47 protein-coding genes (1 of these 47 running past the window's edge) are annotated in these 57,671 nt (G+C 69.7%); 27 read left to right on the top strand and 20 right to left on the bottom strand.

Annotated features, from left to right (window positions below):
* Positions 1 to 777 carry the 3' portion of a formate dehydrogenase accessory sulfurtransferase FdhD gene (gene fdhD, locus ACIA1L_RS23595; RefSeq protein ID WP_396075030.1) on the top strand. The gene continues 51 nt to the left of window position 1, outside the view, so the window shows 777 of its 828 coding nt (coding positions 52-828); the start codon falls outside the window, past its left edge; it ends in the stop codon at positions 775 to 777.
* A 29-nt stretch (positions 778 to 806) separates the two neighbouring features.
* Here fdhD and ACIA1L_RS23590 read toward each other — a convergent pair whose 3' ends face one another.
* Together ACIA1L_RS23590 and ACIA1L_RS23585 are read right to left on the bottom strand one after the other, a co-directional pair.
* A complete protein-coding gene (locus ACIA1L_RS23590; RefSeq protein WP_396075029.1) occupies positions 807 to 1,949 on the bottom strand; it encodes a DUF4192 domain-containing protein in 1,143 nt (380 codons plus the stop codon).
* A 191-nt stretch (positions 1,950 to 2,140) separates the two neighbouring features.
* The gene (locus ACIA1L_RS23585) at positions 2,141 to 2,644 is read right to left on the bottom strand and encodes a GNAT family N-acetyltransferase (protein ID WP_396075028.1); all 504 of its coding nucleotides are present in this window, start codon (positions 2,642 to 2,644) and stop codon (positions 2,141 to 2,143) included.
* A gap of 56 nt (positions 2,645 to 2,700) precedes the next feature.
* Between ACIA1L_RS23585 and ACIA1L_RS23580 the strand changes: the two genes are divergently transcribed.
* The 5 genes from ACIA1L_RS23580 (at position 2,701) to ACIA1L_RS23560 (ending at position 10,473) form a co-directional block, all read left to right on the top strand.
* Entirely contained in the window at positions 2,701 to 3,579 is an 879-nt protein-coding gene (locus tag ACIA1L_RS23580; RefSeq protein WP_396075027.1) for a fructosamine kinase family protein, read from the top strand.
* A 117-nt stretch (positions 3,580 to 3,696) separates the two neighbouring features.
* Positions 3,697 to 4,869 (top strand): GTP 3',8-cyclase MoaA, encoded by a 1,173-nt coding sequence (gene moaA / locus ACIA1L_RS23575; RefSeq protein WP_396075026.1) that lies wholly within the window; start codon positions 3,697 to 3,699, stop codon positions 4,867 to 4,869.
* Positions 4,870 to 4,872: 3 nt separating this feature from the next.
* On the top strand, positions 4,873 to 5,130 hold the full coding sequence (locus ACIA1L_RS23570) for a MoaD/ThiS family protein (protein ID WP_396075025.1): 258 nt from the start codon (positions 4,873 to 4,875) through the stop codon (positions 5,128 to 5,130).
* Positions 5,131 to 5,868: 738 nt separating this feature from the next.
* Entirely contained in the window at positions 5,869 to 7,128 is a 1,260-nt protein-coding gene (locus ACIA1L_RS23565; protein ID WP_396075126.1) for a metallophosphoesterase, read from the top strand.
* Between the two features lie 129 nt (positions 7,129 to 7,257).
* Positions 7,258 to 10,473, top strand: coding sequence for a UvrD-helicase domain-containing protein (locus ACIA1L_RS23560; RefSeq protein ID WP_396075024.1), 3,216 nt, complete (start codon positions 7,258 to 7,260; stop codon positions 10,471 to 10,473).
* On the opposite strand, the gene ACIA1L_RS23555 is transcribed toward ACIA1L_RS23560, so the two are convergent.
* Entirely contained in the window at positions 10,470 to 11,186 is a 717-nt protein-coding gene (locus tag ACIA1L_RS23555; protein ID WP_396075023.1) for a prepilin peptidase, read from the bottom strand. The two genes, ACIA1L_RS23560 and ACIA1L_RS23555, sit on opposite strands and share 4 nt — an antisense overlap.
* Positions 11,187 to 11,359: 173 nt before the next feature.
* Between ACIA1L_RS23555 and ACIA1L_RS23550 the strand changes: the two genes are divergently transcribed.
* On the top strand, positions 11,360 to 12,064 hold the full coding sequence (locus ACIA1L_RS23550) for a hypothetical protein (RefSeq protein WP_396075021.1): 705 nt from the start codon (positions 11,360 to 11,362) through the stop codon (positions 12,062 to 12,064).
* Positions 12,065 to 12,068: 4 nt separating this feature from the next.
* On the opposite strand, the gene ACIA1L_RS23545 is transcribed toward ACIA1L_RS23550, so the two are convergent.
* Positions 12,069 to 12,548 (bottom strand): GNAT family N-acetyltransferase, encoded by a 480-nt coding sequence (locus ACIA1L_RS23545; RefSeq protein WP_396075019.1) that lies wholly within the window; start codon positions 12,546 to 12,548, stop codon positions 12,069 to 12,071.
* Between the two features lie 56 nt (positions 12,549 to 12,604).
* Here ACIA1L_RS23545 and ACIA1L_RS23540 point away from each other — a divergent pair, with 56 nt between their 5' ends.
* Together ACIA1L_RS23540 and ACIA1L_RS23535 are read left to right on the top strand one after the other, a co-directional pair.
* Positions 12,605 to 13,147, top strand: coding sequence for a DoxX family protein (locus ACIA1L_RS23540; RefSeq protein WP_396075018.1), 543 nt, complete (start codon positions 12,605 to 12,607; stop codon positions 13,145 to 13,147).
* Positions 13,148 to 13,248: 101 nt separating this feature from the next.
* Positions 13,249 to 14,571 (top strand): glycosyltransferase 87 family protein, encoded by a 1,323-nt coding sequence (locus ACIA1L_RS23535; RefSeq protein ID WP_396075017.1) that lies wholly within the window; start codon positions 13,249 to 13,251, stop codon positions 14,569 to 14,571.
* On the opposite strand, the gene ACIA1L_RS23530 is transcribed toward ACIA1L_RS23535, so the two are convergent.
* Genes ACIA1L_RS23530 through moaC form a run of 4 tightly spaced genes read right to left on the bottom strand, consistent with a single transcriptional unit; the run spans position 14,558 to position 17,173 of the window.
* Positions 14,558 to 14,980, bottom strand: a complete 423-nt coding sequence (locus ACIA1L_RS23530; protein WP_396075016.1) for a molybdenum cofactor biosynthesis protein MoaE — start codon at positions 14,978 to 14,980, stop codon at positions 14,558 to 14,560. The two genes, ACIA1L_RS23535 and ACIA1L_RS23530, sit on opposite strands and share 14 nt — an antisense overlap.
* Positions 14,977 to 16,188: a molybdopterin molybdotransferase MoeA gene (locus ACIA1L_RS23525; protein ID WP_396075125.1), complete on the bottom strand. Its 1,212-nt coding sequence runs from the start codon at positions 16,186 to 16,188 to the stop codon at positions 14,977 to 14,979. The genes ACIA1L_RS23530 and ACIA1L_RS23525 overlap by 4 nt, the downstream gene beginning before the upstream one ends.
* Positions 16,189 to 16,199: 11 nt before the next feature.
* A complete protein-coding gene (locus ACIA1L_RS23520; protein WP_396075015.1) occupies positions 16,200 to 16,685 on the bottom strand; it encodes a molybdenum cofactor biosynthesis protein B in 486 nt (161 codons plus the stop codon).
* Complete coding sequence (gene moaC / locus ACIA1L_RS23515; RefSeq protein WP_396075014.1) at positions 16,682 to 17,173, bottom strand: cyclic pyranopterin monophosphate synthase MoaC; 492 nt, start codon at positions 17,171 to 17,173, stop codon at positions 16,682 to 16,684. The genes ACIA1L_RS23520 and moaC overlap by 4 nt, the downstream gene beginning before the upstream one ends.
* Positions 17,174 to 17,701: 528 nt before the next feature.
* Here moaC and ACIA1L_RS23510 point away from each other — a divergent pair.
* From ACIA1L_RS23510 to ACIA1L_RS23500, 3 genes are read left to right on the top strand one after another with little or no spacing between them, the layout of a single operon-like run.
* A complete protein-coding gene (locus tag ACIA1L_RS23510) occupies positions 17,702 to 20,197 on the top strand; it encodes a putative bifunctional diguanylate cyclase/phosphodiesterase (protein ID WP_396075013.1) in 2,496 nt (831 codons plus the stop codon).
* On the top strand, positions 20,170 to 21,453 hold the full coding sequence (locus tag ACIA1L_RS23505) for a glycosyltransferase 87 family protein (RefSeq protein ID WP_396075124.1): 1,284 nt from the start codon (positions 20,170 to 20,172) through the stop codon (positions 21,451 to 21,453). Before ACIA1L_RS23510 ends, ACIA1L_RS23505 begins: the two co-directional genes overlap by 28 nt.
* A 4-nt stretch (positions 21,454 to 21,457) precedes the next feature.
* Entirely contained in the window at positions 21,458 to 21,931 is a 474-nt protein-coding gene (locus ACIA1L_RS23500; RefSeq protein WP_396075012.1) for a zf-TFIIB domain-containing protein, read from the top strand.
* Positions 21,932 to 22,409: 478 nt separating this feature from the next.
* Here the strand turns inward: ACIA1L_RS23500 and dnaB are convergent, their stop codons facing one another.
* The gene (gene dnaB, locus ACIA1L_RS23495) at positions 22,410 to 23,909 is read right to left on the bottom strand and encodes a replicative DNA helicase (protein WP_396075011.1); all 1,500 of its coding nucleotides are present in this window, start codon (positions 23,907 to 23,909) and stop codon (positions 22,410 to 22,412) included.
* 536 nt (positions 23,910 to 24,445) lie between these two features.
* On the opposite strand from dnaB, the gene ACIA1L_RS23490 reads away from it, so the two are divergent.
* Positions 24,446 to 29,140 (top strand): hypothetical protein, encoded by a 4,695-nt coding sequence (locus ACIA1L_RS23490; RefSeq protein ID WP_396075010.1) that lies wholly within the window; start codon positions 24,446 to 24,448, stop codon positions 29,138 to 29,140.
* Between the two features lie 277 nt (positions 29,141 to 29,417).
* Here the strand turns inward: ACIA1L_RS23490 and rplI are convergent, their stop codons facing one another.
* The 5 genes from rplI to ACIA1L_RS23465 all read right to left on the bottom strand — a co-directional run bounded on the left by rplI (position 29,418) and on the right by ACIA1L_RS23465 (position 32,322).
* Positions 29,418 to 29,867 carry a 50S ribosomal protein L9 gene (rplI, locus tag ACIA1L_RS23485; RefSeq protein WP_396075009.1) on the bottom strand — a complete coding sequence of 150 codons (450 nt, stop codon included), beginning with the start codon at positions 29,865 to 29,867 and terminating at the stop codon, positions 29,418 to 29,420.
* Between the two features lie 14 nt (positions 29,868 to 29,881).
* The gene (rpsR, locus tag ACIA1L_RS23480; protein WP_007073789.1) at positions 29,882 to 30,121 is read right to left on the bottom strand and encodes a 30S ribosomal protein S18; all 240 of its coding nucleotides are present in this window, start codon (positions 30,119 to 30,121) and stop codon (positions 29,882 to 29,884) included.
* Between the two features lie 39 nt (positions 30,122 to 30,160).
* Positions 30,161 to 30,718 (bottom strand): single-stranded DNA-binding protein, encoded by a 558-nt coding sequence (locus ACIA1L_RS23475; protein WP_396075008.1) that lies wholly within the window; start codon positions 30,716 to 30,718, stop codon positions 30,161 to 30,163.
* Between the two features lie 68 nt (positions 30,719 to 30,786).
* The gene (gene rpsF / locus ACIA1L_RS23470) at positions 30,787 to 31,077 is read right to left on the bottom strand and encodes a 30S ribosomal protein S6 (protein ID WP_364159261.1); all 291 of its coding nucleotides are present in this window, start codon (positions 31,075 to 31,077) and stop codon (positions 30,787 to 30,789) included.
* Between the two features lie 270 nt (positions 31,078 to 31,347).
* The gene (locus tag ACIA1L_RS23465; protein WP_396075007.1) at positions 31,348 to 32,322 is read right to left on the bottom strand and encodes a hypothetical protein; all 975 of its coding nucleotides are present in this window, start codon (positions 32,320 to 32,322) and stop codon (positions 31,348 to 31,350) included.
* A gap of 127 nt (positions 32,323 to 32,449) precedes the next feature.
* Here ACIA1L_RS23465 and ACIA1L_RS23460 point away from each other — a divergent pair, with 127 nt between their 5' ends.
* Positions 32,450 to 33,226, top strand: coding sequence for a deoxyribonuclease IV (locus ACIA1L_RS23460; RefSeq protein WP_396075006.1), 777 nt, complete (start codon positions 32,450 to 32,452; stop codon positions 33,224 to 33,226).
* 223 nt (positions 33,227 to 33,449) lie between these two features.
* Positions 33,450 to 35,666 carry a hypothetical protein gene (locus tag ACIA1L_RS23455; RefSeq protein ID WP_396075004.1) on the top strand — a complete coding sequence of 739 codons (2,217 nt, stop codon included), beginning with the start codon at positions 33,450 to 33,452 and terminating at the stop codon, positions 35,664 to 35,666.
* Between the two features lie 141 nt (positions 35,667 to 35,807).
* Here the strand turns inward: ACIA1L_RS23455 and ACIA1L_RS23450 are convergent, their stop codons facing one another.
* The 3 genes from ACIA1L_RS23450 to ACIA1L_RS23440 all read right to left on the bottom strand — a co-directional run bounded on the left by ACIA1L_RS23450 (position 35,808) and on the right by ACIA1L_RS23440 (position 40,923).
* Positions 35,808 to 37,340, bottom strand: coding sequence for a glycosyltransferase family 87 protein (locus ACIA1L_RS23450; RefSeq protein ID WP_396075003.1), 1,533 nt, complete (start codon positions 37,338 to 37,340; stop codon positions 35,808 to 35,810).
* A gap of 142 nt (positions 37,341 to 37,482) precedes the next feature.
* A complete protein-coding gene (locus tag ACIA1L_RS23445) occupies positions 37,483 to 40,266 on the bottom strand; it encodes a transglycosylase domain-containing protein (RefSeq protein WP_396075002.1) in 2,784 nt (927 codons plus the stop codon).
* Positions 40,267 to 40,455: 189 nt separating this feature from the next.
* Positions 40,456 to 40,923 carry a DUF5318 domain-containing protein gene (locus ACIA1L_RS23440; protein ID WP_396075001.1) on the bottom strand — a complete coding sequence of 156 codons (468 nt, stop codon included), beginning with the start codon at positions 40,921 to 40,923 and terminating at the stop codon, positions 40,456 to 40,458.
* 213 nt (positions 40,924 to 41,136) lie between these two features.
* Between ACIA1L_RS23440 and ACIA1L_RS23435 the strand changes: the two genes are divergently transcribed.
* Both ACIA1L_RS23435 and ACIA1L_RS23430 read left to right on the top strand, forming a co-directional pair.
* Positions 41,137 to 41,751 (top strand): PadR family transcriptional regulator, encoded by a 615-nt coding sequence (locus ACIA1L_RS23435; protein ID WP_396075000.1) that lies wholly within the window; start codon positions 41,137 to 41,139, stop codon positions 41,749 to 41,751.
* Positions 41,752 to 41,771: 20 nt separating this feature from the next.
* Positions 41,772 to 42,851 (top strand): inositol-3-phosphate synthase, encoded by a 1,080-nt coding sequence (locus tag ACIA1L_RS23430; RefSeq protein ID WP_396074999.1) that lies wholly within the window; start codon positions 41,772 to 41,774, stop codon positions 42,849 to 42,851.
* A gap of 52 nt (positions 42,852 to 42,903) precedes the next feature.
* Here the strand turns inward: ACIA1L_RS23430 and ACIA1L_RS23425 are convergent, their stop codons facing one another.
* Together ACIA1L_RS23425 and ACIA1L_RS23420 are read right to left on the bottom strand one after the other, a co-directional pair.
* Positions 42,904 to 43,374, bottom strand: coding sequence for a methylated-DNA--[protein]-cysteine S-methyltransferase (locus ACIA1L_RS23425; protein ID WP_396074998.1), 471 nt, complete (start codon positions 43,372 to 43,374; stop codon positions 42,904 to 42,906).
* Between the two features lie 54 nt (positions 43,375 to 43,428).
* Positions 43,429 to 44,859 carry a CCA tRNA nucleotidyltransferase gene (locus tag ACIA1L_RS23420; protein WP_396074997.1) on the bottom strand — a complete coding sequence of 477 codons (1,431 nt, stop codon included), beginning with the start codon at positions 44,857 to 44,859 and terminating at the stop codon, positions 43,429 to 43,431.
* Between the two features lie 58 nt (positions 44,860 to 44,917).
* Here ACIA1L_RS23420 and ACIA1L_RS23415 point away from each other — a divergent pair, with 58 nt between their 5' ends.
* From ACIA1L_RS23415 to ACIA1L_RS23380, 8 genes are all read left to right on the top strand, one after another.
* The gene (locus ACIA1L_RS23415) at positions 44,918 to 45,808 is read left to right on the top strand and encodes a hypothetical protein (RefSeq protein WP_396074996.1); all 891 of its coding nucleotides are present in this window, start codon (positions 44,918 to 44,920) and stop codon (positions 45,806 to 45,808) included.
* Positions 45,809 to 46,008: 200 nt separating this feature from the next.
* Positions 46,009 to 47,754, top strand: a complete 1,746-nt coding sequence (gene murJ, locus ACIA1L_RS23410) for a murein biosynthesis integral membrane protein MurJ (RefSeq protein WP_396075123.1) — start codon at positions 46,009 to 46,011, stop codon at positions 47,752 to 47,754.
* Positions 47,755 to 47,933: 179 nt separating this feature from the next.
* Entirely contained in the window at positions 47,934 to 49,487 is a 1,554-nt protein-coding gene (locus ACIA1L_RS23405; protein ID WP_396074995.1) for a protein kinase family protein, read from the top strand.
* A gap of 63 nt (positions 49,488 to 49,550) precedes the next feature.
* Positions 49,551 to 50,369, top strand: coding sequence for an RNA polymerase sigma factor SigM (gene sigM / locus ACIA1L_RS23400; protein WP_396074993.1), 819 nt, complete (start codon positions 49,551 to 49,553; stop codon positions 50,367 to 50,369).
* Entirely contained in the window at positions 50,366 to 51,538 is a 1,173-nt protein-coding gene (locus ACIA1L_RS23395) for a hypothetical protein (protein WP_396074992.1), read from the top strand. Before sigM ends, ACIA1L_RS23395 begins: the two co-directional genes overlap by 4 nt.
* Before the next feature lie 143 nt (positions 51,539 to 51,681).
* Entirely contained in the window at positions 51,682 to 52,641 is a 960-nt protein-coding gene (gene trxB, locus ACIA1L_RS23390) for a thioredoxin-disulfide reductase (RefSeq protein WP_396074990.1), read from the top strand.
* Between the two features lie 30 nt (positions 52,642 to 52,671).
* On the top strand, positions 52,672 to 52,995 hold the full coding sequence (trxA, locus tag ACIA1L_RS23385) for a thioredoxin (protein ID WP_396074989.1): 324 nt from the start codon (positions 52,672 to 52,674) through the stop codon (positions 52,993 to 52,995).
* 154 nt (positions 52,996 to 53,149) lie between these two features.
* Positions 53,150 to 54,304 carry an N-acetylmuramoyl-L-alanine amidase gene (locus ACIA1L_RS23380; RefSeq protein WP_396074988.1) on the top strand — a complete coding sequence of 385 codons (1,155 nt, stop codon included), beginning with the start codon at positions 53,150 to 53,152 and terminating at the stop codon, positions 54,302 to 54,304.
* A 2-nt stretch (positions 54,305 to 54,306) separates the two neighbouring features.
* Here the strand turns inward: ACIA1L_RS23380 and ACIA1L_RS23375 are convergent, their stop codons facing one another.
* Positions 54,307 to 54,972 carry a GNAT family N-acetyltransferase gene (locus ACIA1L_RS23375; protein WP_396074987.1) on the bottom strand — a complete coding sequence of 222 codons (666 nt, stop codon included), beginning with the start codon at positions 54,970 to 54,972 and terminating at the stop codon, positions 54,307 to 54,309.
* A gap of 157 nt (positions 54,973 to 55,129) precedes the next feature.
* Here ACIA1L_RS23375 and ACIA1L_RS23370 point away from each other — a divergent pair, with 157 nt between their 5' ends.
* Both ACIA1L_RS23370 and ACIA1L_RS23365 read left to right on the top strand, forming a co-directional pair.
* Entirely contained in the window at positions 55,130 to 56,431 is a 1,302-nt protein-coding gene (locus tag ACIA1L_RS23370) for a PLP-dependent aminotransferase family protein (protein WP_396074986.1), read from the top strand.
* 8 nt (positions 56,432 to 56,439) lie between these two features.
* Positions 56,440 to 57,402, top strand: coding sequence for a D-alanine--D-alanine ligase (locus ACIA1L_RS23365; RefSeq protein WP_396074984.1), 963 nt, complete (start codon positions 56,440 to 56,442; stop codon positions 57,400 to 57,402).
* Positions 57,403 to 57,671 lie beyond the last annotated feature (269 nt).

The following is a 57,671-nucleotide window of genomic DNA, read 5'->3' as shown; positions in this document are numbered from 1 at the left end:
GTGGGGGGACCGCGGCGGCAGCCGGATGAGCTGGCCGCTGAGGAGCCGCTCGAGATCCGGCTGCGGAAGAAGCCGCTCGCCGTCACTATGCGGACGCCAGGTCAGGATATCGACCTCGCCTTGGGGTTCCTGTTCACCGAGGGCATCATCCGGGATGCCGACGACGTGGTGACCGCTCAGTTGTGCGCCGGCACTGACACGCCTAACACCTACAACGTCGTCGATGTCGTACTCGCTGATCAGGTGCCGGTGCCGGTGACCGATCCGAGCCGGAACTTCTACACGACCAGTTCGTGCGGGGTGTGCGGGAAGGCCAGCATCGATGCCGTCCGCACCCGGTCGCGCTTCGACGTGGCCGCAGATCAAACGTCGATCACCGCGCAGACGCTCGCAGATTTGCCCGGCACATTGCGTGCCGCACAGCGAGCCTTTGACCGTACGGGTGGACTGCATGCTGCCGGACTGTTCAGCACGAATGGTGAGTTGATCGTGGTCCGTGAGGATGTCGGCCGGCACAACGCGGTCGACAAGGTCATCGGGTGGGCCCTGCGCGCAGGACGTCTGCCGTTGTCCGGGCACATTCTGCTCGTGTCGGGGCGGGCCAGTTTTGAGTTGACGCAGAAGGCGTGGATGGCCGGAATCCCCGTGCTGGCAGCCGTTTCTGCACCGAGCACGCTCGCGGCGGAGCTGGCAGACGAGGCCGGCATTACCTTGGTCGGGTTCCTCCGCGGTCGGTCGATGAACATCTACGCAGGATCGCAGCGCGTAACCAGCTGAGTTCACTGCTTCTAGCGCTCCTCGGCAGCTCATACCCGGTCACAGGGTGGGAGGAAGCCGAGCTCTCGCGGCGCAGGTTGACCATTCGGTGTTGGCCAGCCGGACAGCACGGACGGGGAAATCGCTCGAAAGAGCGTGGCATTCATCGTCTGTGCCAGAGAGTACTGCGGGTCGGCATCGAGGGCCCGCTCGACCGCAATCGCCGCCAGCGCGCCCTGCCCGGCCCGCCAGGTGATGAAGGCGAGCAGCGACGCCGGAGCAGACACCCTTTCCGGGTGGACTCGGCGCACCACATCCGACCAGAGCGCTACTTGCCAATCGTCCGTGCCACTACGAATCCAGGCGTAGTCACGAACCGGCAGGAAGGCGAGCAGATAGCCGAGCCAAGCCACCTCATCGTCAGTCAATCGCCCACCGCTCCGATAACGGTGCTCTGCCGAGCGGACCGCAATCCGGCCCGCCCGAAGCGCTAGGCGCTCGGACCGGTGCAATCCCTTCGTCGAGGACACCGGTGTCGTGGTGGCCCATCCCGTTTCGGCGGGGCGGGCGATTGTCCGCTCCACGGCGTTAACCTCGTGGCTCGGCTCGGTGGGCGTCGCCGCAGGCTCGATCAGCGCGTGCAGACGGGCCCGGGCTCGTTCGTCCGCGGCGTCCATTGCTGCGCGTGCCGCTCCGCCCAGTGGCGCTAACTGGGACACCACGTCGGCGCGACTCGGCAGCGCCACGGCTCCCGCAAATGTCGCCTCGGCCGCCAGCACGCTGTCGGCCGAGTGGCACGGCCGGCCCTCCTCGGGGCAACAGGTGCGGTCAGCGCACAGATAGGACCAGAAACGGCCGTCGGCCACTCGGAACTCATCCATGATCCGCACGCCTGCGTCCGCCAGGGCATGGGACAGGCGGAGGAGCGACGGTGTCACTCGGGTGCTGTCGCCGTACCCGATGAGGGTTATCGCTTCGGGCTTTTGCTCGACGATGCGGCTCGCGAGGTGCAGGACCGGCGCTCTGGCCTCGATGTGGGACAAACCGAGGTCTGGGAGGTCGATGCGGGCCGCGAACGCGAGTCTCGCGTCCCTGACAGCAGCGACGACCAAGCTTTCCGATGGATGGAAGCCGAGCAGGAAGGGAACCGCGGCGATCAGGTCGGCGGGTGTGCGCACCTTGAGCTTCGTCATGGCGAGCACATTGGCCGAATTCAGCCGCCCGCAGCGCAGGAAAGGTCGCCGCCTGTGGATAACCAACCCTGCTGTGGATAACCCTCGATGGGCCGCCGCCGCGTGCCATGCTGCCCATCCGGCACAAGCACTGCGCAGCGATGCGTCCCGCTCAGCCGCCTACCCCTAGATAGCCGAGCCCGCCTCGAGAGTCAGGAGCGAAATTGCAGTTCGTGCAGCTCCAAGCCCTCTTGCTGCCAGTCGTGTGGGTGGCGGTCGAGGTCCATCGTGAGCTCGATCGACGACACCACGTCATAGCCCGCCGCGTGCAAGCTGCGAATGGCATCCACGTTGCGCGAGGCTGGGGAGATCGTCAGCGCCTGCATGTTGCGCTTCTTGGCCTCCTGGGCCACGTGCCGCAGCAGCTTGCGCCCCACGCCCTTGTGCCGATGCGAGTGCGTCACGACGACCGGCTCGACCTCGCCCGCGCGCCCCCGAATGATGAGACCGACCAGTCCGATCACGCCGTCATCAGCGTGGTCGGCAACCCAGAGTCCGCCCAGGTCGAGGCGAGTCAGATACTCCTCGAAGCCGGCGCCCCCGTCGTCGGACGGATCCCCGTACATCTGGTTGTGCTGAGCCGTCAATTCAGCCCACAGGCGACGGCCGGCACTGTGGTCGCTCGGCCGGTACGAACGCACAGCGACAGGTGTCATGCCGACATTTTGACTCCGATTCGGGCACGCCGTAACCCGAAGTGGAAGATAAGGCGGTGGATCTGCCGTATCTGCGCACGCACCCCCAGCATCTCCCGACATTTCTGACCCATCAGCGCATCCGTGAGACACCCGTGGGAGGAGGTAATGTCTGCCGGGCCTCCCGCTTGAGCTTGGACGATGGCGCTTCGCTGTTCACCAAGACCTGGCCGTCTGGAAGGCCTCCCGACCATTTCTTCGCCACCGAGGCGGCCGGCCTCGATTGGTTGCGCAGTGCACAGGCGGTGCCGGTCCCCGAGGTGTACGCGGCGCTCGACGACCTGCTCGCCCTCGAATGGGTGGACTCCGGTGTCGCCACCCCAGCCGCAGCCGAGCGTCTTGGCCGGGATCTAGCCGCGGTGCACCGCGCTGGAGCGGACTGTTTCGGGGCGCCGTGGACGGGATTCATTGGGCCGTTAGGGCAGGACAACACGCCCTCGGCGGGGCGGTGGGCCTCCTGGTTTGCGGAGCGGCGCCTGCAGCCGTACCTGCAAATCTCGGCAGATCGCGGGGCACTCTCCGCGGGCGACGTCGCGGTAGTGGAGCGCTTGCTGGCCCGGATCGACGAGTACGGCGGGGAGGAACCTCCCGCCCGAATCCACGGGGACCTGTGGCCGGGCAATGTGCTGTGGGCTGCGGACGGGCGGGCGTGGCTCGTGGATCCCGCTGCGCACGGCGGGCACCGCGAAACCGACCTGGCCCAGCTGGCGCTCTTTGGCGGTGTGCCGCATCTCGACGCGGTCATCTCGGCCTATGACGAGGTGTGGCCGTTGCAGGAAGGCTGGCGGGAACGGGTGGCTCTGCATCAGCTCCACCTGCTGCTGGTGCACACGGCGGCCTTCGGCGAGCGATATCGCGGGGCGGTGCGCGCCGCCGCTGACACGCTAAGGCGCTGACCTCTCCGCACCGACCGCACCGACCGCACCGACCGCACCTCAACGCCAATCGAGCTGGGTTGACACGCCGCCGAGGCCGCGTTTCGGTGCCAGCTTTTCTCCCGAGAAATGTCTGGGATGGCGGCTCCCCTCGGGCGAGGGATACGCGGTTATGACTCGGTTGGGGTGTGGTGTGTCGCAAGGGAGGTGCGGGTTGAGGCAAACGTCGTACCCAAGCGCTACGTTCGAGCTGTGACCGAGCTTGCTCTTCCAGTTGTGCCACCGCGGGGTGCCTTGGGTGGCGGGGGCCTGCTTGCGGACCGGTTTGGGCGCGTTGCGACCGACCTTCGGGTGTCGTTGACTGACCGCTGCAATCTTCGGTGCACCTATTGCATGCCCGAGGAGGGCCTGGCTTGGATGCCTCGGGAGCAGCAACTCAGCGATGACGAGGTGGGGCGGCTCATCCAGATCGCGGTGGAGCGGCTGGGGGTCACCGAGGTGCGGTTCACCGGTGGAGAACCGTTGATTCGGCGTGGCCTGGTGGGCATTGTGGCAGCCACCGCGGCGTTGCGGCCGCGGCCGCGGGTCTCGATCACGACGAACGGGGTCGGGCTCGAGCGACTTGCGCAACCGTTGCGGGCGGCCGGGCTTGATCGGGTCAACGTTTCGCTCGACACGTTGTCGCCGGCTCGGTTTGCGCAGCTGACTCATCGAGATCGGCACGCTGACGTGCTGAAAGGGATGGCCGCAGCGGCGGAGGCGGGGCTTACACCGGTAAAGATCAACACCGTGTTGATGCGGGGTGTCAACGACGACGAGGCGGCGGCGTTGCTGCGATTTGCGCTCGACCACGGGTACGAGCTGCGCTTCATCGAGCAGATGCCGCTCGATGCTCAGCACCAGTGGAACCGGCACGAGATGGTCACCGCTGCGGCAATCTTGGCGTCGCTGGAACCATACGGATTGCTGCCGGATCCGGTTTCACGTGGAACATCGCCGGCGGAGACGTGGCTGGTGCCGGGGCATGTCGACGCGGCCGGAAATCCGGCTCGGGTCGGGGTGATCGGCAGTGTGACCAGGCCCTTCTGTGGCGACTGCGACCGCACCCGGTTGACCGCGGACGGCCAGGTGCGTAATTGCCTGTTCGCCACCGGTGAGACGGACCTGCGCAGCCTTCTTCGCGCTGCCGCTTCGGACGACGAGATCGCCGACGCCTGGCGGGCAGCAATGTGGGGCAAGAAGCCCGGACACGGGATCGACGATCCGGCGTTCCTGCAACCCGCCCGGCCGATGTCCGCCATTGGCGGCTGAGCCATGCAGCCGACGCAACGAGTTCTGGTTCGCTACTTTGCTGGCGCCCGGGCGGCCGCCAACAACACTCGCGAGGAATTCGCCGACGCCGCCACACTCGGCCAACTGACGGAACTCCTTGGCGAACGCCACGGCGAACGACTCTCGCTCGTCCTCAAAGCAGCCAGCTTCCTCGTCGACGGCTTGTCCTGTCATGATCGGCGGGCAGCACTGACCGCCGGGGCGACCGTCGACGTCCTGCCGCCGTTCGCCGGAGGATGAGCTTGCAAAGCCTCCGCGCGCCAGCAGACGCGCTAGGACACCAGTGACACCATGGCGGATTCTTTGGGCGGCACAGACATAGACGCATGCATGGGCGCAGGTGCAGTTCGCAGCACGAAGGCGGGTGCAGGCCGCAGCAACGGGCGCGAATGGCAGCACAGCATGGTGCAAGTGCGGGGGCACGGGTGCGGGCCTCTGGCACAGGCGCGGGCCGCAGGCGCAAGCATGAGTGCGGGCCTCTGGCACAGGCGCGGGCCGCAGGCGCAAGCATGAGTGCGGGCCTCTGGCACAGGCGCGGGCCGCAGGCGCAAGCATGGGTGCAGGCGCAAGCATGGGTGCAGGCGCAAGCATGGGTGCAGGCGCAAGCATGGGTGCAGGCGCAAGCATGGGTGCAGGTATACAGCGGCGAGAGGTTGGGGTCACAACGTTAAGGGCACACGCCACGCCGTGCACTAGGACCAGGATCGGGTCGCTCCGAGCGGACAGCTGACGTCCGCTCATCATCCGCGGGAGTAGAAGTTGATCGCGTTCGTCGGGCTGATCATCGTCGTCATCGGCCTGATCCACCTGTACCTCTGGAAGCGTCTCGTCCGCGACCCGTTCCGCAGCGGTCGAGCCCGCCGCATCGGCGGTTTCGTCGCTGTGACGCTCGCGCTGCTCGCACCCGCAACCCTGATCGGGGTCCGCAGCGGCGCTGTCAAGTGGCTCGCCTGGCCGGGTTACCTGTGGATCGCGTTGATGTTCTACCTGCTGGTGATCCTCGCGGTGCTGGAGATTCCGCGACTCGCCTTCGGCATCTGGCTCCGCACCCGCGCGAAGACAAATGACTCAATCAGCACAGCGCGGGCGACCGACTCGCACCACACCTCTGCGCCTGATCAGCTCGGCGAGACTGCGAATGCTGAGCGCGGCGAGACTGCGAGCACCCCGCTCCGCGAAACTGCGAATGCTGAGCGCGGCGAGACTGCGAGCATCCCGCTCGGCGAGACTGCGAATGCTGAGCGCGGCGAGACTGCGAGCACCCCGCTCCGCGAAACTGCGAGTGCTGTGCGCGGCGAGCGAGCCAGCACCAATGCAGCCGGCCAGGACACCGCCGACCGGATCCCGATCGACAACAGCAAGGCCGATGACCCGGGCAGAGCAACCGAGCCGGCGACGCCCGCCGAACCGGTCGGGGTCGAACGGCGGCTGCTGCTAGCCCGGGGGGCGGCGATCTTTGCCGGCCTGACGGCGGCGGGCATCACCGGGTACGGCGTCAAGACCGCGCTGGGGACGCCGCAGCTTGATCGGGCGCAGATTCCGTTGGCGAAGCTGCCTCGGGCGATGGACGGCACCCGGCTGGCCGTGGTTTCCGACATCCATCTGGGACCGCTGACCGGCGTCGACCACGCCGAGCGGATCGTGCGACTCATCAACTCGGTCAACGCCGACTTTGTCTGCATCGTGGGCGATCTTGTCGACGGCACTGTGGGGGAGTTGGGGCGGTACGCCGCACCGCTTGCGGGGATTCAGTCCCGGCAGGGCGCCTACTTCGTCACGGGTAATCACGAGTACTACTCCGGGTTCGAGGAGTGGGTGGTCGAGGTGGATCGGCTCGGGATTCGGCCATTGCGCAATGAGCGGCTGGAGCTCGGGGGGCTCGATCTCGCCGGGGTGAACGACCTGGGCGGCACCGATTTCGGGGACGGGCCGGACTTCGCGAAGGCGCTCGGGGATCGGGATTCTGCGCGCCCGGTGGTTCTGATGGCGCACCAGCCGATCGCGGTGCACGAGGCGGCGCCGTTCGGGGTTGACCTGCAGGTGTCGGGGCACACGCACGGTGGGCAGATGGTGCCGTTCAACCTGCTGGTCAAGCTGGAGCAGCCGGTGGTGAGCGGGCTCGGCAGGGTGGACGGGGTGCCGGTGTATGTGACGAACGGCGCCGGGTTCTGGGGACCGCCGGTGCGGGTGGGGGCGCCTCCTCAGGTCACCGTCATCGAGCTCCGCAGCACCAGCTGATCGACCAACCTCCGAAACTTGAGCAACAAAGCTCACGTACGGTAGTCGGCGTACCTCTTCGAAGTGAATCTTGGGGTGTTCCGCCGAGCCACGGCGATCACCTTCGCAGGATTCAATCGTGGATCGGTTATGTCACTTCGCGCGTGGCGGCTTCTGGCGTGCGGCGCGCCCGTGACAGGATGCAGCGTGCCCTCGGACAGCGCAGGGTCCTCGGTTGCCGCGGACACGTACGTCGCGGATCTGCACATCCACAGCAGGTACTCGCGAGCTTGCAGCCGTGACCTCACCCTCCCCAACCTGGCCTGGTGGGCCCGGCGTAAGGGCATCGCTGTGCTGGGCACCGGCGATTTCACCCACCCCGCCTGGTTCGACCACTTGCGGGAAAGCCTGCGCCCGGCCGACGAGCCCGGCCTGTTCCGGCTCAGCGCCGAGGCCGAGCAGGACGTCACCCGGCGGCTGCCCGGCGCCTTGCAGAGCAGCACCAGCGCCGCCCGGTTCATGCTGAGTGTCGAGATCTCCACGATCTACAAGCGCGGCGACCGTACCCGGAAAGTGCACCATCTGGTCTATCTGCCCGACCTCGACGCTGCCGCGCGGTTCAACACGGCCCTGGGCCGGGTCGGGAATCTGACCGCCGACGGGCGGCCGATTCTGGGGCTCGACTCGCGCGATCTGCTGGAGATCGTGCTGGAGGCCAGCCCGGACGGCTATCTGGTCCCGGCACACATCTGGACGCCGTGGTTCTCGGCGCTCGGGTCGAAGTCCGGCTTCGACGCAATCGCCGACTGTTACGCCGACCTGGCCGACCACATCACCGCCGTCGAAACCGGGCTGTCGTCCGACCCGGAGATGAACCTGCGGGTCTCCAGCCTCGACCGCTACCGGCTGGTCTCGAATTCGGATGCGCATTCGCCCGGCGCGCTGGCCCGGGAGGCCACCCTGTTCAGGGGTACGCCGGACTACTTCGCGATCAAGGACGGGCTCGGCCTCGCGGGGACGCTGGAGTTCTTCCCCGAGGAAGGGAAGTACCACGCGGACGGGCACCGGGCCTGCGGCGTGAACTGGGAACCCGCCCGAACCCGCGAGGCCGGCGGCCGGTGCCCCGAGTGCGGCAAGCCGCTGACCGTGGGCGTGCTGAGCCGGGTCGAAGAGCTGGCCGACCGGCAAACCGGGGTCCGGCGCGACCAGACCGTTGAGCACCTCATCCAGCTCGCCGAGATCGTCGGCGAGGTCAACGGGGTGGGCCCGAAGTCGAAGACCGTCGAGGGCCAGCTGAACCACCTGGTGGCGACGCTCGGCCCGGAGCTGGACATTCTCCGCAAGGCGCCGGTGGACGAGATCGGCCGCCACGGCGGGGAGCAGCTGCGGGAGGCGATCGTCCGGCTGCGGCGGGGCGACGTGCGGCGAGTGCCTGGCTACGACGGCGAGTACGGCGTCATCACCCTGTTCGAGCCGGGCGAGCTGCGCACCAAGCAGAGCGCCCCGCAGGCCGAGACCCTGTTCGACATGGCACCCGTGCCGCAGCAGCGCCGCGCTGAGCCGGCTGTCGGGCGGGCCCCGGTGCCGAAGGTGAAAGAGCCGGTCAAGAAGAAGGCGCCGCCGATCCAGCCGCCGCCGTCCCCGCATGAGCCGTTCGAGCCGATGCTCGCCGGCATGGAAGAGGTCGGTACGGGCCTGCTGGACCGGCTGGATGCCATGCAGCGGGTGGCCGCGTCGGCGCCCGGCGGGCCACTGCTGATCGTGGCGGGGCCGGGTACAGGCAAAACCCGCACCCTGACGCACCGCATCGCGTACCTGTGCGCCGAGTTGAACGTCTTCCCGCACCGCTGCCTGGCGATCACTTTCACCCGGCGGGCGGCCGAGGAGATGCGGGCGCGGCTCGATGCGCTGATGGGGGACGTGGCCGAGGACATCACCGTTGGCACGTTCCACTCGGTGGGCCTGACCATCCTCAAGGAGAACGCGAAGGCGGCCGGGCTGGGAGCGGGCTGGCGGATCGCCGACGACGCCGAGCGGGCCGCCGCGCGGGAACAGGCCGGCGACGACGACACGGCGTATACGAAGCTGCTGCGTCAGCAGGACCTGGTGGATCTGGACGACCTGCTCACCTTGCCGGTGGCGTTGCTGCGGGACGACCCGGCGCTGGTCGAGCGGTACAGGCGCGAGTGGCAGTGGATCTTCGTCGACGAATACCAGGACGTCGACGACACCCAGTACGAGCTGCTGCGGCTGCTGAGCCCGGCGGACGGCAACCTGTGTGCGATCGGCGACCCGGACCAGGCGATCTACTCGTTCCGGGGTGCGGACGTCGGCTACTTCCTGCGCTTCGCCGAGGACTTCACCGATGCCCGGCTGGTGCGGCTGACCCGCAACTACCGGTCGTCGGCGCCGATCCTGGCCGCGGCCGTGCAGGCCATCGCGCCCACGTCGCTGGTCAGTGGGCGGCGGCTCGATCCGGCCCGGGTCAACCCGGAGTCGCCGCTGGTGGGGCGGTACTTCGCGGCGAGTGTGGCGGACGAGGCCGATTTCGTCGTGCGTACGGTGGACGATCTGGTCGGGGGGTTGTCCCACCGCTCGCTCGACTCGGGCCGGGTGGACTCCCGTTCGGTGACCCCCGGCGCCTTGTCCTTCTCGGACATTGCGGTGCTGTATCGGGCCGATTCGCAGGCCCAGGCCGTGGTGGACGCGCTGTCGCGGGCCGGCGTGCCGGTGCAGAAGCGCTCACACAACCGGCTGCGGGAGCGGCCGGGCGTGCAGGTGATCGCGCGGGAGCTGCGGCACGCCGACGGGCCGGGCGGTTCGCTGACCACCCGGGTGAAATCTGCCGCGCAGGTGTTGGCGCAGCGGTATGCCGCGCCGACGCTCGACGCGGAGCAGCTGGCGCCGGAGGACATCTGGCTGGCAGCCGACCTGTTGGCGCCGCTGGCGCAGCGGCTCGGCGACGACCTGCCGCGGTTCCTGCAGGAGATCGCGACCGGGGCCGAAGTCGACGCGCTGGATCCGCGCGCCGAGGCGGTCAACCTGCTGACCTTGCACGCCGCGAAGGGCCTGGAGTTCCCGGTCGTGTTCCTGATCGGCGCGGAGGACGGGCTGCTGCCGCTGCGCTGGCCGGGTTCGGCACCGTCCGACGATGATGTCGCCGAGGAGCGGCGGCTGTTCTTCGTCGGCCTGACCCGCGCGCAGGACCGGCTGTATGTCAGCCACTCGGCGCGCCGGTTCCGGCACGGCAAGGAGCGCGAGCCAGCGCCGAGTCCGTTCCTCGACGCGATCGACGCGGGCCTGTTCGAGCGGATGGGCGACACCGTGCCGTCCCGCCCGAAAGACCGGCAGTTGCGCCTGCTCTAACCGGCGGCCAGGCCGAGCAGCGCCCCGGCCAGCAGGGCTGGGCCGAACGGCACCGCCGTGCGCCGGTTCGCCCGCCGGGTGACCAGCAGAAACAGGGCGATCGGCCCGTTGATCAGGTGCGGCAACACCAGACCGGCGGCCAGCGCCGGCCAGCCGGCAAAGCCGAGTACAAAACCCAGGACGGTCGCCAGCTTGACGTCCCCCAGACCCAGTCCGTCGCCGGGCAGCAGCGCGATGATCGTGTACGCGACCAAGCACAGCACCGCCCCCACCACCGCCCGCCCCAGTCGCCCAGCCTCGCCGAAGAGCAGCGCACCGGCGCTCAGCGGCAGCACCGTCCCCGCCGCCAGCACCGCGACCACCGGGTTGGGCAGGCGCCGGCACCGCAGATCGATCAGCGCGAGCAGCACGCCGAGCAGCGCGGCCGGCAGCAGGATCAGCAGCAGCGCAGTCGCACCGAACGTGGCGCCGAGCAGCCCCGAGGCGAACGCGCCCACAACAACCGTCCACAGCAGCCGAGTTCCGGTTCGCGCCTCGGTGCAGGGGCACGCGGCTCCGGCCCGTACCCATCCGGGGAAGGGCTTGGTGCAGTGAGCGCAAGCCGACCGGGGCGGTGTGCCATGCGACACAGCGAGGCGCGCCGCCACGCGCGGCAGGAAAGCCGCCGCGGCGCCGCCGAAGACGGCCGCGCAGACGATCACCGGTACGGACACAAGGGGCAACGCTAGCCGCGGAAGGGCGCTCCGGCGCGTCTGGTTGCCGACAGTCGCGGTCCGCTACCTGCCGTCGGGGCGGTTGAACATCGGTCGGCGCGATTCCGGGAGGGAACGTACCGGCCGGCCACGCTACGGTGGCGTACAGCGAATCCCGCCTGGAGGAAATCCCGATGTCGCAGAACGGCCCGTACCCGTACCAGGGCTGGCCGCCGCCCGGCGGCTCGTCGGGGTCCGACGAGCCGTACACGGAACCGTCCGATCCGTGGGGTGACGCGGAGACCGCCGCAACGCACCCGGCGGACACTTCCTGGGGTGGGCATTCGGCGGCGACGCCGCTCACCGGGTCCGCTTCCTTCGAGCCGCCGTCGTTCACCGGCACGCCGCTGCACACGTCACCGCCGGGTTGGACGCCTCCGCCGCCGGTGCCGCCGCGCAAGAAGCGGAACGCGCCGATTGTCGCCCTGGTCGTGGTGCTGGGTCTGTTGATCTGCGGCGGGCTGGGCACCGCCGCCGTGCTGGTGTCGCAGGCGCAGAGCCAGGAGGCCAAGGGCCGCACGCCGACCGTGCCGGCGACCACGGCGACCAACCAGGTGGCCGCGCCCGAGCCGCAGTCCAGCACGGATGCCCGGTTCGTCCGCAAGGGTCAGTGCATCCGCAACGAGGGCACCACCGACGACAGCCCCAAGCTGAAGATCGTCTCCTGCGCCGGGGGTTCCTACGAGGTGTTGAAGCGGGTCGACGGTCGGACCACCGGGGAGGCCGACGCCGAGGACAAGTGCAGCAAGGTCGCCAACTACAGCAAGTGGTACTTCTACGACAGCGAGCTGGACAGCCTCGACTACGTGCTCTGTCTCCGCGAGTACGGCCGCGGCTGACGCCCTACAGCTCGTGCCACGGCCCGGGGTAGACCGCCTCGGTGCCGGCCAGCACCAGCACCTGCCAGGCGTCACCCAGGTCGGACCACGGGCTGCTGATCTTGTACGGCGCCGCCGGCACAAACCCGAACCGCCGGTAGTACGCGGGATCCCCCAGCACCAGCACCAGCCGCTCCCCAGCCGCAGTGGCGAGCCGCAGCCCCTCCGTGATCACCGCCGCTCCCAGACCCCGCCGCTGCTCCTCGGGCAGCACCGCGACCGGTCCCAGGGCCAAGGCGGGCGCCGAGCCCACCTCGATCCGGCTGAACAGCGCGTGCGCGACCACCCGACCGTCCACCTCACCGACCACCGAGAGGCCAGGCAGCCAGGCGTCGGACGCGCGCAGTGCCTCGACCAACCGCGCCTCGACGTCGGTCTCGAAGGCGGCAGTCAGCAGCGACCGGATCGCTTCGGCATCTTCCGGACGCTCGGTACGCAGATTCATGGTGGACCCCAGTCAGCTTCGAGGTGGGCATCGGACAACGCGGGTATAACGGTGTCATGAAGCCCGTACGCGCCGCCGCCCGTGCCATGCTCGGTGCCATCTTCGTCGTCAGCGGAGCCCGCATCGCGCTCAACCCCGACTCGAAGGTCGACCAGGCCAAGCGGGTCACTGACCAGGTCGGTCCGCTGATCGAGAAGCTGGACACCCGCCTGCCCAGCGATGCCCGCACGCTGGTCCGGCTCAAGGCTGCCAGCGACGTCGCCGCCGGGCTGATGCTGGCGACCGGCCGGTTCACTCGCCCGGCTGCCCTGGTGCTCGCTGCCGGGATTGTGCCGACCACCGTCGCCGGGCACCCGTTCTGGTCCATGCCGAAGCAGGAGCGCGAGCAGCACCAGATCCACTTCCTGAAGAATCTCGGCCTGCTGGGCGGCCTGCTGCTGGCGGCGGTCGACACTCAGGGCCAGCCCGGCCTGCGGTACCGGACGTCCCACGCGGTGGAGCGGTCGCAACGCTCCGCGCGCCGGGCATTGCGGACAGCCCGGCGCGAAGCGAAGATCGCTGCTCTGTCGGCGGCGGCCGCCCGCAAGCTCCCCGGCTGACTTAATCACCAAACCGGCCGTCCCGGCGTTAAGCAGCGCAGAGCATCGAGCGGACGAGCCACGGGGGGTGGGGCATGCCCGCGATGACACCGGCACGCCCCGTGACCTCCCGGTCCGTGGTCGTCGGACTCGCCGTGATCGGCCTGCTGGCCGCGCTCGCGACGATCGCCCAGCGGTACGGCTTCAGCGGCCTGGCCCTCGATCGCGGCGCCGCCGACAGCTGGCTGAACGGCACCGGCCTGTACGCGTACCGGGCCGGCGGCAGTCACTTGGGCACCGCGTTGCCGCCGGCCGCCGCGGTGCTCGTGGTTCCCGCCGCGCTGCTGCCGCTGTCCACCGCGGGCTGGTTGCTGGCACTGGCCGGGGCGGCCGCCCTGGGCCTTGCGCTGATCGTGGTGGCCGGCCCGATCGCCCGCCGTTACGGTCGCCGCCGGTGGCCGGTGGTCCTCGCCGCGGGTGCGCTGGCCCTGACCGCCGAGCCGGTACGGGCGGCGCTCGGCCTGGGCACCCTGGACCTGCTGGCTTTCGGCCTGATCACCGCCGACATCGTGGCCCTGCGCCGGCTGGCCTGGGCGAAAAGCCGGGCCCGCTGGTGGCCGCGGCCCACCGGGTCGCTCTCCTGGCCGCGCCGGTTCTGGACCAACGGCGGCTGGGCCGGTGCCGGCGTGGGACTTGCCGCGGCCCTGACCGTGAGTCCCCTGCTCTTCGTCGGCTACTTCGCGATCACCAAGCAGTGGCGGGCGGCGCTGACCGCCGTCACGACAGCCACCGTGACCGCCACGACCGCCGCGCTGATTGCCCCCCACGAGACGGCTGCCTGGTTCGGCGACGTGCTCTGGCGCATCGACCGCGCCGGGCCGGTGGACGCGACCGCCAACCAGTCCCTGGCGGGCGTGCTGGCCCGGCTCTACGACTCGGCCACCACACCGGTGCTGCTCTGGTTCTCGTTTTCGCTGCTGCTGGTGGCGGTCGGGCTGGTTCGGGCCCGGTCCGCGCACGCCGACGGTGACGAGATCGCTGCCTTCACTCTGGTCGGGCTGAGCGCGGCGATCGCCGGACCGGTCACCAACACCCACGAGCTGGTGTGGCTGCTGCCGACGGTCCTGGTCCTGGTCGACGCGGGTGCCCGGCGCCGCGAGACGGCCCGCCGATCGCTACCGGGCCGACCCCGGCAACCCGGGGCTGGCTTGTTCGCAGCGGCCGTTGCGGTCTATGGGCTGGCGGTGCTGGCGCCGATGGGCAGCTTCACCGACCCGGTGTCCCGCAACTCGTACGCACTAGCACTGATCCTGCTGGTCAACGCCCTGCCTTGGCGGCCTGGTGCGGCTCCGGCGGTGCCGGTCGACCGGTGGGCAGGCCGCCGGGCCAGTCGACGCGCGATGATCATTCCGCCACCGCGGGAACCCCTCGTCAGGGGCAGTTGACCCATTCTTCGGTGCCGTCGGTGAAGACCTGCCGCTTCCAGATCGGCAGCCGGGCCTTCGCCTCGTCGACCAGCCGGGCGCAGGCCGCGAATGCTGCCGCCCGGTGGGCTGTACTCACCGCGGCCACCAGAGCCACGTCGCCGATCCGCAGGGTGCCGACCCGGTGCGAAACGGCGACCGCGTAGACGGCGGGGTCGGCGGCAATCTCTTCGGCCACCTCCCGGAGCACGGCAGCGGCGGTCGGGTGGCCTTCGTACTCGAGGAGCGTCACACCCCGGCCGTGGTCGTGGTCGCGAACGACACCTTGGAAGGTGACGACCGCCCCGGCCCGCGGATCGGCGACAGCGTCCTCGTGCGCGGCCAGATTCAGAGCGACGTCACCGACCGCTGCTATGCGTACGGCGGTCATACCCGTTCTCCCGTCAGGAGAGGGAGCGGCAGGAACGGAACCAGGTCGCCGGCGACCACCCGCTGTTCCGGGCGGACGACGACGAAACCGTGCGAGCGGGCGAGGCCGCGGAGCATCGCCGAACCGGCGTGCCCGACCGGCGTGGCCCGACGACCGGCGGAGTCGAGGCAGGCCAGGGACAGGTGGGTGAAGTCGCCTCGGCCCGGCACGTCGGCGGCTGCCTCGACCAGTGGCAACTCGGGCATCGCCCGTCCGTGCAGGCCGGCGAGCAGCGGCGCTACCAGGGACACCAGCGCGATAACCGCGGACTGCGGGTTGCCCGGCAGCCCGGCGAGGAACCGCGGACGGCCGTCCGGGCCGGTGATCCGGGCCAGCAACATCGGGAAGCCGGGACGGACGGCGACGGTGTTCACCACGTATTCGGCGCCGAGGCTCGCCAGCGCGGGGTGCAGGTGGTCGACCGGGCCGTGCATCGTGCCACCCGTCGTGCAGACGACGTCGGCGACCGACAAACCCTGTCGCATCGCTTCGACGTGTGCCTCGAGAGTGTCGCGGACCGGGCCTCGCACCGCGCCAGCGTCCACTGTGGCTCCGAGCCGGCGCAGCCACGCCGGGACAAGTGGGCTCAGCGAGTCGCGCACCCGGCCCCCACCGGGCGGACCGCTCGTCAGCAGCTCGTCACCGAAAACGAGGAGCGCAGCGCGCGGCCGGGAGCGAACCGACAGCACGTCATAGCCGCAGGTCGCCGCCAGTCCCAGCACCGCGGGGTCGACGGGCGTACCGGCCGGCAGCAGCACTTCGCCCATCCGGGACTCTTCGCCGGCCGTCCGCCATTCCGGCTGGGCCCTCGGCGCTCCGCTCACCAATCCTTCGGCGTCGCGAGTGGACTCCTCGACTCGGATCAGCGCCTCGGCGCCGGCCGGAACCATCGCACCGGTGGCGATCTCGACGCAGGTGCCGTCCTCGATCAGCGGCGGCGGAGTGCCACCCGCCAAGACCTGGCCCACCGGTCGCCAGGGCGCGCTGCCACGGACCGCCCAGCCGTCGATGCTCGACGTGGGAAACGCGGGAAGATCGGTCAGAGCGACCAGTGGCGCAGCGAGCGTACGCCCGTCCGCCGCGGCAAACCCCACGGTTTCCGCAGGTCCCGCCGCTGCCCGCCCCGCCTCGTAGGCCAGGGTACGGGCCTTCTCCCAGTCGATCGGCATGCTCTGCTCACTCACTGGTGCAGCCTATGGTCGCCGCCTGCGAGCTGTTCCACCGCGTGGGCCAAGATCGGCCCCAACACCGCAAGACCGTCCCGGGCACCCCCCGAAGAGCCGGGCAAATTCACGATCAGCGTACGGCCGGACACGCCCGCGAGGCCTCGGGACAGCGCGGCAGCCGGCACCTTGTCACGGCTGTACGCGCGAATGGCCTCGGCGATGCCGGGCACCTCGAAGTCGAGGAGCGGCCGGGTCGCCTCCGGGGTGCGGTCGGTGGGCGTGATGCCGGTGCCGCCACTGGTCAGCACGACGTTCATCCCGTCGGCTACGGCCGCACGCAAGGCCTCGGCAACCGGTGGGCCGTCGGGCACCACGACCGGGTCGGGGTCGACGTCGCAGCCGAGTTCGCGCAAGCCGGCGACGAGGAGGGGGCCGCTGCGGTCCGCGTATACGCCGGCAGCGGCGCGGTTGGAGGCGACGATTACCCGGGCGCGGATCATGGGCGGTCCTGGGGGCGTACCCAATCACCGGTTTTGCCGCCCTCCTTGCGCAGGACGCGCACGGCCTCGATGCTCGCGGCCGGGTCGGCGGCCTTGACCATGTCGATCAGGGCAAGGCCGGCGGTAGCCACCGCCGTGAGCGCTTCCATCTCGACGCCGGTGCGCTCGGCGGTCTTAGCGGTGGCAACGATGTCCACGCCGGACTCGGTGATCGTGAGGTCCACCGTGACACCGTGCAGTCCGATCGGGTGGCAGAGCGGGATCAGGTCAGGTGTCCGCTTAGCGCCCATGATGCCGGCGAGGCGCGCCACCGCGAGCGCATCGCCCTTGGGCAGGCCATCACCCCGCAGCAGGGCGACGACTTCGGGGGTGGTGACCAGTCTGCCGGCGGCGACCGCCCGGCGGACGGTCACGGTTTTCCCCGATACGTCGACCATCCGGGCCGCTCCGGCGGCGTCGACATGGGTCAGTTTCGCGGCGTTCGTCACATGAGCCAGGGTATCCACCGGCTGGTCGGGCCGGTATTCGGCGCGCCCGCATTGGCGCATCGTCAGGGTGCCTCCACTTTCCGTAGCACTGTGGATTCGCAATCCGCTCTACGCGGTGAATTGGCCGCGCGAATCCGAACTGTTCACCCGGGAAGTCGTACATTCGTAACCGGTCCCGGCTGCAGCAACAGGGAATTCATCTCTATTAACGGCCCACGGACCTTACTGTCGATGTTGCAGAGCGTCATTGTTTGGCTACAGATCTGGAGGGTGAACCGGCAACCTCGCAATTCATGAAACGAGCGACAAATCATTCTTCCACCATCGCCGATCTGTTTCTAATGTCGTGCCCACGAAACCGAACCGAGTTCCCCCGGAAACGGTTCCGCCATTCCCGCAAACGGAGGTGCGCGATGCGTGAGCACGACTGGCACTGAATCAGGCCCACCGAGATCGCTACCCAGCGGCACTCAGGCATTGACAGACCGTGCGGGCAACGGGAGACCATGGAGACATGGGGCGTCCGCGGTGAACGACGCGAAGGCCGACAAGCAGCTCCGGCTGTATGTCGGCCTAGTCGCGTCTGCGGGGGTCGGCTGCCTCATTTTCGCCGTCCGAACCGCCGCGGCCGTTCCCACCGGGAAGCTGCTCTACCTGATCGCCCTGGCCGTCATCGTCGCCGCGGCCAGCGGCCCCATCAGCAGCCTCCGGGTCCGCGCCGACAGCCGCGGTTTCTCCGCGACCTCCGGGGCCATCCTGCTCGCCGTCGCCACAGCGCCGCTGCCCTGGGCGATCATCTGCACCGCCCTCGGCGTCCTGGGCAGCAAGATCCTGCTGCGCCAGCCGATCAAGGTCGTCTTCAACGTCGCCAAAGACGTCATCGCGACGACAGCTGCCGCCGCGACCGCCGCCGCGATCGGCATCCGGCCCTCCCTGGACCTCGAGGTGGACGTCCCCTCGATCCCGATCCTGTTCGTCGGCCTGGTCGCGGCGGCCCTCGCCTACGCGATCATCGACGAGCTCCTCGGCAGCACGGTGATGCGCCTCGCGACCCGAACCTCATGGCGCCAGGCACTGCGCATCAACCGCGACCTGGTGCTCCGGATCCGCGGCGTCAACGTCCTGCTCGCGCTGCTCATCGTGCTGGTGGCCGAGCAGGAAGAGCTGCTCATCCTGACGATGGTGCCGACCATCGTCGCCACGCAACTCGTCGCCAAGAACCGGATCCGGCAACGCGCCGATCAAGAGGCCTGGCGGCGCCTCGCTGGGACCACCGACCGCCTCAACGTCACCGACCTGTCCGCAGTCCTGCACGCCGCGGTCACCCTCACCCCCGAGCTCTTCTCCGCCGACGAGGCCGAAATCGAGCTCCGCGACGAAGACCCACCCCGCCTCATCCGCGGCTCGTCCGGCTGCGTGCGCTACGACGGCGTGGCGGCCGAGGCACCCGCCCGCGCCGGGTCGATGATCGCTGCGGAGCTCGACGGCCCCGCGGGCGTGCTGCGCCTCCGCTTCCGCAAACCCGTACGGCTGAATGAGTCAGAGCACTACAAGCTGCAGACCTTTGCCTCGTCACTGTCCACTGCGGTGGGTAACGCGCGGGCGTACGCCGAACTCAAACGGATCAACGCCGAGAACGCGTACGCCGCCACCCACGACCCACTGACCGGGCTGCCCAACCGCCGCGAGTTGCTGGAGCAGGCCAAGGGCATCTTCACCCAACGCTCGCCCGAAGGCATGTGCGCGCTGCTGCTCATCGACCTCAACCACTTCAAAGAAGTCAACGACACCCTCGGGCACACCGCCGGCGACAAAGTGCTGCACGAAGTGGCCCGGCGACTCGCCGCCGCCGCCCGCCCCGGCGACCTGGTCGCCCGGCTCGGCGGAGACGAGTTCGCCGTGTTGTTGACCGGCCTACCCGCCCCCGCCGTCGCCACCCACCGCGCCGCGGACCTGCTCGCCGTCCTCGACCAGCCGATCGACGTGGACGGCATGCAGCTCACCGTCGAAGCCGCCGGCGGCATCGCCCTGGCCCCGGGCAGCGGCGGCGTGCAGGAACTGATGCGCCGCGCCGACGTCGCCATGTACCAGGCCAAACGCGGCGGCCAGCGCACCGCCACGTACGCGCACGCCCGGGACACCGCCGACGTCGGGCGGCTGGTGCTCGGCGGCGAGCTGACCCGGGCGGTCACCCACCGCGAGTTCGTCGTCGACTTCCAGCCGATCATCGACCTGAGCAGCGGCGAGGTCGTCTCCGCCGAAGCCCTGGCCCGCTGGCACCACCCCGAACACGGCGACCTGACGCCGATGGAGTTCCTGGACACCGTCGAGCGCTCCGGCCAACTGAGCAGCTTCGTCGACGCCGTACTGGAACAGTCCTTGAACGCCGCCAGCGGCTGGCGGGAAGCCGGCTTCGACCTGCCCGTCGCCGTCAACGTGTCGCCGCGCAGCCTGCTCGATCCCACCTTCCCCGCCGCGGTCCTGGCCCGGCTCGCGACCCACGTCGTGCCGGCTGACCGCCTGATCCTGGAGCTCGCCGAGACGCTGACCCTCAGCCAGCTGGAGGTGGTCGAACGCGCCCTCGCCGAGCTCCGCGACGCCGGTGTCCGCCTCGCGCTCGACGACTTCGGCACCGGCGTCTCGTCACTCTCGGCACTGTCCCGAATCCCGGTGCACCAGCTCAAGGTCGACCGGGAGTTCGTCGTCGCCGTCGAGACCTCGCCCGAGGCGGCCGCGGTCGTCCGTTCCACCGTTGACCTTGCCCGCAGCCTGCACCTCACCGTCGGCGCCACCGGAGTGGAAAGCGAACCGCAACGCCTCACGCTGTGGGAGCTGGGCTGCGTCACCGGACAAGGCCACCTCTTCGCGCGCCCGATGGGCGCCGGCCGGCTGCTGGCCGCCCTGCAGCGCGGATCCGGCGGAAAACCGGGCTTCCTCGCCGGCCCGCTGCACAAGTCCGGATCCGTCGTCCGCATGGCGCGACGCCGAAACCCGAGATCACCTCTGCCACACTTGCCTGCGTGACCCTGCTCGCCCGCTTCGACCGCGCCCGGGGCGGTCTCGCCGGCGACGTCGCGCTCTACGGCCTCTCCGCCCTGTTCGCCCTGATCACCGCGCTGAACTCCACCCTGCTGCCGCACCGCGCCTGGGGTGCGATCGCCGCCTGGGGCTACCTGGCCGCGTTCCTGCTCACCGTCGGCCAGCTCGTGCTGCGCCGACCGGTGCTGCGCATGGCGACGACCTGGACCGTCTGGGGTGCGGTGGCCCTCCTGCCGTTGCTGGTGCAGTCAGTGCAGCGCGCCGGCGGGCGCACCGACCGCGCCCAGGAAGAAGTTCTCGTCGCCGAGCACATGGGGGAGCGGCTCGCGCACACCGGCACGCCGTACCTGGGGCCGGAGGCGATCGGAGCGCTGCCACCCGGGGAGCAGTTGCTGGGCTACGCGCCGTACCAGCCGGGCATGGCCGTCTTCGGGCTACCCCGGGCCGCCTTCGGCGATGCCTGGACCACGGACGCACGGCTCTGGTTCGCGCTGGTCACGGCCGCGGCCCTGGTGTTTTCCGTACGCCTCATCGCGCCGGAGCTGCGCGGCCCCGGACTGCGCGGCGCTGGGCTGGTCCGTGCGGTCCAGTTCGCCACGGTGCTGCCGATCTGCGCGTTGACACTGGCGACTGGCGGCGACGATCTCCCGGTGCTGGCACTCTGCCTCCTTGCCCTGGCGTTGTGCCCGTCGGGGCGATTCGCGGCGGCCGGACTCGCGGTGGGCGCCGCTGCAGCGCTCAAACTCTTCGCGCTGCCAGTCGTAGCGGTGCTGGCCGTCCTTGCCTTCGCCACCGGCAACCTGCGCCGGTTCCTGCCCGGCGCGGTGGGACTGCCGGTCCTCGCGCTGCTGCCCGCTTTCCTGGTCGACGGGGATGCGTTTCTCGAAAACGTGATCCGCTTCCCGCTCGGCCACGGCATCGTGACCAGCCCGGCACAGTCACCGTTCCCCGGCTATCTGATCGCCCAGGCAGTGCCGGGTGGTCGCTACCTCGCGGCGGGTCTGCTGGTGGCCGCTGCCCTGCTGATCGCGGTGCTGCTCGTACGCCGACCGCCGACCACCGCCGCGGCCGCCGCCCGGTTCTGCGGCTGGGGGCTACTGACCGCGATCCTGCTGATGCCGACCACCCGCTTCGGCTACCTGCTGTACCCGCTGGCCCTCCTCGCGTGGTCAGCTGGCCTGACATTCAGCAGACCCACAGGAACAACTCCCCCCAGCGGTGACCCGGCCTTGTACCGTTGATGAGATGCAGATGACCTGTCCCAAGTGTCACGGCGAGATGCGCGTGTATGAGCGCAGCGGCGTCACCGTCGACCAGTGCACGGAGTGCCGCGGCATCTTCCTGGACCGTGGTGAGCTGGAAAAACTCTTCGAGGCCGAGGCCAACTGGAACACCCGGCAGGCACCCCCGGCAGGAGCCCCGCCCCGTCCGGCCCAGGCACCGGGCGCACCCGCCCCGGGTGGGTACGCACCCCCGCCGCCGCCCCCGCCCGGTGGCGGATACGCGACACCGCCCGCTCCCGGCGGTGGCTACGCCTCCCCGCCTCCGCCGCCGCCCGGTGGGTACGGCCACGGACAGCCCGCGTACCCGCCGGCCGCAGCGGCGTACGGCGCCCCGCAGCACGGCCGGCCCGGTTACCACGGCCACTACCGGCACGGCCACGGGCACCACGGCCACTACCGCCGCAAGAAGAGCTTCCTCAACGAGCTGTTCGACTGACCCGACCCGTGCCGCTGCGGAGAACTCCTGCCGCGCCTAACTGCCGCGTACGCCGGGCTCACCACCCTCGTCGGTGAGCTCGGCGACGCGGATCTGCTGCTGCCCACCGCCTGTCGCGACTGGACGGTGTCCAACAGGGTCACGTGCGCGCCGTGCCGGATTTCCTCGCCACCCTGGTCACCGAGGCGGTCATCCACCACCGCGACCTGAGCCTGGCCTTGCCCAACGCCCCCGAACCCGCGGCGGACGCGGTCGCGATTGCCCGCTCCACATTGGATGGGCTGGCCGGGCGGACGGCATGCCGGCAGACTGGTCATCGCTCGAAGCCCTGCTCAAGAGCACCGGTCGACAACCGCTTAGCCGGGCCGACCGACAGACGCTCGGCTCCCGGGCCGGGCTGTTCCCACTGCTCGGCTGATCAGGACCGTTCCTGCGCTGCTACGGACTTTCCAGATCGGACAGTGCCGGCTGTCCGGACCTAGACGATGGCCATGTCCACGAAGCGCGACAGGTGGAGCTGGGCGGCCACCGTCACCGTGTCCGTCGGGCCGTTACGGTGCTTCGCCACGATGAAGTCCGCCTCGCCGGCGCGGGGGGATTCCTTGTCGTAGTAGTCGTCGCGGTGCAGCAGGATAACGACGTCGGCGTCCTGCTCGATGGAGCCGGACTCACGCAGGTCAGACAGTTGAGGCCGCTTGTCCGTGCGCTGCTCGGGGCCACGGTTCAGCTGACTCACCGCGATCACCGGGCATTCGATCTCCTTGGCTAGCAGCTTGAGGCCACGGGACAGCTCCGAGACCTCCTGCTGGCGGCTCTCCGTCTTCTTCGGCGAGGACATCAGCTGGAGGTAGTCGATGACCAGCAGACGCAGGTTGTGGCGCTGCTTGAGCCGACGAGCCTTCGCTCGGATCTCCATCAGGTTCATGTTGGGCGTGTCGTCGACGAAGATCGGAGCGGCGCTGATCTCACCCATCCGGCGGGCGAGCTTGGTCCAGTCGTCGTCGGAGAGCTGGCCCGAGCGCAGGGTGTGCAGGGGGACCCGGGCTTCGGCGGAGAGTAGCCGCATGACCATCTCGATCTTGCTCATTTCGAGCGAGAAGATGGCACTGGCATGGCCGCTCTGGATCGCCGCGTTGCGGGCGAAGTCCATGCTGACCGTCGACTTACCCAGACCGGGGCGGCCGGCGACGATGATCAACTGGCCGGCGTGCAGGCCGTTCAGCAGTCGGTCGAGGTCCGAGAAGCCGGTCGGGACGCCGGTCATCACGCCGCCCGAAGCGCCGACCGCCTCGATCTCGTCGAGGGTGGGCTGGAGCATGTCACCGAGCGCGGCGAAGTCCTCGCTGACCCGTTTCTCGGTGACGTCGTAGATGGCTTGCTGGGCCAGGTCGACGATGTCGTCCACGTCCCGGCCGCCGTTGCCCCCGTTGCCGTAACCCAACTGCACGATCTTGGTGCCGGCCTCGACGAGACGGCGCAGCACGGCGCGTTCCGACACGATCCGGGCGTAATAGGCGGCGTTGGCCGCGGTCGGCACACTCTCGATCAGGGTGTGCAGATACGGCACGCCGCCGACGCGCTGCAGGTCGCCGGAGTCGGCCAGGGCAGCGGCCACCGTGACTCCGTCGGCGGGTTCGCCCCGGCCGTACAGATCAAGAATGATGTCGAAGATCGTGGCGTGCACCGGGCGGTAGAAGTCCGGGGTCTTGAGGATCTCCACCACGTCGGCGATGGCGTCCTTGGACAGCAGCATGCCGCCGAGCACACTCTGCTCCGCGGCGACGTCCTGGGGAGGCGTCTTGTCGAACCCGCCGCCGCCCGGGGGAGGGCCGCCACCGGGTGGCCGGCCGCCGCTGCCGGACGACCGCCCGCCGCCTGGCGCACTGCTAGACCCGCCGGAAGGTGGCCCGTCGTGGGACTGATGGCCGTTGCTGGCTGGTGGCCGGGACTCGGGCCGTGCGTCATCGGTGATCGACACTGACGACCTCCCCCTTCTCGCGTGCGTCGCCGGCCTGCCGTCGTGCATCGAACCGCCTGGGTACGACACTTTCGGGTGAGCCTGTCCCCGCCCGGGTGACCCGGTCCCCAGCACCCACGGCGCCGAGGCGTTGCGGCCGGTCCGACCTCCAGGGCACGGTCCAGCGCGGGTAACCATACGAACCCGCACGTCATCGGCCCAACCGGCCCGGTGGACGAGCCTCGGGACAACCTGTGGACAACACGGCGCGTCCTGTGCGCGGCCCTGTGCACAGCCTGTGCATAACGACGAGGGAAGCCCCCAGACGTACCGTTCTGACCAGCACTTTTGCCGTCCCCACCGTGTGGAGAGAACAAAAAGTGCCGCTCGTGACGAAGCCATCGCCCCACGGCGTTGCGGATCCGGGGAACGCACGGCACGCTTTTCAGGTGGACCAACGGGAGTGGGACTTCGGCGCCCGCCTGCCGCGCGAGAGGAGCGGTACGGACCCTCGGCCACCTGAAAACCGCCCGGAAAGTCCTGATTCCTCCCAGAATGTGGAACCTGGCGCGCCGATCTGGGGCACCGGCTCGGTCACCGACACCGGCAGCATGCAACCCATTCCCGAGGCGGTCGCCTGGTCGCTGCGTGCCGAAGCCTGGGCAAATGACGATAAATCCGGCGGAGGTTCGCAGTCAGGCACCGTGAGTCGCTGGTCCGACGTGGCCGCGACCGGCCGCCCGGCCATCCCCGCCGACGGCGTCGGCTGGCGCACCTCCACCTCCGAATGGCGAGCAACCACCGACACCGGCCGCTGGCGGCAGACCACCGAATGGCGCTCGGCCTCGGGCACCCACGGCTGGCGGCAAACCACCGAGGCCTGGCAGTCCGGCGACAACGACGACTTCCGCCCGCCGATCGACCCACCAGCCACCCAGCTGCCGGCGATCTCCGGCACGGCCTGGCCGACCCCGGACGCCACCGACCAACCCGACTCCTCGTCCTCCTCGTCGAGGCAAAGCTTCGACGGCCAGTCCTGGCAGTCCACAGACGCCCCACGCTGGCAACAACGCCCCGCCGACGCGGCGCCGAGCTGGCAGCAGAGCCAGGACCCGCCGTGGCAACAACGCCCCGCCGACGCGCCACCCACCTGGTCTCGCGGCGACGCCGCACCCCCGTGGCAACAACGGCCCGCCGACGCCCCCGCAGCCCGGCCCTCCTGGCAGCAGTTCACCACGCCCGCCGGCCCGACCTCAGGCCCATCCGCGCAGCCTGCCGACGCACCCCCACGCGGAGAACGCCCCTCGTGGGACAGCCGTCCCAGCTGGCAACAGTTCGCCGGCGTCGACCGCAGTGACAACCCGCCAGCCGCGCCCACCTCGTACAACGGCTCCTGGTCCGGCGGCTTCGACGACGGCCGCCACCTCGTCCGCGAAGACGACCGCGAGCAATGGCGCCGCGAATCCGCCGCTGGGCAAACCGGCTACGACGACCGGTCCCGACCGACCGGCCGGCGCCGCGCCGCAGAACCCGGATCCCGTACGAGCGGAGGCACCGGCTGGACGGTCCAGTCGGACGCCGACAACTGGGCGGGCCACACCGACACCGGCAGCATCCCGCGATACCAAGACCCGGTAACCGACAGCCCCAGCTGGCGCCGTGACACACCCTCCGGCGACAGCTGGCGCACCAACTCGACCGCTGACAGCTGGCATTCCTCCGACCCGGCCACCACCTCCTCCGGCTGGGCAGGCACCGACTCTCCCCGCGGCTGGACGAGCTCTCCCAGCGACAGGGCAGGCGCTGCCAACGGCAGGGCAGGCACGACCCCAGCCGACGCTGACGCCCGACGCGGCGCCGAATCCCCCCGGGACAGCTGGCGCAGCGACCCGAACGCCGACGACAGGTGGCGCGGAGCCGAGGGCGGCCGGCTTCGACCCGGCGAAAACGTCAGCGAGCTCGGCCCACGCGACACCGCCAGGTGGCGCGGCGAGCGCCCCGACGATCCCGGCCGACGTGGCGGCGCCCCCAGCGAAAGCAGCTGGCGCGGCGAACCGTCCGACGATGCTGGCAGGCGCGGCGAACCGTCCGGCGACGGCGACTGGCGCGGCGAACCGTCCGGTGATGCCGGCTGGCGCGGCGAACCCTCCGACGACGCCGGCAGGCGCCGAGAGTTCTCCGGCGATGCCGGCTGGCGCAGCGCGGATGAGGCGCGCGGTGGATCGGCGCGCTCGAATGGCCGTCGCGCCGCCGAGTCTGGTGGCTATGGCTGGGAGGCCGAGGGTCAGGCTCGCTCGGGCGGGTGGGGCGAGGCGGAAGACTCGGCGACTAGGGACAGCTGGCGCAGCGGCGACCAATCCGACAACACCGGCGGTTGGCGCAGTGGCGACGGTTCTGAAAGCTGGCGCAGCGGCGATCAGGCAAGTGGGGACACCCAGCGTGGCAGCTGGGAGCAGAGCCTGGACGCCCGCACGGATTGGCGGGACGGCGAGGCCCGACCATCAGCCGAGCCGTGGTCATCGAGCGCCGCGGAAACGAGCAGGATCTCGTTCCCGCTCGAGCCGCGCGACCACACCGATACGGGCTCTTGGCGGCGTGACGCAAACACGGACCGCGAACAGTCCGGCGATGAGCGACGCAGCCGTGCCGACACCGGCTCTTGGCGGCGGGCCATCGAGCCCGGATCAGCTCCGACGTCTCCCCATGGGGCAGGCTCAGGTCCGGCAACCCGCGATGGCGGCTCAGGTCCGACGCTTCGCGATGGCGGCTCAGGTCCGGCGCTTCGCGATGGCGGCTCAGGTCCGGCGCTTCGCGATGGCGGCGGCTCAGGCCCGACACTTCGCAGCGGGGGGCCGGGCGAGCAGCGTCGCGGCCTGGACCCGGCCGAAGGCGGTTGGCGCCGCAACGACACCGACTCGGCAAACGGCGCACGGCGCTGGGACGCAGACAGCGACCCCCGACGCCGGCACGTCGACGACGGAGACGACCACCGCTCCCGCCGCACCGCGGACGGAAATGACAGCGGTCCTTGGCGTTCCGCAGACGGCAGCGACAGCGGTGCCCGGCGCTGGGATGCTGACGGTGGCGACAGCGGTGCTCGGCGCTGGGATGCTGACGGTGGCGACAGCGGCAGGCGCCGACGCGACGCTGACGACGGTATGGGCGGCGCACGCCGGCGCGACGCCGACCCGGGCGAGCCCACCGACGGCTGGCGGGACGGCGCGCGCGGACGACGCCCCGGCCGCCAGCGCGGGCCGGAGACCACCCGCGAGCCACGTCGTGGTCTGGACGCCCAGCGCGGCGCCGGCATGCCGCGCCGAGAAGGCGCCGCCGCGTACGCCCGCAGGCGAGAGCCCGATACCAGCTGGCAGCGCGAACTCGAATCCGGCCAATGGCACCGCGACCCCGAGTCGGATGTGTGGCTCCGCGACTCCGACACCGGCCAGTGGCACCGTGCCGAGGTCGACGACGACGAAGATGACGAAGACGACCGGGATGACGACAGACCACGTCGCCGATCCCGTCGCGGCGGTGTACCCGGCGGGCCGCTGGCTATCGAAAGCGCGGAATCCGCCCAGCGCCGCGCGAGTGAAGGTGGCGCTCGCCGCAGCGCGGGCGAAAACCCGGACGAGGCTGGCCCCGGGCGCAAAACCGTAGGGCGGCGCCGTGCCCCCGAAGGCCCCTTGCAGCTCGGCAGCCGCGCGGAGGCCACCCCCGACCCCGAGGTGTACCGCCAAGACAGCGATCTCCCGACCCGACCCATCTCGGTTCGCCCCGCTCCGCTCCAACCCGGCCCGGGGTCCCGCGACACCACCCGCCCGGACCGCCAAGACGACAACCGGCCCACCTCAGCCCGGCAAGCATCAGCACCCCCGGACCGCTGGAACGACGACCGGCCCACCTCAGCCCGGCAAGCATCAGCACCCCCGGACCGCTGGAACGACGACCAGCCCACCTCAGCCCGGCAAGCATCAGCGCCTCCAGCCCGCTGGGACGACGATCGGCCGGAGTCTGTCGGCCCGGCGGCTTGGCGGGGTGCCGATCAGGCAGACGGCCGCTCGGACCGCGCTGGCAGGGCCGAAGCACGCCGCTCGGCGACCGATGCCGCCCGCGCTCCGGGCCGCACCGAAGCAGCGGCCGCCCGCACCAATGGCCTGGCCGAATCCGCGACGACCCCCGCGCCAGGCCGGGCCGAGCCGACTGACCGCGGGCAGGGCCGGACCGAGCCGAATGGCGGCATGCCAGGCCGGACCACGCCGAATGGCCGCACGCAAGGCCGGACCGAGCCGACTGACCGCACGCGAAGCCGGGGCCTGCCCGAGGTCGACCCGCGGCAGGGTGGGGGAGCAGCACGCCCGGTCTCCGCTCGACCAGACGGCCGACGGGGGACGCGGTCTGCAGGAGCGCCCGATGCGTGGCGCGCGGAAACGCAGACCACCGCCCGCAACGACGAGTGGCTTAGCAAACTGCGCGCTGAGCAGGGTGGGAGTGCTACTCAGGCCGTCGATCGCAACGATGAGTGGCTGAACCAGTTGCGCGCCGAGCAGGGCTTGGCTACGGATCTGGGGCCGGGCCAGGGTCGAGGCGCGGCCTATCGGGACGGCGGTTCGGCGGACTGGCGGCAGGGCCTCACCGCCGATAGTGACCTGGCGGACGGGGAGTCCCGCCGGTTCGGGACCAGCGATTTCGTGCCGTTCCGGCCGCCGTCGAAGAACGGCGCTTCCGCGTCGGTCAAGGTGCCGGCCGCCAACTCGGCGTCGGAGGGCATCACCGAGGTCATTCAGCGTACGGGCGCCAACTGGCAGAACCCGCCGGACACCGAGTGGCCGCCCAAGGGCGCGGTCCTGTCCTCGTCCGCCGGCTCGTACGAGCGCCGCCCGGTGAGCACGATCGCGGCGGCGACGGCTCGGCAGAGTGATCTGTTGGAGCCCGAAGAGGAGATCGAAGAGGACACCGGCGGGCCGCTGGCGGCTGTCGGCTACACCGTCGTCTGGTACGGCGTCCCCGTCGTGCTGTTCGTCCTGTACATGCTGGTGCTCGACGGCAACCAGCGTGCACACGCCTTAGGAACGCTGGCGGACGCGGCGCCTCAGTTCGGCCTGTCGCTGGTGTTGAGCATGCTGGTGGCGGTCGGCCTGCGCTGGGCCAGTGGATCGTGGAAGGCGGCCAGCGTCGGCCTCGCCTCAGCGGTGATGGGCGGCGGCCTCGCCACGGTCCTCACCTCGGCCATCACCGGTCAGTCCCTCAGCTAACCAGCCACCCCGAAGCACGCGCGCAGCCAACTGTCCGCCCCGAAGCACGCAAGTAACTGACCGGCCGCCCCGAAGCACGCAAGCAGCTGACCGGCCGCCCCGAAGCACGCGCGCAGCCAACTGTCCGCCCGAAGCACGCAAGCAACTGACTCGTCCCCAGCAGACGGTGAAGCCCTGACGTCTTCGGCCACGGTGCGGGAGGCGGGATTGTGGTCGCCGTACCCAAAAAAGCGCGTCACCCTCCGCTGAGGGTGACGCGCTTTCGGTGGCGCTGGTGTTACTTGGCGGCGACGACGTTCACGGGGAACTTCGCGGTCACCTCGGGGTGGAGCTTGACCTGGACCGTGTACGAGCCCGTGGTCTTGATGTGACCGGGCAGCTCGAGGCGGCGCCGGTCGAGGGACGGACCGCCGGCGGCCTTGACGGCGTCGGTGATCTCGGCCGGGGTGATCGAGCCGAACAGGCGGCCGCCGTTGCCGGAGCGCGCGGTCAGCGTGACCTTGAGGCCTTCGAGCTGGCCCTTGACCTCGGTGGCCTGGCCCAGGTCGCGGATCTCGCGGGCCTCGCGGGCGCGCTTGATAACCGTGACCTGCTTCTCGGCGCCCTTGGTCCACTGGATCGCGAAGCCCTGGGGCAGCAGGTAGTTACGGCCGTAGCCGTTCTTGACCTCGACGATGTCGCCGGGGGTGCCGAGGCCCGACACCTCGTGCGTGAGGATGATCTTCATTTCGGTGCCTCCCCTCAGCGCGCCGTGGCCGTGTACGGCAGGAGCGCCATCTCGCGGGCGTTCTTGACCGCGCGGGCGATCTGCCGCTGCTGCTGGGAGGTCACACCGGTGACGCGGCGGGCACGGATCTTGCCGCGGTCGGAGATGAACTTCCGCAGGAGCGCGGTGTCCTTGTAGTCGATGTAGGTGATCCCGTCCTTGTCGAGCGGGTTCACCTTCTTCTTCGGCTTGCGAAGTGCCGCAGCCTTAGCCATTGCTCTTACTCCTGAACTCGGTAAAGCCCGATGCGGGGCTTAGAAGGGAGGCTCGTCGTCGAAAGAGGAGTTGCCGCCGCCGGAACCGCCGGAGCGGTTGCCGCCGGAGGCCGGGGCCGCCGTCGCCCACGGGTCGTCGAAGTTGGAGTTGTTGCCGCCTCCACCGCCGCCGCCGCTGGACTGCCGGTTGCCACCACCGCCACCGCCGAAGCCGCCTCCGCCGCCACCGGACCTGCTCATCTTCTGCACCTTCGCCGTGGCGTAGCGCAGGGACGGGCCGATCTCGTCGACCTCGAGCTCGTAGACGGTGCGCTTCTCGCCCTCGCGGGTCTCGTAAGACCGCTGGCGCAGCCGGCCCTGCACGATCACCCGAGCGCCACGCTGCAGCGACTCGGCGACGTGCTCGGCGGCGTCACGCCAGATGTTGCACGCGAGGAAGAGTGGCTCGCCGTCTTTCCACTCGCCCGATTGCTTGTCCAGGGTCCGCGGCGTCGACGCGATGCGGAACTTGGCAACGGCCGCACCCGAAGGGGTGAAGCGCAGCTCAGGGTCGTCGGTCAAGTTGCCGACGACCGTGATGGTGGTTTCTCCAGCCATGATCTTCTCCTCGCCGCTTCTTCTCGTTCGTTCGAAAGGCTCTCAGAGCCCTACGACAAGAACGAGGGTCAGCGGGTCTCCGGCCGGATGACCTTGGTGCGCAGGACGGACTCGTTCAGCTTCAGCTGACGGTCCAGCTCTGCCACGGCCTCGGGGGTGGCCTGCAAGTCGGCGACGGCGTAGATGCCCTCGGACTTCTTGTTGATCTCGAACGAGAGCCGGCGCCGGCCCCACACGTCGAGCTTCTCCACCGAGCCACCCGCGTTGCGGATCACGTTCAGGAACGTTTCGAGCGACGGGGCGACGGTGCGCTCCTCGAGCGAAGGGTCGAGGATCACCATGAGTTCGTAATGACGCAAGACGTCTCACCTCCTATGGGCTGAACGGCCACGGTCTCTCCGTGGCAGGAGGTCTTGTGTCGCTCGCAGGAGGAAACAGATCTCCTGCGAACCGAGCCAGCATACCCGCGCCCAGCTGGGCAGCCAAAAAGAGAACCCCGTCCGTGGACGGGGTTCTCTTTTTCGTACAGCCGCGGGGCGTCCGGTCCGCATTCGCTGGGTGGGACCTGGGGAGGAACGACCACACCGATGAGGTTGGAACGGCCGCCCCGCGGAGCTTGTGACGATAGCCTACGCGAGACTTGCCCGAGATGCACGTTGCGACACGATTGCCCGAATTGCCCCGACTGTGACGCCGCACACCATGACCACGGCGACGATCGCCAGCAGCCCGACCGGGCGCGGTCCGGACATTGGCCGCATCGCCGCGACCGGCTCCGCCGCGGCAGCCTCAGCCGTCGGCTCAGCTTCCAGGGCCGGTTCGGCCGGCGTCGTCACATCTTTCGCGGGTACGCCGTCGAGCGCGCCCTCGCCCCCACCCAGCGGCAGCCCAGAAAGCGTGGGAGCCTCATGTCCCGCCGCGCTCCGGGCCGTCGTGGTCTTCGTGCGCGTCACGTGACCACCCTGCGGCATCGAGCCCGGCACCGTCCCGGGCTGCGCGCCACCCTGACCGTTGCCTGCCGGTCGCGTGACATCCGGACGCGCAATGATCGGCCCCGGCGCACCGGTCGTCGGTCGGGTGGTCGCCGACGGGGAACCGGTGCCGGGCTGCGCGGAACCTCCGCTGGCAGGAGGCACCGAACCCGATCCGGACGGCGGCACCGGACTGCTCGTCGACGCCGACGGACCCGGAGCAGGCGCCGTGGGCGAGGTCGACGGCGTGGCTGTTACCAGCACCGGCGTGGCCTGATCGTTTATCGCACAACTCGGGTCCAGCAGTACGGCCGTCGTCCCACGGCGGAACACCACCTCGGTGGCGCCGTCGTCCTCGATCGAGCCCTGGGACTCACCGTTGAGCATCAGATTCGCGCCGTGACCGGTGCGATTGACCACCCGCACGGTGCTCTCCGCCGGAACGGTCATCGACCCCACCGACGGAGTGGACTTGCAGGACAGACCCATTATTCCGCCGCCCTCGAAGACGACCGACCGGCCTGCCTCGCCGGCTTGCTCGGCGTTTGCCGTACCCGTCGTGACGATCGCCGCGCCGAGCAGGAACCCGCCCAGCACGATTGCCGTCACTCGGTGTCGGACTTGCCGTGACATGCCACCATCCCCAAGTGTCCGAGTGCAATACGCCCGGTTAACGACGTCTTGTCAGGGCCAGTGACGCTTTCGGTTACTGCCGAACGACGATGGGTAAGCGTCGTACCCGCGTCGTAGGCTTCGCCCCATGCGCATCGGAGCCCACGTCGACCCCGCCGACCCCCTGGCCGCAGCCGCGGAGCGCGGCGCCGAGGCCGTCCAGTTCTTCCTGGCCGACCCGCAGGGCTGGAAAGCCCCGGTCGCCCGCGCCGACGCCGCGGAACTGCGAGCGTCCGACGTGGACATCTACATCCACGCGCCATATGTGATCAACGTGGCGACGCTGAACAATCGCATCCGCATCCCCAGCCGCAAACTGCTGCTCACACACGCCCGCGCGGCCGCGGAAATCGGCGCCCGTGCGCTGATCGTCCACGGTGGTCACGTCAACGCCGGCGACGACCTGTCCGTCGGTTTCGACAATTGGCGCAAGACTTTCGCGTACGCGGCGAAGGAGGGTGGTTTGCCCCTCCCGGTTCTCATCGAGAACACCGCCGGCGGCGACAACGCGATGGCCCGCCGCTTCGACAATCTCGCCCGCCTCTGGGAGGCGATCGGCGAGTTCGGAGCGGGTTTCTGCCTCGACACCTGCCACGCCCACGCCGGCGGCGAAGAGCTGCTCGACATCGTGGACAGAGTCAAGTCGATCACCGGCCGGATCGACTTGATTCACGCCAATGACTCCAAGGACAGCTTCGACTCGGGCCGGGACCGGCACGACAACCTCGGCAATGGCAAGATCGACCCGGATCTAGTGGTGGCGGCGATCCGAGCATCGGGCGCCCCGGCGATCGTCGAGACCCCGGGCGGGGTCGAGGGGCAGTCCGCAGACATCGCTCTGTTGCGGGAGCGAGCAGGCAACTGAGCCAACGGCACGAGGGAGCGGGATGACGACCGAGCGGCGGCAGGTCGACGCCTCCGGGGAGCCGGGGACCTCCGGGGAGCCGGGGACCCCCGGGGAGCCGGGGACCCCCGGGGGGCCTGGCACTCCTGGCGGTCAGACGTCCGCACCAGTCGATTCCGAGGCGTCGTCTGCGCCCGATTTATCCCCTACCACCGATATGTCCGCGACGCTGGTCGGGGATACGATGGCCATGCCTGCCGGCCTCGGGCCCGCCGGCACTACCCCCGCAAAAGCCCAGCCCAAACTGCGGCGCTGGGCCGGGCTGCGGCGCGCGCGAAGCGCTGCCGCCGCGACCGATGCGGCGGACGCAGGCCGAAGCTTGCGACCCGCAGTGCCCCCGCAAGCCAAGGGAGCGCCCGCCGGGCCGCAAACACCGACCACCGGAACAACCCCCGACGGGACGGGTTCTGGCGGGACGACTTCTGGCGGGACGACTTCTGGCGGGACGACCATCGGCGGAAATCCCGTTTTGTCCGGCGAGGGTTCTGCGGTCACGGGCGCTGAGGGAACGACTGCTGACGGCGGTGGGCAGGACACGGGCGCCGAGGGGCCGGCTGCTGACGGCGGTGGGCGGTTCCGGCGGCGGAGGCAGGCCTTACCGACGGCCCGGCCGCCCGGCGCGCCGCCGGATCCGTGGACCGCGTTCGCGCAGACCACCGAGCGCAACCCCGGCCGGATCCGGCGTGGATTCCGGGCCGTTCGGCGCCTACTGCTCCACGAGTACGCGCTGGTCAGCTATGGATCGTTACTGCTGGCCGTAGCGCTGACGTGGCCGACGTTGCGCTACCCCACGGCGACCGTTCCGCACGACGGGTGGGATCCGGCCCGGCAGGCATGGCAGGTCTCGTGGGCCGGCCATGTGTTGATCACTGAACCCGCTCGCCTCTGGCAGGCCAACGCGTTCTTCCCGGAGCGCAACGTCTTCGCCTTCGGGAGCAGCCTGCTCGGGTACGCCCCGGCGGGCATGCTCGGCAGCGGAGCGGAAGCCGCGGTGCTGCGCTACAACATCCTCTTCGTGCTCGCACACGCGCTGCTGGCCCTGGGTGGGTACGCGCTGATCCGGCAGTTGGGTGCCGGGCGGACGGGCGCGGTGCTCGGGGCGGTGGCCTTTGCGTACGCGCCGTGGCGGCTTGCGCAGGAGGGGCACCTCGACATCATTTCCGCCGGGGGGATTCCGCTCGCCTTGGCGATGTTCGCGCGCGGGCATGGCTGGTCTCTGCGGCACGGGTTCCGGCCGGCGCGTCGACATGCCGGGTGGGCGGCGGGCGGGTGGCTCGTCGCGGTGTGGCAGATCAGTCTGGGATTCTCGCTGGGGCTGCCGTTCGCCTACGTGTTGGGTGTCCTGATCCTCGTCGTCGCGGGTGGCGTGCTCGTCCGGCGGTTGCGGCGCCGGGCGCCAAAGCCCGTGCTCGGGTGGCGGCTCCTCGTCACCGACCTGCTGGGAATCCTGATTTTCGCCGGGGTCGGGACGCTGATCGCAGTGCCGTATTTCCAGGGGAGCGACACCGGACCGGCTGGCCGGGAGATTGCCTACTTCTCGCCGCCGGTGCACAGCTTGTTGATCGGCCCGGCCGAGTCCCGCATCTGGGGCGCTCCGCACGCCGCAGCGCGGGAGGCGTTGACCTGGTCCGCCGAGATGACCCTGCTGCCAGGCTTCGTGCTGTACGCGTTGGCTCTGGTCGGCCTGGTCTTCTCGGTGTGGCGCTGGTGGCAGCGGCTGATCCTGCTCGTGGCCGCCCTGGTCAGTGCTGTCTTCACCCTCGGCACCACGTTTTTCGACGGCCGCTGGACCTACCTGCCGCTCTTCGGCCACTTGCCCGGCTCGTTGGACGTGCGCATCCCCGGCCGACTCATGCTGTGGGTGACCTTGTTCCTGGTCATCCTGGCTGCGGGTGCGGTCGCCGAGTTTGTCCGCCGGGCGGAGCAACTGGCTGCGTCCCGGGTGCCGCCGAGGCCTGGGCCCGGCGTGTGGCTGCGGCTGTCGACGCTCGTACCGTTGCTGTTGGTCCTCATTGAAAGCTGGAACGCGACCGCCCATCCGGTGGTGCCGGCCCAGCCTGCGGCGATGCGTACGGTCACCGGCCCCATGCTGGTCCTGCCCACCGCGTCGCTCAGCGATCAAACGGTCATGCTGTGGTCCACGTCCCGGTTCCAGAAAGTGGCTAACGGCGGCGGCAATTTCGCGGCCCGGCGTCAGGCCGAGCTGCGCACCTCGGTGGCGGCTTTCCCGGACGCCGCCAGCGTGCAGTATCTCCGCGCGCTCGGCGTCGGCTCGGTTTTGTTGCTCCGCGACCGGGCTGCCGGCACGACCTGGGACCGCGCCGGCGACCGTCCGGTCGACGCGCTCGGGATCACCCGCGAGGACCTCGACGACAACTCGGTGCTCTTCCGCCTGAACTGAGACGACACCGCGGTGCTTCCCGCCTGGGCTGAGAGACGACACCGCACTGCTCTCCGCCTGAGCTGAGAGACGACACCGCGCTGCTCTCCGCCTGAACTGAGAGACGACACCGCGGTGCTCTCCGCCTGAATGGAGGCGGCGTCAGCTCACCGGCGCGGGCTCCTCCGACTGCGCCGGATCCTTCGACGCGGCGCCAGCGTCGCGGCGGTCGGCGCGGAAGGTGTGGCGGAGTTTGGTGATCCAGGGGGCGTCCGGGGCACCGGAAATCACGCCGCCGTCCGGGTCGTCGGCGTAAGTGTCGCGGACGGCGTCGAGTTCGGGGCGCCAGATTTCGCGGATCACCAGCGCGCACAGGATCATGACGGTGAGCAGGCGCAGCGTGGAGGCCAGCACGAAGGTGCCCTCGGGGATGACCGGCTTGCCGCCCGCGCCCAGCAGTTCGGCGTAGAAGGCGGTGAAGTAGCCGATCTCGGCGACGGTCCAGGCGATGATCGCGCCCCATCGGGGCCGGGCCAGAACGATCAGCGGTAGGAGCCAGAGGACGTACTGCTGGGACCAGACCTTGCTGAAGATCAGGAAGGCGGCGACCACGAGGAAGGCGAGCTGGGCCAGCCGGGGCCGGCGTGGGGCGAGCAGGCAGAGCAGGCCGATGGCGGCGCAGGCCAGAATCGTGAGGCCGTACGTGAGGTTGTTGAGGGCGGGAACGTTGTCGCTGAGCCATTGGAATGGTCCCTGACCACCGCCGGTGTTCCACTTGCCGTCGAGGTAGCGACCGATGTACCAGAGCGTGCCCCAGTCGATGGGCCGAGTGTCGTTGAGCTCGAAGAAGCGGTTCCAGCTTTCTCGGTAGAGGATCGCGACCGGCAGGTTGGTGGCGATCCAGGCGAAAACGGCGCCGCCGAGTGCGAGCAGGAACGTGCGGATCCGTTGCGATCGCAGCGCAAGGACGAACAGTGGTCCGAGGATGAACAGCGGCCACAGTTTGGCCGCGCCGCCCAGGCCGAGCAGCAGGCCGGCGACTAGAGGTTTGCTTCTTGCCCACGCGAACACGCCGAACATGGCGAGGGCGATGGCGAGCAGGTCCCAGTTGACCGTCGCGGTGACGAACAGGGCGGGGGAGAGGGCGAAGATTGCCGCGTCCCAGGGGCGGCGGCGCCGCAGGGCGAGGAGGACGGCGACGGCGGCGACGGCCAGGATCGACAGGACCAAGGCATTGGCGTTGTAGAACCAGGTGCCCTGATTGATTTCCGGGTAGCGCTCACCGAGGGCATGCACGGGCAGGCCGAGCGCCCCCATGAAGTAGCCGGTCACCACCGGATATTCGACCGGGTGATCACGGTACGGGACCTTGCCCTCGTTCAGCCCCTCCGCGTAATACAGCGCCAACACATCGGTGTAGCAGAAGCGCGTGTACTGGACGTTCTCCTGCCAGTTGCCGTCCTGGCAGGGCGATTTCTGCACCCAGCTCGCGGCCAGCGTGAAGCAGAGCAGGGCGAGGATGATGCGTTGCGCCGTCCAGAAGCGCCCGGGCCGCGACGGGGCTGCGGCATGTTCGCCGATCGGACCGCCGATCGCCTGCGCGAGTCCGCGGACGAAGCCGTCTGACGCGGCGGGCGACTCGGTCCGGTCGGTCTCCGGCTCGGTGCGGTCGGTCGCAGACGTTGGCGCGCTCATGACTTCGCATCATGCCGCATCCGTCACTTCCGTGGTCTTTCAGCACAGCGACATGCGGGCACGGATCCCTTCCCCGCTCGGGTCGCGAAATGCGAAGGAGGCCCGGCGCCGTAGCGCGCTGAGCCTCCCGCGTCACGACGGATCAGCCGTCGCCGTCCAATCGTTGCCCGTCGAATTGACCACCGCCGGTGCCGGTGTCATTTCCTGGGCCACCGGGGAAGATGGTATTCCCGTCGCCGTTGTTGCCACCGCCGTCATTTTGGCCGCCGCCGTCATTCTGGCCGCCGCCGTTGTTGCCGCCGTTGTTCTGGCCGCCGTTGTTGTTGCCACCGTTGTTCTGACCGCCGTTGTTCTGACCAGCGCCGTTGCCGTTGTTCTGGCACAGCTCGGGCAGGAACTGGCAGGCCGGGTTCTGGTTCTGGCCCGGGGTGGCGGGATTCGGCGTCACTGCCGGAGGCGGTGGCTTGATGCCGTTCTGCAGCGGGTGGTTGGCATCGCCGGTCTCGATGCGGGGCGGGAACGACTCCTGTTGCATGTCCTTGGCGTCGGTCACGGCGTTGATGAAGTCTTCCCAGATCTGCGCCGGGGTGCCGGAGCCGTACATCTCGGCGCCGCCCTGCTCCCTCAGCTTCACCTTGTTGTTCTTGCCGCCGACCCAGACCGTCGCGGAGAACTGCGGGATGCCGCCGACGAACCAGCAGTCACCACTGCCCTTGTTGAACTCCCAGGTGCCGCTCTTCGCGATCGACGGGCGGCCGTTGGCCAGGTTGTTGCCGGACGTGCCCGGGATCTTCGCCAGGACGCCCTCGAGGTCGGCCATCTGGTCCGGCTCGAAGACCTTCTTCGGCTTGGACTTCTCCGCCGCGATGGTCTTCTTCTTACCGGTCGTCTGGTCGACGGTTTCGACCTTCTTGATGAAGTGGACATCGTTGCGGATGCCCTTGTTGACGATCGTCGACACGCCCTGGGCGTGCTCGAGCGGCGAGACGTGGTACTGGCCGAAGGCCACCTCGTTGTCGAAGTAGCCGTCCTGCTTCCACAACGAGGCGTCGGTCTTGGTCAGGTCTACCGGGTCCTTGGCCGCGTCCGGCCACATGTGGGTGATGCCGGCGTCGCGGGCAGCCTCGATCACCTTCTCGCGGCCGATGCCGTCAGCGATCCAGTAGAACGGGAAGTTGTACGACCGGATGGTCGCCTTCTCCAGGTCACAGTTCTTGATCTGGCCGTCGCAGACCGCATTGCCCTCGACACCGGCGTTGCTGATCTCTTTGCCCCCGGGCCGCTTCTTCTCGCCGTTCCAGGTGGTCTTGAAGGAGATGCCCTCCCGCAGGCCCGCCGCGAGCGTGTACATCTTCATCGTCGATCCCGGCGACTGCCCCCGGCCTTCGAAGCCGTCACCCTCGGAATTGAGGTAGCTGCCGTAGTCGAGGCCGTTGGGGTCGTCCCCGCCGTAGTAGCCGAGCACCTGACCGTTCGTCGGGTCGATGCCGATGACCGCCGCCTGGTAGGTGTTCGGTAGATCGTTCATCGGGGAGGACTTGCTCGACCGCATGCCGACCTTCTCGGCGGCCTTCTGGACCTTGGAGTCGATCGTCGTGGTGACCGTGAGGCCGCCGCGCTCGAACTCCGCCTTCGAGATGCCCATCGCGGTCAGCTCGGCGTACACGTGCCGCATGATGATGCCAGTTGGCGTCCCGGCAACACACGCCTTGCACTTGTTCTTGGCCGGCTTCTGAATGTTGGTGGGGTACTTGCGGGCCGCGAAGACCTCGGGAGTGATCCACCCCTCCTCGAGCATGTTGCTGAGTGTGTACTCCCAGCGCCCCTTGGCGGCTTCGAGGTTGTAGTTCGGGTCGTAACCCTGGTGCCCGTTGGGGTCCGGCTCCGGCTGCTTGATGATCGACGCCAGCACCGCGGCCTCGTACGGCGTGATCGCGTTCTTCTGGCCCTGCGGCGTCAACACCGATTTCTTGAAGTAGCCCTGCGCCGCCGCCTCGATGCCGTACCGACCTTCACCAAGGTAGATGTAGTTCAGATACATCCCCATGATGTCGTCTTTTCCGTACTTGTCCTCAAGCTTGCGGGCGATGACAGCCTCGCGCAGCTTGCGGTTGACGTTGATGCCCTTGAGTTCCGCGGCGTTGCGGGCGTACTGCTGGGTGATGGTGGACGCGCCCTGCAGGTCGTCCTCGGTGAAGTTGTTCCAGGTAGCCCGCAGGATGCCCTTGAAGTCGATGCCGTGGTGCCGGTAGAAGTTCTTGTCCTCGGCGGCGGCCACGGCCTTCGCGATGACCGGGTTCACCTTGGCGATCGGCACCACCGTGCGGTTCTCGTCGCCGAGCTTCGCCAGCACCTCACCGTTGGCGTTCAGGATGGTGTTGGTCTGCGACTCCGGCTTGATCTCCGGCAGGTCGAGGCTGTCGAAGAAGTAGGTGCCGCCGACGACACCGACACCGAGCATGATCACCAGGACGGCGGCCGCGGCGGTCAGGACATTCGTCCGACGGCGGCGCTTGGCGGCCTTGGTCAGGATCTTCTTCGCGTCACCCCGGCGGCCGTGCGGGTCGTCCGGGTCCGAGCCGCCACCTGCGGCCGGAGAAACCGGACGCACTGCGGCACGCGCGACGGAGGCACGACCCGCGCCGCCGACGACGGAGGCACGAGCGCCCACCTTGGCAGCGCCGACGCTGGCGGTCCCGGCACCCACGGAGGCTCGGCCGGCGCCGACCGGCACGCGGCCGCCCACCGAGGCGGAGCCCACGGAGGCGGCGCCACTGACCGAGGCACGGCCGCCGGCCGGACGCCGGTAAGCGTCGGGGCCGGGCCGGTCGTCGTAGCCGGACTGGTCGGCAGGCGGGGTAGCAGCGGACGGCCCGGGCACTCGGGCCCGGGCGCGTGCTGACTGCGAATCGCCGTTCGAATTCATTCGGTTACACCTACCGGTCGCGGTGGCGCGCCCGGGGAGCCCTGGAGGGGCTCCCGCCGGCTCTGCCACAAGCGGACATTCTGGGCTGCAAGACCGCAGCCGCCCTGACGGATGTCAAAAATGACCGATCGCGGAGCTGGATGCCCGTGTCGGCCGGGGTCGAATCGACGTTAGCGACGTTGAGCGCCATCACTGACGGCCCTCCCAGTGACGCGACGACGACCCGGTCTCGTGGTGGCGGCCCGAGGCGGACGCGGCGAACGCCGCGCTCCTGGTCAGTTCGTCGGACTGCAGCGCGTCCCGACCAAGCAGGTACTGCTCGGTCAAATGGTTCCACGCGCAGCTTTGGCACACCTCGACCACGAAGACCTGGAACTCGCGCAGCGCCGTCGCCAGGACCGGCAGCTCGGCGAGCTTGCGGGCCTGACCTGCGGACTGCTTCAGCTCGTCGCCGTAGATGTAGTGCACCAGGGTGAGGTTGTCGCGCCGGCAGACCGGGCAGCGGTCGTCGGTCGGCTCGCCATGGAACCGCGCCGCGTTCTTCAGGTACGGCGAGGCGTCGCAGACCTCGAGCGTTCCGATCTTGCCGTTGTGCAGGTCACGCAGCAGCACTCGCTTCTGTAGCGAGTAGTCGACGACCTGCCGCTGCGTGCGCATGGCGAAGAGAGTACGCGGTCGACACCCGTACGGCGACCGCCATCACGCAGCGTGGCGCGACGAGAGCAGGGCATCACCGAGAGCGCGGGGTGAATCGGGTCGAGCCGGGCATCCCCGGCAGGGAGTCGGGGGTCACCTTGCGCCGCCACCGGGCCCGTTCTACGGTGACGATGTATCGGCCCGATACATCGAACGAGGAGGAGGTGGCCCGCGGTGCTCGAGCTGGCGATCCTCGGACTCCTCCAAGAAGCCCCGATGCACGGCTATGAGCTGCGCAAAGAGCTCGCCACCAAGCTCGGGACCATCCGGGCAGCGATCAGCTACGGCACCCTTTACCCCACGCTGAAGCGCCTGTACACCGCCGGTTGGATCAGCGAACAGGCCGCTGAGACAGACATCGTGCCCCCCATGACCAGTAAGCGGGGGCGAGTTGTCTACAAGATCACTGCCGAGGGCAAGGAGCGGTTTGCTGACCTGCTCGCCCAGGCCGGGCCGGAAACGTATGACGACGCCGGTTTTGGCGTGCACTTCACCTTCTTCTCCCGCACCGACCGCGCCACCCGGCTGCGCATTCTCGAAGGCCGCCGGCGCCGGATCGAAGAGCGGCGGGAGGGCCTGCGGGACATGCTGTCGCGCGCCGGGGACCGGCTCGACGCGTACACCCTTGAACTGCAAAGACACGGACTGGACGCCTGTGAGCGCGAGGTCCGCTGGCTGGAGGAGCTCATCACCAACGAGCGCTCCGGTCGCACCCCCTCGTCCTCGGCCGCCGATCCGGCGGTGGGGACAAACCTGGAAACACCGGCTCCGCACCTGGACCGGCCGTGATGAACAAGGAGGCAAACGCGATGGGCTCCGTCCGCGTCGCCATCGTCGGTGTGGGTAACTGCGCCTCGTCCCTCGTGCAGGGCGTGGAGTACTACCGCGAAGCCGACCCCAACGACCGCGTTCCGGGTCTCATGCACGTGACCTTCGGCGACTACCACGTATCCGACGTGAAGTTCGTCGCGGCGTTCGATGTGGACGCCAAGAAGGTCGGCATGGACCTCTCCGAGGCGATCGTTGCCAGCGAGAACAACACGATCAAGCTGACCGACGTGCCGCCGACCGGCGTCACCGTCCAGCGTGGACCGACGTTCGACGGTCTCGGCACGTACTACCGCGAGATGATCGAGGAGTCGACGGCCGAGCCGGTCGACGTGGTCAAGGCGCTCAAGGACGCCGAGGTCGACGTCGTCGTGGCGTACCTGCCGGTGGGCTCCGAGGAGGCCGCGAAGCACTACGCGCAGGCCGCGATCGACGCCGGTTGCGCGTTCGTGAACGCCCTGCCCGTCTTCATCGCTTCCGACCCCACCTGGGCGAAGAAGTTCGAGGACGCGGGTCTGCCGATCGTCGGCGACGACATCAAGTCGCAGGTCGGCGCGACGATCGTGCACCGCGCGCTCGCCAAGCTGTTCGAAGACCGCGGCGTCGAGCTGCTGCGCACGTACCAGCTGAACTTCGGCGGCAACATGGACTTCATGAACATGCTGGAGCGCAAGCGCCTCGTGTCCAAGAAGATCTCGAAGACCCAGTCGGTCACCAGCCAGATCCCGCACGAGATGTCGAAGAGCGACGTGCACATCGGCCCGTCGGACCACGTGCCGTGGCTCGACGACCGTAAGTGGGCGTACATCCGGCTCGAGGGTCGCAGCTTCGGTGACACCCCGCTGAACGCCGAGCTCAAGCTCGAAGTGTGGGACTCCCCGAACTCGGCCGGCGTCATCATCGACGCGGTCCGCGCGGCGAAGATCGCCAAGGACCGCGGCATCGGTGGCCCGATCCTCTCGGCCAGCTCCTACTTCATGAAGAGCCCGCCGGTGCAGTACAACGACCACGACGCCCACGCGGCGGTCGAGGCGTTCATCGCCGGCGACATCCAGAGCTGACGCAGCACGGAAGCAAGGCCGGACCGGCTCTCGGTCCGGCCTTCTTTCTTAGTTAGCCCCAGGCGCGTTCTAGAGCCACGCGGGCCTCCAGCTCGAGCAGTTGCCGCTTGCGGGGCAACCCACCGCCGAACCCGACCAGCTTCCCGCCCGCGCCGACCACCCGATGACACGGCACGATCACCGGCACCGGGTTGCGATTGCAGGCTGTTCCCACCGCTCGAGCCGCACCCGGGTCGCCCAGAGCGGTGGCGATAGCCCCATAAGTGCGCATTTCACCGTACGGAATCAGCGCGATCTGGCCCCACACCGCCCGCTCGAACTCTGAGCCACCCCGCAGCTCGACGGGAACGGCGAAGTCTGTCCTGGTGCCGGCGAAGTAGTCGGCCAGCTCCCGCACGATCGGCTCGGCGTCGGCACCGCCACCCGCCCAGTCCTCGGCAGCCCCGAAACGGACGCCGACCACCGTCCCACGGTCGAGTTTCACACCCAGCGGGCCGATCGGGGAATCCACGAGAAGGCGCACCCGACGATTGTGCGCCCCCGGTACGACAACGACGAGACGTGAGCGGAGCCGGACCTACGAGATGTGGCCGTGCTCCCGGGCCCAGCGCCACAGCTCCGCCTCGGCCTCGTCGCGGTCGAGCGGACCGCGGTCCAGGCGCAGTTCCTTGAGGTGCCGCCAAGCCTGACCCACGACCGGGCCGGGTGGCACGCCGAGCAACTCCATGATCGCGTTGCCGTCGAGATCGGGCCGCACCCGGGCCAGATCCTCCTCGGCCTGGATGCGGGCGATCCGTTCTTCCAACGCGTCGTAGTCGGCCGCCAGCGCAGCAGCTTTACGCCGGTTGCGCGTGGTGCAGTCCGACCGGGTCAGCTTGTGCAGGCGGGGAAGCAGCTCACCCGCGTCGGTCACGTAGCGGCGGACGGCCGAATCGGTCCACTCGCCCCGGCCGTACCCGTAGAAGCGCAGGTGCAGGTGGACCAGCTCGACCACCGCGGTGGTGATGTCCTTGGGGTAGCGCATGGCCTTCATGCGCTGGCGGGTCAGGCGCGCGCCGACCACCTCGTGGTGGTGGAAACTGACCCGGCCGTCGCGGCCGACCGCCTTGGTGGCGGGCTTGCCGACGTCGTGCATCAGCGCTGCCATCCGCAGCACGAAGTCCGGGCCGGCGTCGCCCTCGAGCCGGACGGCGTTGGCGACCACGATCAGCGTGTGCTCGTAGACGTCCTTGTGCTGGGCGTGCTCGTCGATCTCCAGCTTGAGGCCGGAGATCTCGGGGATGAACCGGTCGGCGAGCCCAGTGTCGACCAACAGCCGCAGACCGCCCACCGGGTCCAGGCTGGACAGCAGCTTGGTGAACTCCTCGCGAACCCGCTCGGCGGTGATCCGGTCCAGGTCAGCGGCCATCGCGGTCATCGCGGCGAGGACGGCCGGGTCGATGGTGAACCGCAGCTTCGCGGCGAACCGGGCGGCGCGCAGCATCCGAAGTGGATCGTCCTCAAAGGACTCCTCGGGGCGCGCCGGGGTGCGGATCACCTTGCCGGCCAGATCTTCCAGACCGCCGTGCGGGTCGGTGAAGACGTGCCCCGGCAGGCTCACCGCCATCGCGTTGATCGTGAAGTCGCGGCGGCGCAGATCGTCGAGCAGATTGTCGCCGTACTCGACGACGGGGTTACGGGTGACACCGTCGTACGCCTCGGCGCGGAAGGTGGTGATCTCCAGCCGCAGACCGTTCTTCTGAATGCCGATCGTGCCGAACTCGCGACCGGTCTCCCAGATCGCGTCGGCCCAGCCCTTGACCAGGTCGAGGGTCTGCTCGGGGCGCGCATCGGTGCAGAAGTCGAGGTCGTCGCCGAGACTGCCGAGCAGCGCGTCGCGCACCGAGCCGCCCACGAGGTGCAACTCATGGCCGGCGGCGCCGAACCGGCGCCCCAGCTCGTCAGCAACGGGGGAGACCCGCAGCAACTCCTGGACGGCGTTGCGCTGGGCGGTGTTCAAGACAGACATCAGACGATCAGGGTAGCTGCTGTAAGGGGGCTTACCCGCAGCGGGCAGGATAGACCTTGTGCCCCTTTCTGAGGCGCTACGCCGTCTCAGCGAGGACCCCGGATTCTGGTCCCTGCTGCGAACCGGCGCCGGCGCGATCGACGACCCCGAGCCCGCCGAGTTGCGGGTGTCACTCCCGGTGACAGGCGGGTACGGCCTGGTGCTCGACCTGGACCTGCGCACTGGTGAGCAGGCACTGGGCCTGCGTGAACCGGCGACCAGCGAACCGGTGCAGCTCGGCTGGGCGGCGCCCGGGCAGGCCTGGCCCGCGGCGCTGCACTGGCACGAGCTCGAGCTGTGCGCCCGGGTGATCGCGCTGGAAGATCCGACGCTCCCGCATCCCGGGCTGGTCGTGGCGCTGCTCGGCCCGTTCGCCCCGGCGACCGGTGAGGACGACGAGACCACGGTCGCGGCGGTGCGCGAGGCGGCGTACCGGTCGCTGCGTCGGGCGGTGCCGACACCCGAGCCCGCCGGCCCGGAGCAGACGCCCCTGCCACTCTTCGCCGGCGAGGACTGGTGGCCGCAACCGCCGGCACCGTCACCGCAAGTGCTCGACGAGGCCGCCATAGCGGCCTACTCCGCCCCGGCCGCCGTGCAGCTCCAGGTTCGCGGCGGCGCACGCTTCCCGCACGAAGGGCTTGCCGAGCTGGTACGCCACGCAGCACACCGACTGTCCCGACTCCCCCACGAGCAGTGGTACGCCGATGTCCGCCCGCTGGCCCGCCACATCGCCGACACCGGTGACCTGAGCCCGGTCGGTGAACTGCTCGGTGAGCTGACCGAGGCGGGCTGCGACCACCCGACCGTGCTGGACGCACTCAGCGAACCGCTGGTGCCCCTGGAGGCCTGCTGGATGGTCGAGACACTCGCCGGTGCGGCGCCCGGCACCCTCGTGCGGCGACACATATAAGAGGTGGGGATCGCCCTGGCTAGGGTGGCTTCTGTGTCCGTACCCCTGGGGAGGTCTTGGTGAGCGGCGGCCTGTACCGCAGCGCGCACGCCGCGCCCGACGGTGAGCCGGAGCCGTCCGACGGCGCCATGCTGATCTCCGTCGATGGCCCGGGTGTCCTGCCCACCGCGGCCGGCGACCAGGCGTTGCCGCCCGAGATCATCCCGGCACCCTCCAGCCCGAGCGGAGGCACGGTCTACGGCGGCACCGTGTACGGCCGCCCGGCCGGCCACGACGACGGGGAGCCCGCGGCGGCGGAACCCGAGCTAGCGGAACCCGCCGAGGAAGCGCCCGCCAGCGGGGAGCGCAGCACGACCGGCAACAGCGCCATCATGGCGGCGGGCAGCCTGGTCAGCCGGGTCATCGGGTTTGTCCGTAACGCGCTCATCGGGATGACGCTGGGTAAGGCGATCGGCGACCCGTACACGAATGCCCAGTTCCTGCCGATGCAGGTCTACGAGCTGCTGCTCGGCGGCGTGCTGTCCAGCGTGCTGATTCCGCTGCTGGTCCGGCGACGCAAGGCCGACCCGGACGGCGGCGAGTTGTTCACCCAGCGGCTGCTGACGCTGGCGGTGGTGGCGCTCGGGGTGGCGACCGTGCTGGTGACGGCCGCCGCGGGTTGGATCGTCAGCCTGCAGACCAGCTCGAAGGCGAGCGACGGCTACCGCGACCTGGTCCTCTCGCTGTCCTACCTGATGTTGCCGATCATCTTCTTCACCGGCATCTCCGCGCTGATCGGCGCGGTCCTGAACGTGCGCGGGCATTTTGCCGCGCCGATGTGGGCGCCGATCCTCAACAACCTCGTCGTCATCGCGAGCTGCGGCGCGTTCATCCTCTTCTTCGGTACGGCCAAAGGCCTCCAACCGGAAGACATGACCTCCGGCCAGATCATCCTGATCGGCGGCGGGACGCTGCTCGGCATGGTCGTCCAGGCGATCGGCCTGCTCCCGGCGCTACGCAAGGTCGGCTTCTCCTGGCGCTGGCGCTGGAACCCCAAGGCGCTCGGCCTCGGCGAGGTCGGCCCGCTCGCCGGCTGGATGCTGGTGTACGTCTGCTTCAACCAGATCCCGGTGTTCCTGGTGACCCGGATTCTGAGCGGCGTGCCGGGCGAGACCAATGCCAGCCTGGTCGCGTACAACAACGTCTTCCTGCTGACGATGATGGCGCACGGAATCATCGGGGTGTCGGTGATGACCGCCCTGTTGCCGAAGATGAGCGCGGCCGCCGCCGAGGGCCGGTTCGCCGACGTCAGCGCCGACCTCACCCGCGGCATCCGACTGGTGACCACGGCCCTGGCCCCGATCTGTGTGGTGTACGGCGTGCTCGGCGTACCGATCGCTGTCACCCTGTTCCAAGGTGGGGCGCTCAGTTACGACCAGGCTTTCGCCACCGGCGGAGTGCTCGTGGTTGCCGCGTTCACGGTGATTCCGCTGTCGATCAGTTACCTGTGCACGTTCGCGTTCTACGCCCTGCAGGGCAACCGCACAGTCGCGCTGATCAACATTCCGGTCTCGGGTCTGCGGGTCGCCGGCTATTTGCTCGCCGTCGGAGTGCTCGGCCAGTCGCTCACCGCGGCCGGCATGACCGGCGCGAATGCGGTCTCCTACCTGGTGTCGGCGCTCATTTCGCTGTTCCTGCTGCGCCGTCGGATCGGCCGGCTGAACCTCAGCTCGGTGGTGGGCGGCCTGCTCAAGGTGCTGGCCGCCGCGGTGGTTGCCGCCGGTGCCGGCCTGCTCGTCATGCAGGTGCTGCCCGGCGGCGACACTCCCGGGCGGCTCGCCGCGGCCGGGCAACTCGTGGCCGGCGGCGCGGTGATCATGCTGGTCTACCTGGTCACGGCAGCCCTGCTCAAGGTCCCCGAAGTGCACCAGGTCATCGGCACGGTACGCCGCAAGCTCGGTCGCTGATCCCTGTGGACAAGCTTGTGGATAACTCGCTGAACAGTCTCATTTCCGGCACTGACCGGCGCGAAGCCGCCCGCCGCACGGCCCCGGACGAGTGCCGCGGGCGGGGATGACCTGTAGGGACCCGGCCACGGGCGGGTAAGGTCGGGGGCGACACGTGCGGACCCACCGAGGGAGGACGGGTGACCCAGGTCGGCGAAGGCCACGAGACCGCGGCCGACGAGGCCGGACCGGTCATGACCTTCGGTGCACCCACCGTCGGTGAGATCCTGGCCGAGCGTTACCAGCTCGAGGAGCACGTCAACAACGACAGTGCGGGCCGCCAAGTGTGGCGCGGCATCGATGTCATCCTGCGCCGGCCGGTCGCAGTCGTGCTGCGCTATCCGGGCGGCGAGTCCGCTGCCGAGATGCTGCAGGCCGCAGTCGATGCCAGCCGCGTGATCCACCCCAACCTGGTCGGCGTCTACGACGCTATCGACGAGGGCACCCGGGCTTATGTGGTCCGCGAATGGGTCGACGGCGAGGCACTGCGTGAGTTCGTGACGCGTGAGGGTCCACTCGACCCGGCCCGCGCCACGGCCATCGCCCACGCCATCGCCGACGCGCTCGTTGCCGTGCACGCCACTGACATGGTTCACGGCAACGTGCATCCCGGCACCACGCTGATCGCCGACGACGGTCGGGTGGTCCTAGCCGATGCCCGGGCTGACTCTGCCGACAGCATCGAGTCGGACGTGCGTGCAGTCGGCGGCATCCTCTACTACGCGCTGACCGCCCACTGGCCGCACGCGGAGGTCGGTGCCTCGGCGCTGCCCGACGCCAACCGCAACGGCGACGGCACGATTTCCACTCCGCGGCAGGTCCGCGCCGGCGTCCCGGCGTACCTCGATGACCTGACCGTGGACCTGCTCGACAAGAGCATCGCGCCGCCCGCGGCCGACGCTCTCACCGCCGAGCTGGCCCGCCTCGACGCCGCCGTCGACGAGGACTACGAGGAAGCCGGCCCGCTGCGATTCACCCAGGGCAACGGCGCCGAGCCGGTGCGCAGCACCCGCAAGATCGTCGTGGGGGTCGCGGCGCTCGTCGTCATCGCGCTGATCGGCCTGGTCTTCGGCATTCGGGCGATCAGCAACTCCGGCAAGGAGCAGTCGACGGAGAGCACCCAGTCCGGCGCGATTGAGCCGGGCAAGCAGGGCGCCACCGACACCGGCAACTCCGGCGGCGGCCCGCAGGGCGACCCCAAGAAGGTCGCGCTGACCGCGAGCTCGGTCCGGATCGTCGACCCGCCCAAGGGCGAGCGCAACGACACCGGCGAAGCCGGGCTCACCGTCGACGACAGCAAGGAAACCGGCTGGGAGACGCAGCGCTTCCAGAACCAGTCCAACTTCGGCAATCTCAAGCCCGGCATGGGTGTGCTGATCAACCTCGGCCAGCCGCGACACGTGACCGAGATTCGGGTCGAGGCGTCCGCGCCCGGCGTCGCCATGGACATCCGGACCGGTGCCTCCGACCCCGGCGACACCTCCGCGGGCGACGACGAGATCGTCAAGTCGTTCAAGAAGATGGGCGACAGCGACACCGGCAGGACCGACGGCACCACGACGATCCTTCCGGCCGACGCCACCCAGACCTACCAGTACGTCATGGTCTTCCTCAGCGACCTGCCCGCCGCCGACGACGGCGAGGGCGGCTACAAGGTCAAGATCACCAACATCGAGGTGTACGCCACCGACTGATGCGTCCGAGGTGTCGCCCCTGCGGGCAGCGCAGGTTCGGCGCACCTCGGCTACATTGCTGGCGTGACTTCCGGCGACGCATTCGGTGCAGCGGGCGACACCGGCCCGGCCGACGCGGGTCCGGCCGATGCCGATCTGCTCCGCGCCCACGTGGACGGCGACCCGCAAGCCTTCGCCAAACTCGTCCGCCGCCACCGGGACCGGCTCTGGGCGGTCGCGCTGCGCACCATCGGCGACCGCGAGGAAGCCGCCGACGCCGTGCAGGACGCGCTGTTGTCAGCGCACAAGAGCGCAGCCCGCTTCCGCGGCGACGCCGCCGTGACCACCTGGCTGCACCGCATCGTCGTCAACGCCTGCCTGGACCGGCTGCGCCGAAAGCAGGCCCACCCGACCGTCCCCCTGCCCGACGGCACCCACTCGGAAGACGGCGGCGCCGGCTCCCGCCCCGAGCCAGCCGCCCCCGCCCCCGACCATGACACCGCGCTGGTCGTCCGGGCCGCCCTGGCCGACCTCCCGCCGGACCAGCGGGCCGCACTCGTCCTCGTCGACGTTCAGGGCTACCCGGTCGTCGAGGCCGCCGAGATCCTCGGCGTCGCGGAAGGCACGATCAAGAGCCGCTGCGCCCGGGGTCGCGCCCGGATGGCTCTGGCCTTGGGCCACCTGCGCACCGGTTCCGACCCGACCGGAACACCCACCGCGCGGGCAGCCGGCGGGAATCGGGGGACTCGCTCCGGCCCGGTGCGCAGCTCGGCTTCCGGAGAAGACGGCACCAAGGGGAACCACGACGGCTCGGGGCGCGTCTCAACAGGATCGGGCGCTGCGGTGCAGCGCCCGGCGTCGAGGCCGCTACCGGCCTCCGGTGACAGAGGGGACCAGGCGTGACGGGGCCAGAGTTCAGCGAGGTCGACTTCGACCTGCTCGCCGACTATGTCGGCGGCGCGCTGGACGGCACCCCCGACGAGGCCGTGGTCTCCGCGTTGATCGTGGGACACCCGGCCTGGCGCCGCGCGCACGCCGAACTCTCCGCCGCAACCGAGGCCATGACAGCCGCGCTGCACTCGTGGGGCGCCGAGCCGGAGCCGATGCCCGCCGACCTGGTTGCTCGACTCGACGCGGCGTTCACCCCGGCAGCCAGCGGCTCCGTCCCGGCCAGCGCGACGGCGGCCACTGCCGACGCGACGCCGGCCCGCTGGGAAACTGGCGATGACGCCACACCAATCGACTCGAGCGCCGACCTCGCTGCCACACCGGTCACCTCGGCTTCCAGCGTCGATGCCACGCTGGTCGGCTCGGCGGCTGGGGGTGCCGATTCCGGGGTGGGTGACCCGCGGCCGTCAGGTGATGGTGTTGCTTCTGTCCGGCGGCTGGTCGCCGTACCGAAAAAGGAAGAGCAAGCCACGACGGCCCGGAAGCGGGCGCGGCGGTTGAAGTGGGCGGCGCCGATCGGAATCGCAGCCGGCGTGCTGGCTTTTGCCGGATTTGGTATTCAGCAGTTCGGCGGTGAGAACGCGGAGCAGCTGTCGACGTCCGCGAAGTCAGCGGCCGATCAGCAGGCGCCAGGAGTGGCCGCGTTGCCGGCGGGGCCGGGTCAGGTGTTGGACACCGGCACCGACTACACCGCCGCGACGCTGGCGGACGCTGCCGCCAAGCCGATGGCCGCGGCAGAGGCCGGTCCGTCCACGACGGGGAAGCCGCCGGCCGATGCGCCGCAGCCTGGCTTGTCCCCGCAAGCCGGCACCGACAAGGACGACGCCCGCAAGTCGCGCGGCATGCTGGCCGACCCCAGTGCTGGCGTGATGGCTGAGCGTGACGACCCGCTCCAGCGCTTGCGGGTGCAGGAGGTCCTCCTCGCCTGCATCGACGCGATCTCCGACGCACACGGCGCCGGCGCAGTCACCGCACGCAGCATCGACTTCGCGCGGTACGACGGCACACCGGCGCTGATCGTGCAGTTCACCGCCGCCAACGGGGAATGGGTCTGGGCCGCCGGAGCCGACTGCGGCGCGCCTGGTTCGGGCGCCGCCCGGCTCGGAGCCGTAAAGGTAGGCTGACCGGCACCCGCGGTCGCGTGACGACCCCCACTATGCCGGGGCCCACAGCGCGTACTGCGGGGGAATGCAGCTCTCCTACCATGACGTTCTAGCGTGCGATGTCGCCGGTTCCCCGGCGAACCCCCGTAATTGAGGAGTCGGCAGTGGACGAGGTCCGGAATCTGATCATCATCGGCTCGGGACCGTCCGGCTACACCGCGGCGCTGTACGCGGCCCGGGCGAACCTCAAGCCCCTGGTGATCGAGGGCGTCCAGTCCGGCGGTGCACTGATGACCACCACCGAGGTGGAGAACTTTCCCGGCCACCCCGAGGGCATCATGGGCCCCGAGCTCATGGACAACATGCGCAAGCAGGCCGAGCGGTTCGGCGCGGAATTCATCACGGACGACGCGACCCGGGTCGAGCTGGGCGACAAGCCCACCGAGCCCGGCACCGAAGGCCTGAAGACCGTCTGGGTCGGCGACAAGCAGTTCTTCGCCCGCGCGGTCATCCTCTCCACCGGTTCCGCGTGGCGGCCGCTGGGCGTGCCCGGCGAGCAGGAGCTCCTCGGCCACGGCGTCTCGTCCTGCGCCACCTGCGACGGCTTCTTCTTCCGCGGCCAGCACATCATCGTGGTCGGCGGCGGCGACTCGGCGATGGAGGAGGCCACCTTCCTCACCCGCTTCGCCGAGACCGTGACGATCGTGCACCGGCGCGACTCGTTCCGGGCCAGCAAGGTCATGCAGAAGCGCGCCCTCGACAACCCGAAGATCAAGGTCGAGTGGAACTCCGCGGTCGAGGAGATCCTCGGCGAAGACGGCAAGGTCGTCGGCGCCCGTCTGAAGAACACCCAGACCGGTGAAACAAAGGTTCTGGATGTCACCGGCGTGTTCGTCGCCATCGGTCACGACCCGCGCAGCGAGCTGTTCAAGGGCCAGATCGAGCTCGACGACGAGGGCTACGTGCAGGTCGACGCGCCCAGCACCCGGACCAACCTGCCCGGCGTGTTCGCCGCCGGTGACCTGGTCGACCACACCTACCGCCAGGCCATCACGGCCGCCGGCACCGGCTGCGCCGCCGCGCTGGACGCCGAGCGCTTCATCGCATCCTTCATCGAGCTGTAGAAACACCGAGCTGTAGACCAGGAGGTCCACGTGGGAGCAACCAAGGCCGTCACCGACGCCACGTTCACGAGTGACGTGCTTCAGTCCGACAAGGTGGTGCTTGTCGACTTCTGGGCCGAATGGTGTGCACCTTGCAAGAAGGTCGACCCGCTGCTCGCCGAGATCGCCGTCGAGATGGGCGACAAGGTGGAAATCGTCAAGCTCAACATCGACGAGAACCCCGAGACCGCCCGCGCCTATCGGGTGATGTCCGTCCCCACCCTCACCCTCTTCAAGGGCGGCGAGCCGGTGAACTCGGTGGCCGGCGCCAAGCCGAAGAGCGCCCTGGTGAACTTCATCGAATCCGCGCTCTGAACAGGTTCTTCCCGACGCCCCGCAGCCACCCGGCTGCGGGGCGTCGCCTGTGGCGATCCGACGCACGGAGCGCGCATCAGCACCGGGCTCCCGGATGTTCCGGGGAGTACGCTCCGAGAGTTGCCTTGCACCTTCCCCCAGTTTGGAGCCGCGCGTGCGTCCGATCCGCCGTGGAGACACCGGTCCGGCCGTCGAGGAGATCCGGTCGATCCTGGTGGGGCTCGAGCTGCTGGCAACCGGCGGCACCGAGTTCGACGAGGACACCGAAACCGCCGTACGAGCCTTCCAGCAGAGCCGCGGACTCGGTTCCGACGGCGTCGTCGACACCGAGACGTGGGCGACGCTGGACGGGGCGCGGTGGAAACTCGGCGCCCGTACGCTGTTCCACTCCGTGCCGACCTCACTCGTCGGCGAGGACGTCCGCGCCTTACAGGAGCGGCTCCTCGAAATGGGCTTCGACACCGGCCGGGCGGACGCCATCTACGGCCCGCGCACGGCCCGGGCAGTCGCCCAGTTCCAGCGCGAGGTCGGCCTGACGCCGGACGGCTCCTGCGGCCCGCAGACCATGAAGGCGCTGCGCCGGCTCGGCCGCAAGGTCGTCGGCGGCCGACCCAACTGGCTACGCGAGGCCGAAGCGTTCCGGCAGTCCGGCTCCAGCCTGGTCGGCAAAACCATCGTCATCGACCCCGGCCACGGCAGCGAAGCCGACCCCGGCATCGTCGTGCCGGACGGTCAACTCCGCTGGACCGAAGCCGACCTCGTGTTCGACATCGCGGCCCGGCTCGAAGGCCGGCTCGGCGCCGCCGGGATGCGCGTGCACCTGACCCGCGGCCCCAAGCCGGCCCAGCGGCTGTCCGGTCAGGAACGCGCCACGCTAGCCAACAGCCTCGGCGCCGACCTGCTGATCTCCATCCACCTCGAAGGGCAGGAGTCGCCGTCCGCCGAAGGCGTCGCGACCTACCACTACGGCACCGGCACCGGTGCCACCTCGACGGTGGGGGAGCGGCTGGCAAATCTGGTCCAGCGCGAAATCGTCGTCCGCACCGGCATGCGCGACTGCCGTACGCACGCCAAGACGTGGGAGCTGCTCCGGCTCACCCAGATGCCGGCCGTCCACGTCGAGATGGGCTACCTCACCTCACCGGTCGACCGGGAACGGCTGATAGACCCGCTCTTCCGGGACCAGCTCGTCGAAGCGGTTCTCGCCGCGGTGCAGCGGATGTACTACCCGGTGGAAGCTGACGTACCCACCGGCTCGATCGACGTACGGCAGCTGCGGCTGGCGCTGGCGTCCCGCAACAACCCCTGACGTCAGCTGTCCGCGGAGGTCGTCGCGGTCACCGGACGCACCGGGCGCAGCAACGTCTCCGGGCTCATCGAGCCGAGCAGCTTTTCGAGGGCGTACTCGACGTCGGACTTCCACGACAGCGCCGTCCGCAATTCCAGCCGCAGCCGCGGGTAGCGCGGATGCGGGCGTACGGTCTTGAAGCCCACCGACAGGAAGAAGTCGACCGGGGCCACACACCCCTCCTCGCCCTCGCCGGCCTCCCCGAACTTGGCGTCGCCGAACGCCTCGATCGCCTTGATCCCGCGCTTCGTCAGGTCACGTGCCACACCCTGCACCAGCATCCGGCCCAGCCCACCGCCGGCGAACGCGGCCACCACATGCGCGGTCATCAACAGGGCGGCGTCGGCGCTGACCGGCGACGTGGGAAAGGCCATCGACCGAGGCACGTACGCCGGCGGGGCGAACATGACGAAGCCGGCCGGCATCCCGTCCACGTACGCCAGCTTCCCGCAGGAACCCCACTCCAAGAGTGTCTGCGAAACCCAGGCCTCCTTCTCGAGACCGGGGTCGCCGGTGGCGCAGGCCCGCTCGGCGGAGACCGGGTCCAACTCCCAGTAGACACAGCCGCGGCACGGCCGGGGCAGGTCTTCCAGGGTGTCGAGGGTCAGGTTGACCAGCCGTCGCGACATCGGCGGACCCCTTGGCGTCGGTGAGCTTCTCCGGACTCGCGGCACGGTCCTGTTCACGTGCTCGTCCGCGCCCCCGGTCGGATCCTACGCCGCAAACTCCTTGAACGGCACCGGATCGGACTCAAACGGGTGTGCCAGGCTCGCCTAATATCGATCCATGACTGGGACGACGCAAGACGATTACACCGATCGCTATGCCCGCCGGGTACGCGGCATGACAACCTCCGAGATTCGCGCACTGTTCTCCGTCGCGAGCCGCCCCGAAGTGGTGTCGCTCGCCGGCGGGTCGCCCTACATCGCCGCGCTGCCGCTCGACGCGGTCGGAGAGATGATGGGTCGGCTCGCCACCGAGCTCGGCACGACCAGTCTTCAGTACGGCATCGGCCAAGGCACCCTCGAACTCCGCGAACGCATCTGCGAAGTCATGGCCCTGTCCGGCATCGACGCCTCGACCGGCGCGTCCCCCGACGACGTCGTGGTGACGGTCGGCGGACAACAGGCGCTCGACCTGGTTGCGCGGCTTTTCCTGGACCCGGGCGACGTGGTGCTCGCCGAGGGGCCGACCTACGTCGGCGCACTCGGCGTGTTCCAGGCCGCCCAGGCACAGGTACGCCACCTCGCCATGGACGCCGACGGCCTCATCCCCGAGGCACTGGAGGCCGCACTCGTGGACTCGGGCGGACGGGCCAAGTTCCTCTACACCATCCCGACGTTCCAGAACCCGGCCGGAGTCACGCTCTCCGAAGAGCGGCGGGAACGGATCCTCGACATCTGCGAGCGGCACCGGCTGCTGGTGATCGAGGACGATCCGTACGGCACGCTCAGCTTCGAAGGCGAAGCGCCGCGGCCGCTCCGCGCCCGGCGCCGCGACGGCATTCTTTACCTCAGCACGTTCTCCAAGACGTTCGCGCCAGGGCTGCGGGTGGGCTGGATCCTGGCCCCCCATGCCGTACGCGAGAAGCTCGTCATGGCCAGCGAGGCCAACATCCTGTGCCCGAGCGCATTCGCCCAGGGCGCCGTCACCCAGTACCTGACCACCATGCCGTGGCGCGAACAGATCAAGACGTACCGCGAGATCTACCGCGAACGCCGCGACGCGCTGCTCGACGCCCTCACCGACCTCATGCCCGCGGGCACCACCTGGACCCGACCCGGTGGCGGCTTGTTCGTCTGGGCCACCCTCCCCGACGGCCTCGACTCGAAAGCGATGATGCCGCGCGCCATCGCCGCCCGCGTCGCCTACGTCCCGGGCACCGGCTTCTACGCCGACGGCACCGGCACCGCCAACCTGCGACTCAACTTCTCGTTCCCGCCACCTCCACGGATTCGGGAAGGCGTCCGCCGGCTCGCCGGAGTAATGGAACAGGAGCTCGCCATGCGAGCAGTCTTCGGACCGACCACCCCCCACCGCCGTCGTGGTCCGGCCGCCGCGGACACCCCCGGCCCCGACTTGGCATGATCACCCCCATGAGTACGTCCACCGAACCGCACATCCTCGTCCTCGCCGGCGGCCTCTCCTACGAGCGCGACGTCTCGCTGCGCTCCGGCCGCCGAGTCCTGGACGCACTCCGCGCCGCCGGCCTTTCGGCGGAGCTGCGCGACGCGGACGCCACTCTCCTGCCCATCCTCGCCTCGGACCGACCGGACGCCGTCGTCATCGCCCTGCACGGCGCCACCGGTGAGGACGGCTCCCTCCGCGGTGTCCTCGACCTCTGCGGCGTGCCGTACGTCGGCTGCACGGCGGCGGCCTCCCGGCTCGCCTGGGACAAACCGTCGGCCAAGTCGATGCTGCGCGAACAAGGCATCCGTACGCCCGACTGGGTGGCCCTGCCCCACGACCGCTTCTCCGAGCTCGGCGCCGTCGCCGTCCTCGACCGCATCGTCGACCGCCTCGGCCTACCCCTCATGGTGAAGCCCGCCCAAGGCGGCTCCGGCCTCGGCGCCTCCGTCGTCCGCGAAGCCCCCGACCTGCCAGCCGCCATGGTGGGCTGCTTCGCCTACGACTCGACGGCGCTCGTCGAGAAGTACGTCCCTGGCATGGACGTGGCGGTGTCAGTGCTCGACCTGGGGGAGGGGCCGCTCGCCCTGCCCGCCGTCGAGATCGTCCCCAAGAACGGCGTGTACGACTACGCCGCCCGGTACACGGCCGGCTTGACCACGTGGCACACTCCCGCCCGACTTACCACCTCGGTGGCGGCAGCCGTCGCCGAAACTGCGCTGGCCGCCCACCGGGCGCTGGGACTGCGGGACCTTTCCCGGGTGGACCTCATCGTGGACGCGGACGGCGTGCCGCACGTGCTGGAGGTCAACGTGTCGCCGGGGATGACCGAGACGTCGCTGCTGCCGCTGGCGGTTCAGGCGGGCGGGTTGGACTTCGGCACGGTGCTGGGAAGTTTGGTGGGCCGGGCTGTCACCCGCGCGGCTAGCTGATCCCGGCTTTTTGTTCCTGGGCGCTGCCGCTGCTCTGCTGGGGCCGCTGCTTTGATGCGGTCGCTGCTCTGATGCGGTCGCTGCTCTGATGCGGCCGCTGCTCTGGTCGGGATCGCTGCCGATCTTGGCCCAGCTCGCCATCGTCGCTGAGCACGCTATCTCGGTCTGCTCGCGTTGTCGTGCAGCGTCAACCCGCGGTGCGATGCCCCGGGATTCCCTCGCCCGGTTGTGACGGCCAGACTCCATTTCCAGTGTTCGAAGGCGTCGAG

Origin of the sequence: Actinoplanes sp. NPDC051859 (assembly GCF_044452725.1) — a bacterium.
Classification (GTDB): Bacteria; Actinomycetota; Actinomycetes; order Mycobacteriales; family Micromonosporaceae; genus Actinoplanes.
Note: the sequence above shows the minus strand (reverse complement) of the source record. Positions and strands in the feature narration are given on the sequence as shown.

Bases quoted from the DNA above. Each gene is read 5' to 3' on its own strand.
- ACIA1L_RS23590 (WP_396075029.1), bottom strand. From the start codon at position 1,949: ATGACGAAGCTCAAGGTGCGCACACCCGCCGACCTGATCGCCGCGGTT.
- ACIA1L_RS23585 (WP_396075028.1), bottom strand. From the start codon at position 2,644: ATGACACCTGTCGCTGTGCGTTCGTACCGGCCGAGCGACCACAGTGCC.
- moaA (WP_396075026.1), top strand. From the start codon at position 3,697: ATGGCGGCTCCCCTCGGGCGAGGGATACGCGGTTATGACTCGGTTGGG.
- ACIA1L_RS23570 (WP_396075025.1), top strand. From the start codon at position 4,873: ATGCAGCCGACGCAACGAGTTCTGGTTCGCTACTTTGCTGGCGCCCGG.
- ACIA1L_RS23565 (WP_396075126.1), top strand. From the start codon at position 5,869: ATGTTCTACCTGCTGGTGATCCTCGCGGTGCTGGAGATTCCGCGACTC.
- ACIA1L_RS23560 (WP_396075024.1), top strand. From the start codon at position 7,258: ATGTCACTTCGCGCGTGGCGGCTTCTGGCGTGCGGCGCGCCCGTGACA.
- ACIA1L_RS23550 (WP_396075021.1), top strand. From the start codon at position 11,360: ATGTCGCAGAACGGCCCGTACCCGTACCAGGGCTGGCCGCCGCCCGGC.
- ACIA1L_RS23545 (WP_396075019.1), bottom strand. From the start codon at position 12,548: ATGAATCTGCGTACCGAGCGTCCGGAAGATGCCGAAGCGATCCGGTCG.
- ACIA1L_RS23540 (WP_396075018.1), top strand. From the start codon at position 12,605: ATGAAGCCCGTACGCGCCGCCGCCCGTGCCATGCTCGGTGCCATCTTC.
- ACIA1L_RS23530 (WP_396075016.1), bottom strand. From the start codon at position 14,980: ATGACCGCCGTACGCATAGCAGCGGTCGGTGACGTCGCTCTGAATCTG.
- ACIA1L_RS23525 (WP_396075125.1), bottom strand. From the start codon at position 16,188: ATGCCGATCGACTGGGAGAAGGCCCGTACCCTGGCCTACGAGGCGGGG.
- ACIA1L_RS23520 (WP_396075015.1), bottom strand. From the start codon at position 16,685: ATGATCCGCGCCCGGGTAATCGTCGCCTCCAACCGCGCCGCTGCCGGC.
- ACIA1L_RS23500 (WP_396075012.1), top strand. From the start codon at position 21,458: ATGCAGATGACCTGTCCCAAGTGTCACGGCGAGATGCGCGTGTATGAG.
- rplI (WP_396075009.1), bottom strand. From the start codon at position 29,867: ATGAAGATCATCCTCACGCACGAGGTGTCGGGCCTCGGCACCCCCGGC.
- rpsR (WP_007073789.1), bottom strand. From the start codon at position 30,121: ATGGCTAAGGCTGCGGCACTTCGCAAGCCGAAGAAGAAGGTGAACCCG.
- ACIA1L_RS23475 (WP_396075008.1), bottom strand. From the start codon at position 30,718: ATGGCTGGAGAAACCACCATCACGGTCGTCGGCAACTTGACCGACGAC.
- ACIA1L_RS23465 (WP_396075007.1), bottom strand. From the start codon at position 32,322: ATGTCACGGCAAGTCCGACACCGAGTGACGGCAATCGTGCTGGGCGGG.
- ACIA1L_RS23460 (WP_396075006.1), top strand. From the start codon at position 32,450: ATGCGCATCGGAGCCCACGTCGACCCCGCCGACCCCCTGGCCGCAGCC.
- ACIA1L_RS23455 (WP_396075004.1), top strand. From the start codon at position 33,450: ATGGCCATGCCTGCCGGCCTCGGGCCCGCCGGCACTACCCCCGCAAAA.
- ACIA1L_RS23450 (WP_396075003.1), bottom strand. From the start codon at position 37,340: ATGAGCGCGCCAACGTCTGCGACCGACCGCACCGAGCCGGAGACCGAC.
- ACIA1L_RS23445 (WP_396075002.1), bottom strand. From the start codon at position 40,266: ATGAATTCGAACGGCGATTCGCAGTCAGCACGCGCCCGGGCCCGAGTG.
- ACIA1L_RS23440 (WP_396075001.1), bottom strand. From the start codon at position 40,923: ATGCGCACGCAGCGGCAGGTCGTCGACTACTCGCTACAGAAGCGAGTG.
- ACIA1L_RS23430 (WP_396074999.1), top strand. From the start codon at position 41,772: ATGGGCTCCGTCCGCGTCGCCATCGTCGGTGTGGGTAACTGCGCCTCG.
- ACIA1L_RS23420 (WP_396074997.1), bottom strand. From the start codon at position 44,859: ATGTCTGTCTTGAACACCGCCCAGCGCAACGCCGTCCAGGAGTTGCTG.
- ACIA1L_RS23375 (WP_396074987.1), bottom strand. From the start codon at position 54,972: ATGTCGCGACGGCTGGTCAACCTGACCCTCGACACCCTGGAAGACCTG.
- ACIA1L_RS23370 (WP_396074986.1), top strand. From the start codon at position 55,130: ATGACTGGGACGACGCAAGACGATTACACCGATCGCTATGCCCGCCGG.
- ACIA1L_RS23365 (WP_396074984.1), top strand. From the start codon at position 56,440: ATGAGTACGTCCACCGAACCGCACATCCTCGTCCTCGCCGGCGGCCTC.